General features: G+C 69.0%; 48 protein-coding genes, 2 tRNA genes, 2 pseudogenes and 2 riboswitches (1 of these 54 running past the window's edge). Of the genes and pseudogenes, 41 read left to right on the top strand and 11 right to left on the bottom strand.

The features are described from left to right. On the bottom strand, positions 1–341 hold the beginning of the coding sequence (valS, locus tag AHIS1636_RS16580; protein ID WP_264796946.1) for a valine--tRNA ligase. It extends 2281 nt beyond the left edge of the window; the window shows 341 of its 2622 coding nt (coding positions 1–341); its start codon is at positions 339–341; its stop codon lies beyond the left edge, outside the window. 95 nt (positions 342–436) lie between these two features. On the opposite strand from valS, the gene AHIS1636_RS16575 reads away from it, so the two are divergent. From AHIS1636_RS16575 to ndk, 16 genes are all read left to right on the top strand, one after another. Continuing rightward, positions 437–805 (top strand): DUF488 domain-containing protein, encoded by a 369-nt coding sequence (locus tag AHIS1636_RS16575; RefSeq protein WP_264796945.1) that lies wholly within the window; start codon positions 437–439, stop codon positions 803–805. A gap of 145 nt (positions 806–950) precedes the next feature. Next, on the top strand, positions 951–1700 hold the full coding sequence (locus AHIS1636_RS16570; RefSeq protein ID WP_264796944.1) for an SDR family oxidoreductase: 750 nt from the start codon (positions 951–953) through the stop codon (positions 1698–1700). 11 nt (positions 1701–1711) lie between these two features. Further along, positions 1712–2413, top strand: coding sequence for a sirohydrochlorin chelatase (locus AHIS1636_RS16565; protein ID WP_264796943.1), 702 nt, complete (start codon positions 1712–1714; stop codon positions 2411–2413). Positions 2414–2512: 99 nt separating this feature from the next. Beyond that, on the top strand, positions 2513–4240 hold the full coding sequence (locus AHIS1636_RS16560) for a nitrite/sulfite reductase (protein ID WP_264796942.1): 1728 nt from the start codon (positions 2513–2515) through the stop codon (positions 4238–4240). An 8-nt stretch (positions 4241–4248) separates the two neighbouring features. Further along, on the top strand, positions 4249–4965 hold the full coding sequence (locus AHIS1636_RS16555; RefSeq protein ID WP_373875869.1) for a phosphoadenylyl-sulfate reductase: 717 nt from the start codon (positions 4249–4251) through the stop codon (positions 4963–4965). A gap of 51 nt (positions 4966–5016) precedes the next feature. Next, positions 5017–5952, top strand: coding sequence for a sulfate adenylyltransferase subunit CysD (gene cysD, locus AHIS1636_RS16550; RefSeq protein WP_264796940.1), 936 nt, complete (start codon positions 5017–5019; stop codon positions 5950–5952). Further along, entirely contained in the window at positions 5952–7292 is a 1341-nt protein-coding gene (locus AHIS1636_RS16545; protein WP_264796939.1) for a sulfate adenylyltransferase subunit 1, read from the top strand. Before cysD ends, AHIS1636_RS16545 begins: the two co-directional genes overlap by 1 nt. Then, positions 7289–8467 carry an ABC transporter substrate-binding protein gene (locus AHIS1636_RS16540; protein WP_264796938.1) on the top strand — a complete coding sequence of 393 codons (1179 nt, stop codon included), beginning with the start codon at positions 7289–7291 and terminating at the stop codon, positions 8465–8467. Before AHIS1636_RS16545 ends, AHIS1636_RS16540 begins: the two co-directional genes overlap by 4 nt. Positions 8468–8480: 13 nt before the next feature. Further along, positions 8481–9206, top strand: coding sequence for an ABC transporter ATP-binding protein (locus tag AHIS1636_RS16535; protein ID WP_264796937.1), 726 nt, complete (start codon positions 8481–8483; stop codon positions 9204–9206). Continuing rightward, positions 9196–10170, top strand: coding sequence for an ABC transporter permease (locus AHIS1636_RS16530; protein WP_264796935.1), 975 nt, complete (start codon positions 9196–9198; stop codon positions 10168–10170). Before AHIS1636_RS16535 ends, AHIS1636_RS16530 begins: the two co-directional genes overlap by 11 nt. Continuing rightward, a complete protein-coding gene (cobA, locus tag AHIS1636_RS16525) occupies positions 10167–11432 on the top strand; it encodes a uroporphyrinogen-III C-methyltransferase (protein WP_264796934.1) in 1266 nt (421 codons plus the stop codon). The genes AHIS1636_RS16530 and cobA overlap by 4 nt, the downstream gene beginning before the upstream one ends. Positions 11433–11494: 62 nt before the next feature. Then, positions 11495–13000 (top strand): FAD-dependent oxidoreductase, encoded by a 1506-nt coding sequence (locus tag AHIS1636_RS16520; protein ID WP_264796933.1) that lies wholly within the window; start codon positions 11495–11497, stop codon positions 12998–13000. A gap of 321 nt (positions 13001–13321) precedes the next feature. Continuing rightward, on the top strand, positions 13322–16606 hold the full coding sequence (gene ileS, locus AHIS1636_RS16515; RefSeq protein ID WP_264796932.1) for an isoleucine--tRNA ligase: 3285 nt from the start codon (positions 13322–13324) through the stop codon (positions 16604–16606). Then, positions 16603–17955, top strand: a complete 1353-nt coding sequence (locus tag AHIS1636_RS16510; RefSeq protein WP_264796931.1) for a bifunctional folylpolyglutamate synthase/dihydrofolate synthase — start codon at positions 16603–16605, stop codon at positions 17953–17955. Before ileS ends, AHIS1636_RS16510 begins: the two co-directional genes overlap by 4 nt. 13 nt (positions 17956–17968) lie before the next feature. After that, the gene (locus AHIS1636_RS16505) at positions 17969–18418 is read left to right on the top strand and encodes a DUF4233 domain-containing protein (protein WP_264796930.1); all 450 of its coding nucleotides are present in this window, start codon (positions 17969–17971) and stop codon (positions 18416–18418) included. Positions 18419–18495: 77 nt separating this feature from the next. Beyond that, complete coding sequence (ndk, locus tag AHIS1636_RS16500) at positions 18496–18912, top strand: nucleoside-diphosphate kinase (RefSeq protein WP_264796929.1); 417 nt, start codon at positions 18496–18498, stop codon at positions 18910–18912. 78 nt (positions 18913–18990) lie between these two features. Here the strand turns inward: ndk and AHIS1636_RS16495 are convergent, their stop codons facing one another. Then, positions 18991–19605 carry a vitamin K epoxide reductase family protein gene (locus AHIS1636_RS16495; protein ID WP_264796955.1) on the bottom strand — a complete coding sequence of 205 codons (615 nt, stop codon included), beginning with the start codon at positions 19603–19605 and terminating at the stop codon, positions 18991–18993. A gap of 470 nt (positions 19606–20075) precedes the next feature. Here AHIS1636_RS16495 and AHIS1636_RS16490 point away from each other — a divergent pair, with 470 nt between their 5' ends. From AHIS1636_RS16490 to AHIS1636_RS16430, 13 genes are all read left to right on the top strand, one after another. After that, positions 20076–23594 carry an Rne/Rng family ribonuclease gene (locus tag AHIS1636_RS16490; RefSeq protein WP_264796928.1) on the top strand — a complete coding sequence of 1173 codons (3519 nt, stop codon included), beginning with the start codon at positions 20076–20078 and terminating at the stop codon, positions 23592–23594. A gap of 66 nt (positions 23595–23660) precedes the next feature. Continuing rightward, positions 23661–23757: riboswitch (TPP riboswitch) on the top strand. Positions 23758–23823: 66 nt separating this feature from the next. Continuing rightward, complete coding sequence (gene thiD, locus AHIS1636_RS16485; RefSeq protein WP_373875867.1) at positions 23824–25326, top strand: bifunctional hydroxymethylpyrimidine kinase/phosphomethylpyrimidine kinase; 1503 nt, start codon at positions 23824–23826, stop codon at positions 25324–25326. 205 nt (positions 25327–25531) lie between these two features. Continuing rightward, complete coding sequence (gene rplU, locus AHIS1636_RS16480; protein ID WP_264796954.1) at positions 25532–25840, top strand: 50S ribosomal protein L21; 309 nt, start codon at positions 25532–25534, stop codon at positions 25838–25840. Between the two features lie 54 nt (positions 25841–25894). Continuing rightward, complete coding sequence (gene rpmA / locus AHIS1636_RS16475) at positions 25895–26158, top strand: 50S ribosomal protein L27 (protein WP_074702156.1); 264 nt, start codon at positions 25895–25897, stop codon at positions 26156–26158. A 128-nt stretch (positions 26159–26286) separates the two neighbouring features. Further along, on the top strand, positions 26287–27852 hold the full coding sequence (gene obgE, locus AHIS1636_RS16470) for a GTPase ObgE (RefSeq protein WP_264796926.1): 1566 nt from the start codon (positions 26287–26289) through the stop codon (positions 27850–27852). Continuing rightward, positions 27842–28972 (top strand): glutamate 5-kinase, encoded by a 1131-nt coding sequence (gene proB / locus AHIS1636_RS16465; RefSeq protein WP_264796925.1) that lies wholly within the window; start codon positions 27842–27844, stop codon positions 28970–28972. The genes obgE and proB overlap by 11 nt, the downstream gene beginning before the upstream one ends. 52 nt (positions 28973–29024) lie before the next feature. Continuing rightward, a complete protein-coding gene (locus AHIS1636_RS16460) occupies positions 29025–30344 on the top strand; it encodes a glutamate-5-semialdehyde dehydrogenase (RefSeq protein ID WP_264796924.1) in 1320 nt (439 codons plus the stop codon). A 121-nt stretch (positions 30345–30465) separates the two neighbouring features. After that, entirely contained in the window at positions 30466–30693 is a 228-nt protein-coding gene (locus AHIS1636_RS16455) for a hypothetical protein (protein WP_264796923.1), read from the top strand. Between the two features lies 1 nt (position 30694). Beyond that, positions 30695–31357 (top strand): nicotinate-nucleotide adenylyltransferase, encoded by a 663-nt coding sequence (gene nadD / locus AHIS1636_RS16450; RefSeq protein WP_264796922.1) that lies wholly within the window; start codon positions 30695–30697, stop codon positions 31355–31357. A 34-nt stretch (positions 31358–31391) separates the two neighbouring features. After that, on the top strand, positions 31392–32813 hold the full coding sequence (locus AHIS1636_RS16445; RefSeq protein ID WP_264796921.1) for a hypothetical protein: 1422 nt from the start codon (positions 31392–31394) through the stop codon (positions 32811–32813). Between the two features lie 24 nt (positions 32814–32837). Beyond that, positions 32838–33224: a ribosome silencing factor gene (gene rsfS, locus AHIS1636_RS16440; protein WP_264796920.1), complete on the top strand. Its 387-nt coding sequence runs from the start codon at positions 32838–32840 to the stop codon at positions 33222–33224. 111 nt (positions 33225–33335) lie between these two features. Continuing rightward, positions 33336–33408, top strand: a tRNA-Ala gene (locus AHIS1636_RS16435). A gap of 81 nt (positions 33409–33489) precedes the next feature. Continuing rightward, positions 33490–33565, top strand: a tRNA-Ala gene (locus AHIS1636_RS16430). A gap of 91 nt (positions 33566–33656) precedes the next feature. On the opposite strand, the gene AHIS1636_RS16425 is transcribed toward AHIS1636_RS16430, so the two are convergent. After that, entirely contained in the window at positions 33657–35351 is a 1695-nt protein-coding gene (locus AHIS1636_RS16425) for a SulP family inorganic anion transporter (protein WP_264796919.1), read from the bottom strand. A 175-nt stretch (positions 35352–35526) separates the two neighbouring features. Continuing rightward, the gene (locus AHIS1636_RS16420) at positions 35527–36450 is read right to left on the bottom strand and encodes a LysR family transcriptional regulator (RefSeq protein WP_264796918.1); all 924 of its coding nucleotides are present in this window, start codon (positions 36448–36450) and stop codon (positions 35527–35529) included. Between the two features lie 545 nt (positions 36451–36995). Between AHIS1636_RS16420 and nrdH the strand changes: the two genes are divergently transcribed. From nrdH to nrdF, 4 genes are all read left to right on the top strand, one after another. Beyond that, complete coding sequence (gene nrdH / locus AHIS1636_RS16415; protein WP_262104865.1) at positions 36996–37241, top strand: glutaredoxin-like protein NrdH; 246 nt, start codon at positions 36996–36998, stop codon at positions 37239–37241. A gap of 28 nt (positions 37242–37269) precedes the next feature. After that, the gene (gene nrdI / locus AHIS1636_RS16410) at positions 37270–37755 is read left to right on the top strand and encodes a class Ib ribonucleoside-diphosphate reductase assembly flavoprotein NrdI (RefSeq protein WP_264796917.1); all 486 of its coding nucleotides are present in this window, start codon (positions 37270–37272) and stop codon (positions 37753–37755) included. An 11-nt stretch (positions 37756–37766) separates the two neighbouring features. Continuing rightward, complete coding sequence (gene nrdE / locus AHIS1636_RS16405) at positions 37767–39887, top strand: class 1b ribonucleoside-diphosphate reductase subunit alpha (RefSeq protein ID WP_264796953.1); 2121 nt, start codon at positions 37767–37769, stop codon at positions 39885–39887. Between the two features lie 157 nt (positions 39888–40044). Beyond that, the gene (gene nrdF / locus AHIS1636_RS16400; RefSeq protein WP_264796916.1) at positions 40045–41019 is read left to right on the top strand and encodes a class 1b ribonucleoside-diphosphate reductase subunit beta; all 975 of its coding nucleotides are present in this window, start codon (positions 40045–40047) and stop codon (positions 41017–41019) included. A gap of 86 nt (positions 41020–41105) precedes the next feature. Here the strand turns inward: nrdF and AHIS1636_RS16395 are convergent, their stop codons facing one another. From AHIS1636_RS16395 to AHIS1636_RS16385, 3 genes are all read right to left on the bottom strand, one after another. Further along, complete coding sequence (locus tag AHIS1636_RS16395; protein ID WP_264796915.1) at positions 41106–42410, bottom strand: cation:proton antiporter domain-containing protein; 1305 nt, start codon at positions 42408–42410, stop codon at positions 41106–41108. Between the two features lie 46 nt (positions 42411–42456). Next, complete coding sequence (locus tag AHIS1636_RS16390) at positions 42457–44178, bottom strand: SulP family inorganic anion transporter (protein WP_264796914.1); 1722 nt, start codon at positions 44176–44178, stop codon at positions 42457–42459. Between the two features lie 81 nt (positions 44179–44259). Beyond that, positions 44260–45804: an endonuclease/exonuclease/phosphatase family protein gene (locus AHIS1636_RS16385; protein WP_264796913.1), complete on the bottom strand. Its 1545-nt coding sequence runs from the start codon at positions 45802–45804 to the stop codon at positions 44260–44262. A 276-nt stretch (positions 45805–46080) separates the two neighbouring features. After that, positions 46081–46273: riboswitch (cyclic di-AMP (ydaO/yuaA leader) on the top strand. A gap of 2 nt (positions 46274–46275) precedes the next feature. Between AHIS1636_RS16385 and AHIS1636_RS16380 the strand changes: the two genes are divergently transcribed. From AHIS1636_RS16380 to AHIS1636_RS16365, 4 genes are all read left to right on the top strand, one after another. Continuing rightward, the gene (locus AHIS1636_RS16380) at positions 46276–47184 is read left to right on the top strand and encodes a hypothetical protein (RefSeq protein WP_264796912.1); all 909 of its coding nucleotides are present in this window, start codon (positions 46276–46278) and stop codon (positions 47182–47184) included. Positions 47185–47359: 175 nt separating this feature from the next. Continuing rightward, on the top strand, positions 47360–49006 hold the full coding sequence (locus AHIS1636_RS16375; protein WP_264796911.1) for a helix-turn-helix transcriptional regulator: 1647 nt from the start codon (positions 47360–47362) through the stop codon (positions 49004–49006). 115 nt (positions 49007–49121) lie between these two features. Further along, positions 49122–49502, top strand: coding sequence for a hypothetical protein (locus AHIS1636_RS16370; RefSeq protein WP_264796910.1), 381 nt, complete (start codon positions 49122–49124; stop codon positions 49500–49502). Positions 49503–49532: 30 nt separating this feature from the next. Beyond that, a complete protein-coding gene (locus tag AHIS1636_RS16365; protein ID WP_264796908.1) occupies positions 49533–50630 on the top strand; it encodes a class I SAM-dependent methyltransferase in 1098 nt (365 codons plus the stop codon). Here AHIS1636_RS16365 and AHIS1636_RS16360 read toward each other — a convergent pair whose 3' ends face one another. Continuing rightward, positions 50631–51533 (bottom strand): ribonuclease Z, encoded by a 903-nt coding sequence (locus AHIS1636_RS16360; RefSeq protein ID WP_264796907.1) that lies wholly within the window; start codon positions 51531–51533, stop codon positions 50631–50633. Between the two features lie 87 nt (positions 51534–51620). Between AHIS1636_RS16360 and AHIS1636_RS16355 the strand changes: the two genes are divergently transcribed. The 3 genes from AHIS1636_RS16355 to lysX all read left to right on the top strand — a co-directional run bounded on the left by AHIS1636_RS16355 (position 51621) and on the right by lysX (position 56090). After that, a complete protein-coding gene (locus AHIS1636_RS16355) occupies positions 51621–51905 on the top strand; it encodes a DUF427 domain-containing protein (protein WP_264796906.1) in 285 nt (94 codons plus the stop codon). Between the two features lie 82 nt (positions 51906–51987). Continuing rightward, complete coding sequence (locus AHIS1636_RS16350; protein WP_264796952.1) at positions 51988–52740, top strand: lipoate--protein ligase family protein; 753 nt, start codon at positions 51988–51990, stop codon at positions 52738–52740. 26 nt (positions 52741–52766) lie between these two features. After that, positions 52767–56090, top strand: coding sequence for a bifunctional lysylphosphatidylglycerol synthetase/lysine--tRNA ligase LysX (gene lysX, locus AHIS1636_RS16345; protein ID WP_264796905.1), 3324 nt, complete (start codon positions 52767–52769; stop codon positions 56088–56090). A gap of 31 nt (positions 56091–56121) precedes the next feature. Here the strand turns inward: lysX and AHIS1636_RS16340 are convergent. Then, positions 56122–56223, bottom strand: a pseudogene (locus tag AHIS1636_RS16340) (DUF1345 domain-containing protein); the annotation flags it as partial. A 115-nt stretch (positions 56224–56338) separates the two neighbouring features. Here AHIS1636_RS16340 and AHIS1636_RS16335 point away from each other — a divergent pair. Further along, positions 56339–56821 carry a DUF4262 domain-containing protein gene (locus AHIS1636_RS16335; RefSeq protein ID WP_264796904.1) on the top strand — a complete coding sequence of 161 codons (483 nt, stop codon included), beginning with the start codon at positions 56339–56341 and terminating at the stop codon, positions 56819–56821. A gap of 38 nt (positions 56822–56859) precedes the next feature. On the opposite strand, the gene AHIS1636_RS16330 is transcribed toward AHIS1636_RS16335, so the two are convergent. Both AHIS1636_RS16330 and AHIS1636_RS16325 read right to left on the bottom strand, forming a co-directional pair. After that, positions 56860–57489 (bottom strand): MBL fold metallo-hydrolase, encoded by a 630-nt coding sequence (locus AHIS1636_RS16330; protein WP_264796903.1) that lies wholly within the window; start codon positions 57487–57489, stop codon positions 56860–56862. After that, a pseudogene (locus tag AHIS1636_RS16325) lies at positions 57486–57671 on the bottom strand (S-(hydroxymethyl)mycothiol dehydrogenase); the annotation flags it as partial. The gene AHIS1636_RS16330 and the pseudogene AHIS1636_RS16325, both read right to left, overlap by 4 nt.

The following is a 57671-nucleotide window of genomic DNA, read 5'->3' as shown; positions in this document are numbered from 1 at the left end:
CAGCGCACGCCGTAGAAGTTCTGGACGCGGCGCTCGGTCGGCAGGCCGTTGTCGTCCCAGCCCATCGGGTAGAAGACGTTCTTGCCGCGCATGCGCTGGTACCGGGCAAGCACGTCGGTCTGCGTGTAGGAGAACATGTGCCCAACGTGCAGCGAGCCCGAAGCCGTCGGCGGGGGAGTGTCGATCGAGTAGACGTCGCTGCGGACCGTGTCCGGGTTGAACGCGTAGGTCCCTTCCTCGCGCCAGCGGCGGGACAGGACAGCCTCGAGGCCCTCGAGGGCCGGCTTGTCGGGGACGTTAACGGAAACGGGCGTGTCTGTGCCCGGGGTATGTTCTGCCATGCTGGCCATTGTTTCATGCCGGGCGGGGAATGTTGATTCGTACGACGGCGGTGCAGCACCTTCCTGCCCCGCGCGGCCTCGCGTAGCATGCGGCCATGGTGAACGTTCAGATCAAGCGGGTCTACGAACCGGCCGACGACCAGGACGGCTACCGGGTCCTGGTGGACCGGATCTGGCCGCGCGGAATCACGAAGGACGACGCCCGCCTGGACCTCTGGCTAAAGGAAGCCGGCACGTCCGCGGGACTGCGCAGGGAGTTCAGCCACAGACCCGAGAAGTTCCAGGCCTTCGCGGCGGCCTACCGCCGGGAACTGGAGGGGACGGAGGCGCTGGAAAAGCTGGTGGAGCTCGCCCGGGAACAGCCGAAGCTTTGCCTGCTCTACGGAGCCAAGGACGAGACGCACAACCAGGCCGTCGTGCTGCGGGAGCTGATCCTGGAAGGACTCGGCGGGAGCGAGCGCTGACCCTCGGCGCCGGCTGCCGCGATGGGAGCGGACGACGCCGGGTGGACGCCGGGCGCGACTGCCCGGAGTCGGCGCGATGAGCATGGCAGCGTCGCGCGGTGGCGGCACCGTCGGGGGCCTCCTGCCGGGCCGCTACGCTAGGGGCATGACCAAGCGCGCAGTAGTAACGGGAGCAAGTTCGGGAATCGGTGCGGCCTCGGTGCGCGCCCTGTGCAAGAGCGGCTGGGACGTTGTTGCCGTGGCGCGCCGCGAAGAGAAGCTGGCCGAACTGGCGGCCGAGACCGGCGCCGTCGCTATGGCCGCGGATATCACCGATGCCGCGGCAGTGGAACGTCTGGCCGGCGACGTGCTGGACGGCGGCGGGATCGATGCCCTGGTGAACGTGGCCGGCGGAGCCTTCGGCGTGGACACGATCGCCGACGCCAATTTCGCCGATTGGGAAAAGATGTACAGCGTCAACGTGCTCGGCACGCTGCGGATGATCCGGGCCTTCCTCCCGGCACTGCGGGAAAACGGCGAAGGGTCGGTCCTGCTGCTGACCTCGACTGCCGGACTCGTCGCGTACGAGGGCGGCGGCGGTTACGTGGCGGCCAAGTTCGCCGAGCACTCGATGGCCAACACGCTCCGGTTGGAGGAGGCCGAGCACAATGTGCGGGTGATCGAGATCGCCCCGGGGCTGGTCCATACCGAGGAATTCTCGCTCAACCGCCTCGGCGGTGATCGGGCGGCGGCGGACAACGTCTATGCCGGGGTGGAGAAGCCGCTGCTCGCCGAGGACATTGCCGACGTCGTGGCCTATTCGCTGAACCTGCCGCACCACGTGAACCTGGACCAGATTGTGATCCGCCCCGTGGCGCAGGCGGCCGCGCACAAGCTGATCCGTTCGGACCGGTAGGCGGACCCCGGGTGGCGCTGCACGTAGTGGCCTGTGCCCACGGGACGGACGATCCCGCGGGCCGGCTGCTGATCGACGGGCTCCGCGCCGGTTTGGCGGCCGAGGCGGGACGCCGCGGGCTGGACGTCCTTGTCCACGAGGCGTACGTCGACGTCCAGCAGCCGGCCCTAGACGGTGTCGTCGCCGCCCTCCCGCCGGGGGAACCCGCCGTCGTCGTCCCGCTGCTGCTGTCCACGGGGTTCCACACCCAGGTCGATATCCGTACGGCCGTGGACTCGCGTCCCGGGACAACGGCCGCTGCAGCCATTGGACCGGACCGCCGGCTGGCGGCAGTGCTGGCCGAGCGGCTAGCCGCCGCTGACCTCGCGGAGGGGGACTGCGTCGTGCTGGCCTCGGCAGGCACCCGGGTGGAGCGCGGCACGGCGGAGGTGGAGCAGATGGCCGGGTGGCTGTCCGAGGAGATCGGCAGGCCGGTGGCGCTTGGCTTCGGCGCGGCCGCCGAACCGCGGATCGGCGCTGCGGTCGAGGCCGCCCGCTCCGAGCCGGGCTGCCGGAGGGTGCTGATTGCCTCCTATCTCCTCGCGCCGGGGCATTTCCACTCGGTGCTGGGCCGCGCCGGAGCGGACGCTGTCACCGCCCCGCTGCTGCCGTCCCCCAGCGTTGCGGAATGTGTCGTCGACCGGCTGTTCGAGGCGCTTAACATGACGCGCTAAGTCGTCATTCATTGCCCCTCATTGCGACGTATTGAGCGCCACGACGCCGCATGAGGAAACAGTTGAAGGGCCCGGATCGCCGCCCCTACGGTGGCTGCCATGACTCAGGCAATCGAGACACAGGCGGACCCGCACACGGCGCCGCAAACCAGGCGACGCCCGTCCGCCAAGCCCCACGGCCAGTGGAACGTCGACGGAAAAGCCCCGCTGAACCACAACGAGGAATTCAAACAGCGGGACAACGGCCTGAATGTGCGCGAGCGCATCGAGACGATCTACGCCGTCAAGGGCTTTGACTCGATTCCGTCGGACGACCTCCACGGCAGGTTCCGCTGGTGGGGCCTGTACACGCAGCGGAAGCCGGGGATCGATGGCGGCAAGACGGCCACCCTCGAGCCGCATGAGCTTGAGGACCGCTACTTCATGCTGCGCGTGCGGATCGACGGCGGAGCGCTGACCACCGAGCAGCTGCGCGTCATCGGGGGCATCTCCGTAGAGTTCGCCCGCGGCACGGCCGATGTCACCGACCGGCAGAACATCCAGCTGCACTGGATCGACGTCACCGACGTGCCGGAGATCTGGCGGCGCCTTGAATCCGTCGGGCTCTCCACGACCGAAGCCTGCGGCGACGTCCCGCGCGTGATCCTCGGATCGCCGGTTGCCGGCATCGCGAAAGACGAGATCATCGATCCAACGCCGGTCATCCGCGAAATTTCGGCCAGGTTCATCGGCGACCCGGAGCTGGCGAACCTGCCGCGGAAGTTCAAGTCCGCCATCACGGGGCACCCGTCGCAGGACGTCGTGCACGAGATCAACGACATCTCCCTGGTGGGCGTGGTCCACCCCGAACTGGGCCCGGGCTATGACCTGTGGGTCGGCGGGGGACTCTCGACCAGCGCGCGCCTCGCCGAACGCCTGGGAGCCTTCGTCACTGAGGAGCGGGCGGCAGACGTCTGGCATGCCGTGGTGCGGATCTTCCGGGACTACGGCTACCGCCGGCTCCGGAACAAGGCCCGGCTGAAGTACCTGATGAATGACTGGGGGCCGGAGAAATTCCGTGCGGTCCTGCAGGACGAGTACCTGGGGTATGAGCTGCCCGACGGGCCGGCGCCTTCGCGGGCTGGCTCGCCCGGGGACCATGTCGGGGTCCATGAGCAGAACGACGGCAACTTCTATATCGGCGCCGCGCCGGTTGTGGGCCGCGTCAACGGAACCGTGCTGACGGGGCTGGCGGACCTTCTGGAGCGCAACGGGTCCCGCCGCCTGCGCACCACGCCGCACCAGAAGATCGTCGCACTGGATGTCGCGCCCGGGAAGGTGGACGCCGTCGTCGAGGGTCTCGAAGCGCTGGGATTGAGCAGCGCCCCGTCGCTGTTCCGCCGTTCGACCATCGCCTGCACCGGCCTGGAGTTCTGCAAGCTCGCCATTGTCGACACCAAGGACACAGCCGAGCGGACGGTCGCCGGCCTCGAGGAGAGCCTGGCTGACATCTCGGCGCGGTTGCCGGAACAGCTGAGCCTGCACATCAACGGCTGCCCGAATTCCTGCGCCCGGATCCAGACGGCGGACATCGGCCTGAAGGGGCAGCTGCTGCCGGACGCGGACGGAGGGCAGACGCCCGGTTTCCAGGTGCACCTCGGCGGGGGACTTGCTTCCAGTGACAGGGAAGAGGCGGGCCTGGGCCGCACCGTGCGCGGGCTGAAGGTGACGGCCGACGGCCTGGTGGGCTACGTGGACCGCGTCGTGCGCCGCTACGACGAACAGCACGCAGAGGGCGAGACCTTCGCCGAGTGGGCACACCGCGCGGACGAGGAGTTCCTGAAGTGAGCGGCGGCATCCGGACGGTCCGCACGCCTGCCGAAACCGAGGGACTGCGCCGATTGGCGGCCTCGGGCGCCGAGGAACTGGGCTTCGAAGCATCCGCAGAAGACGTCGTGGCCTGGGTACGGCGGAATTTCGCGCCCGCGGACGCCGCGGTCGCGTGTTCCATGGCGGACGCCGTGCTGCCCCATCTGGTGGCGGCCCAGCTTCCGGGCGTCGATGTCCTGTTCCTGGAAACGGGTTACCACTTCGCCGAAACCGTGGCCACCCGGGACGAGGTAGCCCGCAGGCTCGACGTCAACGTTGTGGACGTGCTTCCGGAGCAGACCGTCGCCGAGCAGGAGGCAACGCACGGGCCGGACCTGTTCGCGCGCGACGCGGCCCTATGCTGCCGGCTGCGGAAGATGGACCCCCTCGCCACTGCGCTCGCAGGCTACCGGGTCTGGTTCACCGGCGTCCGACGCGACGAGGCGCCGACCCGCACCAACACGCCGCTGGTGGGCTGGGATGAGGCCCACGGGCTGGTCAAGGTGAATCCGGTGGCGGCGTGGAGTTTCGAGGAACTGACCGGCTACGCGTCACGCCACGCCGTGCCGCTCAACCTGCTGCTGCAGCACGGCTACCCGTCCATCGGCTGCCGCCCGTGCACGCGGCCCGTCGCCCCCGGCGAAGATCCCCGGGCCGGGCGCTGGGCAGGCTTGGCCAAAACCGAGTGCGGCATCCATTCCTGACCTTCGCCCAACCATCTGTGCCTTCCCTTCCCCGACACGCAAGGACCCGCGATGACCCTGACCCATTCCTACGACGCGCCGGCCCCGGCCCCCGAGCGGCTCGGCGTCCTGGACACGCTCGAGGCCGAATCAATCCACATCATCCGCGAAGTGGTGGCGGAATTCGAGCGGCCCGCGATGTTGTTCTCCGGCGGCAAGGACTCCGTGGTCATGCTGCACCTGGCAGCTAAGGCGTTCTGGCCGGGGCGCGTGCCGTATCCGGTCCTGCACGTGGACACCGGGCACAATTTCCCCGAAGTCCTGGCCTTCCGTGACCGGACAGTGGAGCGCCTGGGCCTGCGGCTCGTCGTGGGCTCGGTGCAGGAATACATTGACCGCGGGGAGCTGAAGGAACGGGCCGACGGCACCCGGAACCCGCTGCAGACCGCGCCGCTGCTCGACACCATCGCCGGGCACCGCTTCGACGCCGTCTTCGGCGGCGGCCGGCGCGACGAGGACAAGGCCCGTGCCAAGGAGCGCATCCTGAGCTTGCGCGATGAGTTCGGCCAGTGGGATCCGCGCAACCAGCGCCCGGAACTCTGGAACCTGTACAACGGCCGCCACGCCGCGGGCCAGCACGTCCGGGCCTTTCCGATCAGCAACTGGACCGAACTGGACATCTGGCGCTACATCGCCCGCGAGCGCATCGAACTGCCGTCGATCTACTACGCCCATCCGCGCGAGGTCTTCCGCCGCGACGGGATGTGGAGGGCCGTCGGGGAATTCTCCCGGCCGGGCCCGGAGGACGAAGTGTCCGTCCGGACGGTCCGCTACCGCACCGTCGGAGACATGTCCTGCACCGGCGCCGTCCTCTCCGAGGCGGCAACCGTCGAGGACGTGGTGCTCGAAGTCGCCGCGTCCACCCTCACCGAGCGCGGCGCTACCCGCGCTGACGACCGGATTTCCGAGGCGGCCATGGAAGACCGCAAGAAGGATGGGTATTTCTAATGACCGAGGAACTTTTGGAACGGCCTGCCCTCGCCACCGGGACGCTCTTCCGCTTCGCCACCGCGGGCTCCGTGGATGACGGCAAGTCCACTTTGGTCGGCCGGCTGCTGCACGACTCGAAGGCGATCCTGGCCGACCAGCTGGAATCCGTCGCCCGCACCTCGGCCCAGCGGGGCTTCGGCGGCGAGGGCGGACTCGACCTTGCGCTGCTGACCGACGGCCTGAGGGCCGAACGCGAGCAGGGCATCACCATCGACGTCGCCTACCGCTACTTCGCCACCGGCCGGCGCACCTTTATCCTCGCCGACTGCCCCGGGCATGTGCAGTACACGCGCAACACCGTCACCGGCGCTTCGACGGCCGACGCCGTGGTGGTCCTCGTCGACGCCCGCAAGGGGGTCCTCGAGCAGACCCGCCGGCACCTGAGCGTGATCGCGCTGCTGCGCGTGCCGCACGTCGTTGTCGCCGTGAACAAGATCGATCTCGTGGGCTACGCCGAAGAGGCCTTCGCGCGCATCGAGGCCGACGTCCGCCGGGTGGCCGCGGACCTCGGCCTGACCGACGCGGTTAGCATCCCGGTGTCCGCCCTGGACGGCGACAACGTGGTGGAGCGTTCGGAGCGCACTCCCTGGTACGGCGGGCCGACGCTGCTTGAGCTGCTGGAGTCCCTTCCGGGCACCGATGACGAGGACGACGCCGTTGCCTCCTTCCGCTTCCCGGTCCAGCTGGTGCTGCGGCCGCAGGGGGCGCTGGCGCCCGGGCTCGACCCGGACGCGTTCCGGGATTACCGCGCCTATGCGGGCCAGGTCGTCGCCGGCACCGTGCGGGTGGGCGATGCCGTCTCGGTCCTGGCTCCGGGGCATCCGCCGAGGACCACGACGGTCGCGGGGATAGACGCCGCGGGCACCGAACTGCGGGAGGCCTCCTCCCCGCAGTCGGTGGCGCTGCGCCTGGCCGGGGAATTCGATGTCGCCCGCGGGGACCTGATCGCCGCCGCGGACGGCGCCCCGGCCGCTTCGGCGGACCTGCCGGCCTCGGTGTGCTGGCTGGCGCAGCAGCCGCTGCGGGCGGGCTCCAAGGTCCTGGTCAAGCACGGCACCGCCACCGTGCGTGCCCGGGTCGAGGCCATCGAGGGCCGGCTCGACCTCGAGGCACTGCAGGCCGGGCCCGCCGAGGAGCTGGGACTGAACGACATCGGACACGTGGCGCTGCGGCTGTCCGCCCCGCTCCCGCTCGAACCCTACGCCGTCCAGCGGCGGACGGGGGCCTTCCTGCTGATCGATCCGCAGGACGGAACCACCCTGGCAGCCGGGATGATCACCAGCGGCGGTGCCCGATGAGCCATGACCGGCATACCCCTAGGACCGTCCGGATCACGGCGGCCGGTTCGAAACCCCGGCGGCGGCGCGGCTGGGACATCGCGGTGGCACTGCTGTTCTGCGCGGCCATCGCCGGCTCCGGCGCGGCTGCCCTCTCTGCGGCGGGCAACGGCGCCGGCGAGCCCGCGGACAGCGCGGCCTCGTCCGCGGCCGAACTGCGGCTGGGCTATTTCGGCAACGTCACGCACGCCCCGGCACTGGTCGGCGTCCGGCAGGGCTTGCTCGCCGAAGCCCTGGAGCAGGGGACCGGCACTACCCTGAGCACGCAGGTGTTCAACGCGGGCCCCGCCGCAATCGAGGCCCTCAATGCCGGGGCCATCGACGCCGCGTACCTGGGGCCGAACCCGGCCATCAATTCCTTCGTCCAGAGCCGCGGCGAATCCGTGGCCGTCATCGCCGGGGCCACCTCGGGCGGTGCGCAGCTGGTGGTCCGGCCCGGGATCCGGGACGCGGCGCAGCTCAAGGGCAAGGTGCTGGCCACCCCGCAGCTCGGTGGTACCCAGGACGTGGCCCTGCGCTCCTACCTGGCATCCCACAGCCTGGCCGCCACCCCGGACGGCGGCGGGGACGTGACCATCAACCCGACCGAGAATGCCCAGACCCTGAAGCTGTTCCAGGACGGGAAGCTGGACGGCGCCTGGCTGCCCGAACCATGGGCCTCCCGCCTGGTGCTCCAGGCCGGTGCCGAGGTCCTCGTCGACGAGGCGGACCTGTGGGACGGAACGCTGGCGGGGAAGCCCGGCCAGTTCACCACCACCGTGCTGGTCGTCAGCCGGAAGTACGCCGCGGATCATCCCGGGACGGTCGAGGCGCTCCTGCGGGGCCACGTCGCAGCCATTGACTGGCTCAATGCGGCCGCCCCGGCGGAAAGAGCCGAGGCCGTCAACGCCAGCCTCAAGGAAGCCGCGGGCGCGGAACTGCCGCGCGACGTCATCGACCGCGCGCTGCGCAACATCGAATTCACGCCCGACCCGCTGGCCGGGACGTTCCCCCGGCTGCTCGAAGACGGCGTGGAGTCCGGTCTCACCAAACCGGCGGACCTGGCGGGCCTGTTCGACCTCCGCGCCCTGAACCAGGTGCTCGCGGAGGAACCCGGGCACTCGCGCATCGGCGCCGCGAAGCTGGGCACAGAGTGAGGCGGGCGGCGCAATGACGGTAGTGCTGGAAAACCTCGGCAAGCGCTTCGGCGGCGGGCCGGCCGTGCTCGACGGCGTGGATGCCCGGTTCGGGCAGGGGGAGTTCGTCGCCCTGCTCGGTGCCTCCGGCTGCGGAAAGTCGACACTGCTCAACATCATCGCGGGCCTGGAGCTGCCCAGCTCCGGTGCCCTGGAGGTTCCCGCGGAGGGCGCGGCCTTCATGTTCCAGGATCCCGCCCTGTTTCCGTGGCTCACGGCCCGGGGCAACGTGGAGCTGGCGCTGAAGCTGCGCGGCGTGGGCAAGGCGGCCCGGCGCCGGCGCGCCACGGAGCTGCTGGAACTGGTCCGCCTGGGCGAGGCCGTCGGGAAGCGGCCGCACGAGCTGTCCGGGGGGATGCGCCAGCGCGTCGCCCTCGCCCGGGCGCTGAGCCAGGACCGGCAGCTGCTGCTCATGGACGAGCCGTTTGCGGCGCTCGACGCCATTACCCGGGACCTGCTCCACGAGGAACTGGAACGGATCTGGCGTGAGACCGGCCGGACCATCGTCTTCGTCACGCACAACGTGCGGGAGGCCGTCCGGCTGGGCCAGCGCGTCCTGCTGCTCTCCTCCCGTCCCGGCCGGGTGGTCCGGGAATGGGCGGTGCCGGCGGAAGCGCGGACCGAAACCGCCTGCGCGGCGGCCCTGGCCGCCGAAGTCACCGCACGCTTGAGGGAAGAGATCCGACGCCATGCCACGTAATGCAACCAACCTCGAACCGCGCCCGCTGGCGCCCGAGGGTGTGCAGGCGGCTGCGCCCGCTCCCGCATCAGCCCCGGGCGTTCCGCCGACGGAACAGCCGCCGCCACCGGCAGGAGACGAGCTCCGCGCCGTCGAGACCGGGCTGGACACCCTGCAGTCCGGGGGAACGTCCCCGCAAAGGGACTGGAGCCGGATCCTGCTGCCGCTCGCCGCCGTCGTTGTTCTCCTCCTGGTCTGGCAGCTCCTGGTCTCGATGGACCTTAAGCGCCGCGACCTGGTGCCCGGCCCGCTGGACGTCTTCGCGTCCCTGGGCCGGCTGTGGACCGAGGGACTGGTGCAGGAGTCCGTGGGCACGTCGCTCCAGCGCGGACTGGCCGGCTTCGCTGTCTCCGTGGCCGTCGGCACCCCGCTGGGCCTCTTGCTCGGCCAGGTCGCCGTGGTGCGCCGCGCCTTCGGGCCGCTGGTCTCCGGCCTGCAGGTCCTTCCCTCGGTGGCGTGGGTGCCGGCGGCCATCATCTGGTTCGGCCTGACTGACGCCACCGCCTATTTTGTGGTGCTGATGGGCGCGATCCCGTCGATCGTGAACGGCCTGGTGGCGGGGATGGACCAGGTCCCGCCGCAGTACCGCAGCGTGGCGCGGGTGCTAGGAGCCTCGCGGCTTGAGACGGCGCTGCAGGTAGTCCTGCCGGCGGCCTTGCCGGGCTACGTCGCCGGCCTGAAGCAGGGCTGGGCCTTCTCCTGGCGCTCGCTGATGGCCGCGGAGATCATCGCCGTCGGCGGCACCATGGGCTACGGCCTGGGCTCCCTGCTGGACCAGGGCAGGACCCTCTCCGACATGGGAATCGTGATGAGCGCCGTCCTGGTCATCCTGGCCGTCGGCATCCTGGTCGAACTGCTGGTCTTCGGCCCCGTGGAGCGGCGGCTGCTCAAGCGCCGCGGCCTTTTGGAAGGAAGTACACGATGAACGGACTGGATCTCTACCCGGTATCGCTCCGGCTGCTCGGCAAGCCGGTGCTGCTGGTGGGCGGCGGCCGGGTCGCCGGCCGGCGCGCCCGGGCGATGCTGGACGCCGGCGCGGCGGTTACTGTCGTCGCCCCGGCGGCGGGGAACGACGTCGGACGCCTGGCCGAGGCGGGACTGCTCACCTGGGTGCGCCGCGGCTACGCGCCGGCAGACCTCGACGGCGTGTGGCTCGCCCAGACCGCGACCGGGATTCCGGGAGTGGACCGGCAGGTGGCGGCCGATGCCGAAGAACGCCGGATCTGGTGCGTCAACGCGTCCGACGCCGAGGCCTCCGCCGCCTGGACGCCGGCGGTCGGCCGCGCGGACGACATCACCGTCGCGGTCAATGCCGGGGGCGATCCGCGGCGGGCTAAGGCACTCAAGGACGCGATCATGCTCGCGCTCCGGACGGGGCGGCTGCCCCTGCGCCGCCGGCGCCCGGCGGACACCCGCCCGGGCCGCGTGGCGCTGGTCGGCGGCGGTCCCGGTGACGCGGGCCTAATCACGGTGCGCGGCCGGCAGCTGCTCGCCGAGGCGGACGTGGTCGTCGCGGACCGGCTGGGTCCCCGGGACCTGCTCGCGGAACTGGAAGAAAGCGTCCGTGTCATCGAAGTCGGCAAGGCGCCGGGCAACCATCTGGCGGGCCAGGACGAGATCAACACGATCCTGGTCCGCGAGGCCCGGGCCGGCCGGCTGGTCGTCCGGCTCAAGGGCGGCGATCCGTACGTCCTCGGCCGGGGCGGCGAGGAGGCCCGCTTCTGCCGCCGGCACGGCGTGGACGTCGAAGTCGTCCCCGGGGTCACCAGCGCCATCTCCGTCCCCGCGGCCGCCGGGATCCCGGTCACGCACCGGGGCGCGGCGGCCGGCTTCAGCGTCGCCACCGGCCACGAGGAACTGGCCGAGCTGCCGGCGCGGGCGGACCACACCCTCGTCCTGCTGATGGGAGTGCGCCGCCTGCCCCGGATCGCGGCCGCGCTGCGCTCGCGGGGGCTGGGCCCGGAAACGCCCGTCGCCATCGTCGAGCGCGGCTGGCTGCCGGACCAGCGCGTGACCATCGGCACCCTGGACAGCATCGCGGCGCAGGCGGCGCGCGTCGGGGTGGAGAATCCGGCAGTGATCGTGGTGGGGGATGTGGTGCGGCTGAGTCCGTACGCGCCCGCGGAACTGGCCGGCGAGCCGGCAGGACAGCCGGCAGAATCCCCTGTCGGCGCGGCTGCGCGCTGATACCGCCGGCGTCCCGCCGGACCCACACTTTTGACCAACAGGAAGGCACAAGGAGTACCCGCATGAGTGAAGACACCATCGATAACAACAACAACGTCCACGGACGCCTGCGCATCGCCGTGGTGGGGGCCGGCCCGGCCGGAGTCTACGCGGCCGACCTGCTGACCAAGAGCGAGGCGGCGGTCTCCGGCGGGCTCAGCCTGAGCATCGACCTGTTCGACCGCTACCCCGCACCCTATGGACTCATCCGCTACGGGGTGGCGCCGGACCACCCGCGGATCAAGGGCATCGTCACCGCGCTGCACAAGGTGCTGGACCGCGGGGACATCCGCTTCTTCGGGAACGTGGACTACGGTACCGACCTCGACCTGGAGGACCTGCGCCGCCACTACGACGCCGTCATCTTCGCGACCGGCGCCGTCAAGGACGCCGACCTGAACATCCCCGGGGTCGAGCTGGACGGATCGTTCGGCGCCGCTGACTTCGTCTCCTGGTACGACGGACATCCCGACGTGCCGCGCGAATGGCCGCTGTCCGCGAAAGAGGTCGCCGTGATCGGCAACGGCAACGTTGCGCTCGACGTCGCCCGCGTCCTCTCGAAGCATGCCCCGGAACTGCTTCCCACCGAGATCCCGGACAACGTCCACGCCGGGCTCAAGGCCTCGCCGGTCACCGACGTGCACGTGTTCGGCCGGCGCGGACCGGCCCAGGTCAAGTTCACGCCGCTGGAGCTGCGCGAGCTCTCGCACAGCCACGACGTGGACATCGTGCTGTACCCGGAGGACTTCGAGTTCGACGAGGCCTCGGACGAGGCCATCCGCGGCAACAACCAGACCAAGACCATGGTGGCCACGCTGACCAACTGGCTGGTGGAGCAGGAGGACCGGGAAGAACGGCAGGAACAGGAAGGGAGCCGCGGTGCCTCGCGCCGCCTCCACCTGCACTTCCTGCACACCCCGGTGGAGATCCTCGGGGACGAGGCCGACCCCGGCTCCGTGGCGGCGGTCAGGTTCGAACGCAACGAGCTGGACGGCACCGGAAACGTCCGCGGCACGGGCGAGATGGTCGAGTACCCGGTGCAGGCCGTGTACCGCGCCATCGGCTACTTCGGTTCGGCGCTGCCCGGTCTCGAATACGACGGCCGCCGCGGCGTCATCCCGAACGAGGAGGGCCGGGTGCTCGATGCCGGCGGCCGGCCCGTGCCCGGTCTCTACGCCACCGGCTGGATCAAGCGCGGTCCCGTGGGGCTGATCGGGCACACGAAGGGGGACGCCCTGGAGACGATCACCCATCTCCTCGCCGACCGGGACGCGCTTCAGATGGCACCGCGGCCGGAGGAGGAGGAAATAGTCCGGCTGCTTCAGGCCCGCGGCATCGAATACACCACTTGGGAGGGCTGGCTCGAGCTGGATGCCCGGGAGCGGGAACTCGGCGCCGCCGCCGGCCTGGTGGAGACCTCCCGCGGTCCCGTGCCCCGGGAGCGGATCAAGGTGGTCCCGCGGGAGCAGATGGTCGCCGCGTCGCGGCCTGCCCGGAGCACCGCGCTCGCCGCCGACGGCGCCCGGTAGCCCCGGGATGGCCGGGTGATTGCCGGGTTTTCGCCATTGCCCCGGGCTGGCCTAAACTGGGGAGTAGCAGCGTTGACCCGGCCATCACCGGTGAGCTTCCGGAAGAACGGCGCAAGCCCAGTAGAACCGGACGGGTAAGCCCGTCACAGCAGCGAATGAGTGGCAGCCACGGCGCACGGGATCTGTGCGGCGGCGGCGGCAAGTGAGGTGGTACCGCGGGCTTCTCGGCCGGGCGGCCAGGCCGGAGTCCCGGCCCGGCGGCCAGGGGAGGGCACGTCCTCGCATAAAGTGTCCACGCTCCCAGCCGCCCAGGATGATGAAATGCCACAGACCTATCCCAAGGCCGCTGCCGCCGGTGCAGCCGCAGCCCAGAGCTCCCCGAAGTTTCCCGAAGTCGAAGAGCTGGTACTGAAGTACTGGCAGCAGGACGGTACCTTCCAGGCCTCGATCGACGCGCGTGATGCCGGCAGCAACGGCTCCAACGAGTTTGTCTTCTACGACGGCCCGCCCTTCGCCAACGGGCTGCCGCACTACGGACACCTCCTGACCGGCTACGTCAAGGACATCGTCGGCCGCTACCAGACGCAGCGCGGCAAGCGCGTGGAGCGCCGCTTCGGCTGGGACACCCACGGGCTGCCCGCCGAGCTGGAGGCCATGAAGCAGCTGGGCATGACGGACAAGGCCCAGATCGAGGCCATGGGCATCGACAAGTTCAACGACGCCTGCCGGTCCTCGGTGCTCAAGTACACCCGGGAGTGGCAGGACTACGTCACCCGGCAGGCCCGCTGGGTGGACTTCGACAACGACTACAAGACGCTCAACGTCGAGTACATGGAGTCGGTCATCTGGGCGTTCAAGCAGCTGCACACCAAGGGGCTGACCTACAACGGCTACCGCGTCCTGCCATACTGCTGGAAGGACGAGACGCCGCTGTCCAACCACGAACTGCGGATGGACGACGACGTCTACAAGAACCGCCAGGACCAGACGGTGACGGTGACGTTCCCGCTGCTGGCCGGAGAATCGGAGCTCAGCCGCGAGCTCGCCGGCGTGAACGCCGTGGCCTGGACCACCACGCCCTGGACCCTGCCCACCAACGAAGCCCTCGCCGTCGGACCTGCCATCAGCTACGCGGTGCTGCCGGCGGGTCCCAACGGCACTACGGCTGCGGGGGAGCGGTTCCTGCTGGCGCAGGACCTGCTGCACACCTACGCCAAGGACCTGGGGTACGACGACGGCGCTGCCGCGGCGGAGGCGGTGACGGCCATCTTCGCGGGCGCCGAGCTGGAGGGCCTGCGCTACGAGCCGCTCTGGGACTACTACGCGGACGCGGAGAAGTGGGGCACCGGCAACGCCTGGAAGATCGTCGTCGCGGACTACGTCACCACCACCGACGGCACCGGCCTGGTCCACCAGGCGCCGGCCTACGGCGAGGATGACCAGAGGATCTGCGAGGCCAACGGCATCCCCGTGATCGTCTCGGTTGACGAGGGCGCCAAATTCCTCCCTTACTTCGGCCAAGGGCCGCTGGCCGAAATCGCCGGGCTGCAGGTCTTCGAGGCGAACAAGCCGATCACCAAGGTGCTCAAGGCGGACGGCCGGCTGCTCCGCCAGGCCAGCTACGAGCACTCCTACCCGCACTGCTGGCGCTGCCGCAACCCGCTGATCTACCGCGCCATCTCGTCCTGGTATGTGGAGGTCACGAAGATCAAGGACCGGATGGTCGAGCTGAACCAGCAGATCAACTGGATCCCGGAGAACGTCAAGGACGGCCAGTTCGGCAAGTGGCTGGAGAACGCCCGCGACTGGTCGATCAGCCGCAACCGCTACTGGGGCAGCCCGATCCCGGTCTGGGAATCCGACAACCCGGACTACCCGCGCCAGGACGTCTACGGCTCGCTGGCCGAGCTGGAGGCGGACTTCGGCCGGCTGCCGCTCAACGCGGAGGGCCAGCCGGACCTGCACCGGCCCTACATCGACGAGCTGACCCGGCCCAACCCGGACGACCCCACGGGCCAGTCCACCATGCGCCGCGTGCCGGACGTGCTGGATGTCTGGTTCGATTCCGGGTCGATGCCCTACGCCCAGGTGCACTACCCGCACGAGAACCAGGACTGGTTCGAGCACCACAATCCCGGCGACTTCATCGTGGAGTACATCGGGCAGACCCGCGGCTGGTTCTACACGCTGCACATCCTGGCCACGGCGCTGTTCGACCGCCCGGCGTTCCGGAACGTGATCAGCCACGGCATCGTGCTCGGCTCCGACGGGCAGAAGATGTCCAAGAGCCTGCGCAACTACCCGGACGTTTCCGAGGTGCTGGACCGCGACGGGTCGGACGCCATGCGCTGGTTCCTGATGTCTTCGCCGATCCTGCGCGGCGGCAACCTGATCGTCACCGAACAGGGCATCCGCGACGGCGTCAGGCAGGTCATCCTGCCGCTCTGGAACGTCTGGCACTTCTTCAAGCTGTATACGAACACGGCGAACAACGGCGCCGGCTATGAGGCGGTCACGGTGGCCGGGGACGCCGCCCGCATCGCCGGCCTGGATTCGCTGGACCAGTACATCCTGGCGCACACCGGGCAGCTGGTCCGGGATATCACCGCCAGCCTGGACGAGTACGACGTCAGCGGCGCCTGCGACGCGCTGCGCGAGTACCTGGACACCCTGACCAACTGGTACGTCCGCCGCAGCCGCCAGCGCTTCTTCGACGAGGACGCCGACGCGTTCGACGTGCTCTACACCTGCCTGGAGACCGTCTGCCGCAGCGCCGCCTCGCTGCTGCCGCTGGTGACCGAGGAGATCTGGCGCGGCCTGACCGGCGGCCGTTCGGTGCACCTGACCGACTGGCCGGACGCCGGACTGTTCCCGGAGCAGGCCGACCTGGTTGCCCGCATGGAGAGCACCCGGGGCATCTGCTCGGCCGGCTCGAGCCTGCGCAAGGCCGCGAACCTGCGCGTGCGCCTGCCGCTGTCCGAACTGACCGTGGTCGCTGCCGGTGCGGCGGAACTGGCCGGCGGCTACGAGGAGATCATCAAGGACGAACTGAACATCAAGACCGTCCGCCTGGTCGACGCCGGCAGTGCGTCGCCGGAGGAGTTCGGGATCGAGCAGAAGCTGGTGGTCAACGCCCGCGCCGCCGGTCCGCGCCTGGGCAAGAACGTCCAGACGGCGATCAAAGCCTCCAAGTCGGGGGACTGGTCGGTGGACGCCGACGGCAAGGTCACCGCCGGCGGGCTCGCGCTCGAGCCGCAGGAGTACACCCTGGAGACCGTCGTTGCCGAGCAGGCGGGCGGGGCATCGGCATCCGTGGCCATGCTGCCCGGCGGTGGCTTCGTGGTCCTGAACACCGAGGTCACCCCTGAGCTCGAAGCCGAGGGCCTGGCCCGCGACTTCGTGCGCACCATCCAGCAGGCCCGCAAGGACGCCGACCTCGTGGTCAGCGACCGGATCCGCACCACCGTGGCGGCCGGGCCGGACGTGCTCGCGGCGCTGGGCCGGCACCAGGACCTGGTCTCGGAGGAAACCCTGACCGTAGAGCTCGTCCTGCTGCCCGGCGACGGCCAGCAGGTCACCGTAGAGAAGGTGGAGGCACAGGCATGAGCGACGAGTTCGGCGTCGAAAGCGTCTATGCGGAACTGCTGAGCAGGGCCCCCGAAAACAAGATGGAGCCGCGGATGGAACCGCTGTTCCGCGCCATGGAGATCCTCGGCGAGCCGCAGAAGGCGTTCGCCAGCATCCACCTCACGGGCACGAACGGCAAGACCTCCACCGCGCGGATGATCGAGGCCGGCCTGCGTGCCCACGGCCTGCGTACCGGCCGCTACACCAGCCCGCACCTGAGCAAGGTGACGGAACGGATCAGTATCGACGGCGAGCCGGTTGCCGACGAGACCTTCGTGCGGATCTGGGACGAAATCCGGCCCTACCTGGAGATCGTGGATACCGAACTGGCCGGGGCCGGCGAGCCGCGGCTGACCTACTTCGAATGCGTCACCATCCTGGCCATCGCGATCTTCGCCGATGAGCCGGTGGAAGTCGCCGTGATCGAGGTCGGACTGGGCGGCATCACCGATGCGACGAACGTCGTGGACGGCCAGGTCTCCGTCGTCACCCCTATTTCCCTGGACCACACCGACCTGCTGGGCGACAGCGTCGAGGAAATTGCGGCGGAGAAGGCCGGAATCATCAAGCACGGCGGTTTCCTGGTCAGCGCTGCGCAGCCTGCAGAGGCGGCGCAGGTGCTGCTGGAGAAGGCCCAGGAGACCGGGGTGCCGTTCCGCTTCGAAGGCGTCGAGTTCGGGGTGGAGTCGCGCGTGCTGGCCGTCGGCGGGCAGCAGCTGGTCATCTCCGGCCTGGCCGGCCGCTACGAGGACATCCTGCTGCCGCTGCACGGCGCCCACCAGGCCCAGAACGCCGCCGTCGCCGTTGCCGCCTTGGAGGCGTTCCTCGGCGGCGGGACCAAGGAGCTCAATGCGAATGTGCTCCGCGAGGGCTTCCGCCAGGTGACGTCGCCAGGCCGGCTGGAGGTGGTCCGCACCGCGCCGACCATCATCGTGGACGCCGCGCACAATCCGGACGGCATGAAGGCCTCCGCCCTCGCGCTGAAGGAGGCCTTCAACTTCACCCGGCTCGTTCCCATCGTCGGGGTGCTGCACGAGAAGGACTCCGTGGGCGTGCTCGAGCAGCTGCGCGAACACCTCGGGGACTGGGTGGACCAGATCTGCGTCACCGCATCGGACTCGCCGCGCGCCATCTCCGCGGAGGACCTCGCCGAGGACGCGATGGCCGCCGGTTTCGCGGAGGAGTCCATCCACGTGGCGCCGAGGCTCGACGATGCCATCGAATGGGCGGTCGAACGCGCGGAAGAACTCAACGACCTCTCCGGTGGCGTCCTCATCACCGGCTCCATCACCCTCGTGGCGGATGCCCGAATCCTGCTCGGAAAGTGAAACGCATCAGAACATGGCACGACTGACCAAAGCACAGCGGGAATGGCGCCCGGACATGCCCAAGAAGCGGCGGTCCATCAAGGTGACCTTCTGCTCGATGGTGCTCACCCTCGAAGCCTTCGTGGTGTTCTTCGCCACCTTGGTGGCCTTCGGACTCCACAAGGACCGCTTCCCGCAGCCCGTGGTGCTGGGCGTGGGCCTCGCGCTCAGCCTGCTGCTGGTCCTCGACTGCGCCTTGCTGCGCCGGCCCGCCGGCTACGCCATCGGGTGGATCCTCCAGCTTGTCATCATCGCCACGGGCTTCGTGGAGCCGATGATGTTCATCGTCGGCCTGATGTTCGCCCTCTCGTGGTGGTACGGCGTCCGGACGGGCATCCGGCTGGACCGCGAGAACGCCGAACGCGACGCCGAGCAGGCCGAGTGGGAGCGGAACAACCCGCCGGCCCCGGAGCAAGGCGCCTGACCGGGGATCCGGGCCGTTCGCATAGGATGGACCGGGAAACTCTGCAGCCGCAGGCCAAGCGAATTGAGGAGAGCTACGTGAGCGTTGAGCGCACTTTGGTACTGGTAAAGCCCGACGGCGTTGCCCGGGGTCTGACCGGCACCATCCTGGCGAGGGTGGAGGCGAAGGGCTACAAGCTCGTCCAGCTGAAGCTGGTGGATGCTACCCGCGAACTGCTGGAGCGCCACTACGAAGAGCACGTGGGCAAGCCGTTCTACGAACCGCTGGTGGAATTCATGCTGAGCGGGCCGACCGCGGCGGCCGTGTTCGAGGGCAACCGCGTCATCGAAGGATTCCGGTCGCTGGCCGGAACCACCGAGCCGACCCTGGCCGCCCCCGGAACCATCCGCGGCGATTTCGGCCGCGACTGGGGCCTGAAGGTCCAGCAGAACCTGGTGCACGGCTCGGATTCCCCGGAGTCGGCCGAGCGTGAGATCGGCATCTGGTTCGGCTAGACCCGCCGGCCGCCGCAGCAAAAAGGCCGCCCGCATCCGAGTGATGCGGGCGGCCTTTCCGTTCAACAATAAGGGCAGTCAGCCGCCGAGGAAGGCGTTCATGAAGCGGATGAACACGCTCGCCGCCGTGGCAATCCAGAGCACAGCGGTAATCGTCCAGGCCCAGTCGCCGGCGAAGCGGACCACGGACTCCGGTGCTTTGATGACACCGTGCGCCAGGTTGCGCACCGTGACCATGACGAACATCGGAATCATCATGGCCCAGACGACCATGCAGTAGATGCACAGGATGAAAATGTCGAAGAGCGCCTGGCTCCAGAGCCAGACGACGAAGATGAAGCCCAGGGTGACGCCGGTCTGCAGGCCGATCCAGTACCATCGCCGGAACCTGGCGCCCGCGAGCATGGCCATCGCCGTCGTAATGGGCACCACGAAGGCCACGATGCCGATCAGCGGATTGGGAAATCCGAACAGCGCGGCCTGCCAGGTCTTGAAGACGGCGCCGCAGGAGACCCAGGGGCTGACGTCGCAGCTGGTGACGTAATCCGGACTGACGTACGTGGCTATGCGCTCGAGCACGAGGATCCCGGAGGCGATCCAGCCCACCGCACCGGTCACGAGGAGCAGCCAGGCGAACGGCTTATGCCGGGCAGGCGCCGCAACGCTCTCGTCCGCCGCGTGTGCGGACGGTATGACAGCGGTTCCAGTCCCGGACCGGTCAGGAATAGTGTTCACCGGAAGAAGTCCTTTTCCATCAGGGATGATGTTCGATTCTATCCACAGTAGAAGTGGCAAATAACAGCCAAACGGGCGCCTGTGTGAGAGAATGGCTCTTGGCTGGTAATGGAACCACATGCCACTACCGGTCCAGCGACAGGCTTCCAGGTTTGTCGGCGATGCTTCCGGTTAGCAAGGCCCATCATCCGGATGGGACCCGCGGAATCCGCCAGACAACCCTACCGATGAAGAGAATATACGCGGTAGTAGGAAAAGCGCCGCTGGTCCCCGGGTGTGCTGCGCTCCCTAGATGGCGCGAGCCCGGGCGATATAACAATGACTTCCGGTGACGGGCGGCCGCAAGGCCCGAAGAATAACCGGCAAACCGCCCTTGGGGGCGCCGGAATGTGGCTGGCGCCAGAGGGGGCTGGAGTGCAGAGCTACAGATGGAAATTGAACAGCAGAACCCGGAAGCACAAGGCGACGCGGCCGTAGGGACGGGGATGGAGCCGGCCGCACCGCCGGCAAAGCGGGCGGTGCGGACCCGCCGGAAAGCCGCGGTGGAACTGGACCTGGCGGCGTCGTCAGAGGAACTGCCCCTGGAAACGCCGGCGCCCGCCCGGCCCCGCGTTCGCCGCACCCGCAAGCCGGCTGCCGCATCCGCCGGTGCCGAGGGCGCTGTAAGCGTTCCGCCGATGCCGGCCGAGCCGCCGGCCGTTGGAGAGGCGGACGCGCAGGGCGACGCCGTTCCGGCGCAGGGGCCGGAAGGCCTGGCGACCGAAACCGAGGCTCCCGCCAAGCCCAAGACGACCCGCCGGCGGAAAGCCGCGCCCAAGGCCGCAGCCCAGGCGGCCGAGACCCGCTTGGCCGAGGCTCCGGGGGGCCAGCCCGCGGCCAACGCCGCCGCCATAGAAGAAGCCGGCCTTGAAGGGGCCACTGTGGAGGAGGTCCCCTCTGTCCAGGCACCGGCTGCGGAGGAATCCGCTGCCGTCGAGCCGACTGCCGGGGCGGCCGCTGCGGAGGAACCCGCTGCCGTTGAGCCCGCCACCACCGAGCCCGCCGCTGCACCGGCGCGGACGCGCCGGACCCGCACGTCGACCCGGAAGAAGCCGGCGGCGAAAGCTGAGGAAGGCGCGGAAGTTTCCGAGCCGCCCGCTGCCGCCGCGGAGGCCGAGTCCGCCGGGTCCGCTCCCGCCGCGGTTGGCGAACCGGCTGTCGAGGCCGCCCCCGCCCGGCCGGCCCGGGCAGAGGCCGGGGATGCACCCCGGAACCAGGCATCCCCCGCCGCCGGCGCAGATGCCCAAGAGGAGACGGCTGAGGACGAGGCTGGCCAGGATGCGGCAGCGCCGCTGAACCCGTTCGCCGTGCCCGAGTCGCCGGTGTCTCTGCTGTTCCATGCGCCTGACCTGACCACGGTCCGCCCCGCCCGGCCCGCTGAAGAGCCCGAGCCGGCCGAAGCAGGCGACGAAGAGGAGGGCGGCCGCCGCCGAAGCCGGCGCAACCGGCGCTCGAAGAGCAAGACCCGCACCGAGGCTGTTGAAGAGACCGCCACGGAAGAAACGCCTGCCGCCACTGCGGAGGAAGCCGCGCCGGAAGCGGCGGACGGAGTGACCGCACGCCGCCGGCGCCGCCGCCGCCGCGGCGACCAGGACCTGGAGCTGACGGGCGGCCACGACGATGATCCGCCCAACACGGTCACGCGGGTCCGCGCGCCCCGGCCGGTCAGCGAAACCGCCCCGAGCAACCGCGTTTCTTCCGTCAAGGGCTCGACCCGGCTCGAGGCCAAAAAGCAGCGGCGCCGGGAGTCCCGGGAGTCGGGCCGCCGCCGCCAGGTCATCACCGAGGCCGAGTTCCTCGCCCGCCGGGAGTCCGTGGACCGGCAGATGGTGGTCCGCCAGCGCGATGACCGCATCCAGATTGCCGTCCTCGAGGACGGCGTCCTGGCCGAGCACTTCGTCTCCAAGACCCAGCAGGACTCGCTGATCGGCAACGTCTACCTGGGCAAGGTGCAGAACGTGCTGCCGAGCATGGAAGCCGCGTTCGTGGACATCGGCCGCGGCCGCAACGCCGTGCTCTACGCCGGCGAGGTCAACTGGGACGCTGCGCATCTGGACGGCCAGCCCCGCCGCATCGAGAATGCCCTCAAATCCGGCGACTCCGTGCTGGTGCAGGTCACCAAGGACCCCGTCGGCCACAAGGGCGCCCGGCTGACCAGCCAGATCTCCCTGCCCGGCAGGTTCCTGGTCTACGTGCCGGGCGGGTCGATGACCGGCATCTCGCGCAAGCTTCCGGATGTCGAGCGCAACCGGCTCAAGAAGATCCTCAAGGAGCACGTTCCCGAGGGTGCCGGCGTGATCGTGCGCACGGCCGCCGAAGGGGCCAGCGAAGAAGAGTTGATGAACGACATCAACCGCCTGCGCGCCCAGTGGGAAGGCATCGACGGCAGGGCCAAGTCGAACAAGACGCTGCCCCCCGAAATGCTCTACGCCGAGCCCGACCTCACCATCAAGGTCGTGCGCGATGTGTTCAACGAAGACTTCTCCAAGCTCATCGTCTCCGGCGAGGAAGCCTGGGACACCATCGAGGCGTACGTGACCTACGTGGCGCCGGACCTGGTGGACCGCCTGGAGAAGTGGAGCGCGGACGAGGACATCTTCGCGGCCAACCGGATCGACGAACAGATCCACAAGGCGCTTGAGCGCAAGGTCTTCCTGCCCTCCGGCGGCTCCCTGGTGATCGACCGGACCGAGGCCATGACCGTGGTGGACGTCAACACCGGCAAGTTCACCGGCTCGGGCGGCAACCTCGAAGAAACCGTCACCAAGAACAACCTCGAGGCGGCGGAGGAAGTCGTCCGGCAGCTGCGCCTGCGTGACATCGGCGGCATCATCGTCATCGACTTCATCGACATGGTGCTCGAGGCCAACCGCGACCTGGTCCTGCGGCGGCTCGTCGAGTGCCTCGGCCGTGACCGGACCAAGCACCAGGTGGCCGAGGTGACCTCCCTGGGCCTCGTGCAGATGACGCGCAAGCGCATGGGCACCGGACTGCTGGAGGTGTTCGGCGAAAACTGCGAGCACTGCGGCGGCAGGGGCGTCGTGACCCACGACGAGCCGATCGAGCACCGCCGGGCGGCAGTCGCCGCGGAGCACCATCAGCACCATGTGCGCGCGGAGAAGGCGCCGCGCCCGGAGCGGCAGTCGCGCAGCGAGAAGCGCCGTAACCGCGGCCAAGGCAACCAGGAAGCGGGCCAGGCGGCGCAGGCCGCCCATGAGGCGCCGCAGCCGGACGACGCGGAGCGCCAGGCCAAGGCCCAGGCCACCAGGGCCGCGCTGGCGAATATTGCCGCCGCAGCCCAGGCCGCGCATGAGGCCGAGGACCATGCCCACGAGCTGGCCGAGGCGGGCGCGGCCCCGTCCGCACCGGTCCTGAAGATCAACGGCGAGGAAGTGGCGCTGCCGCGGGCCGAGCACAGCCCGGCCGCCGCCAGCGAAAAGCCGGCCCTGACGCTCGAGAACCTGACCGAGGCCTTCGACCGTGTCAGCCCCGAGGTCAAGGCGGAGAAGCCCGCTCCGGCCGAAGCCCGGCCGGGCACCGCGCCGGAGCCGTCCACAGCGGGTGCCGAACCCGCCGCCGAACCAGTGCAGCCGGCACCTGTGCAAGCGGCACCGGTCGCGGCGCCGACCCAGGCGGAACCGGCTCCGGCACCGACCCAGGCGGCACCGGCTCCCGCACCGGCGGGCCGGCGCCGGCGCCATCGAGCCGCCGTCCGGCCGCAGGGAGCAGCCAACGCCGAACCCGTCCAGCAGCTTCCGGAAGCCCCGGCGCCCGCGGCTGCCGACGGGGCCGCCGCGGCCTCGCGCAGGGTGTCGGTCTCCGCACAAGCGGCCAAGCCGGCCCGGCCGGAGAAGAAGGCCGCCGAGCCTATGATCCTTGGTGTGGGAGTCCCCGCGTCCGAACTCTGATCGCGGCAGCCATGACGCCGCCGGGTGCCTGTTGCTAGGCACCCGGCGGCGTTTTGCTATGCTGGCGTCAGTGACACGGGGTGCCGGCAACGCCGGCTGAGATGGATACCCGTTGAACCTGAACCAGTTAGGACTGGCGGAGGGATTGTCACACGGCTCCACCGGCGTTGCCTCTGTGTTTCGCGTGTTCCGCCGCGCTGCCGTGCAATATTCGCTCCGCCTCTGATCGATGGAGCCAGCAGTGGAAACCCGCAGCATCCCCAGGGTATTGAGCATCGCCGGAACCGACCCGACAGGTGGCGCCGGCGTCCAGGCGGACCTGAAGAGCATCGCGGCCAACGGCGGGTACGGCATGGCCGCCGTCACGGCGCTGGTCGCACAGAACACCCGGGGCGTGCGCAGCGTGCACACGCCGCCCGCGTCGTTCCTCTCGGAGCAGCTGGCGGCGGTCAGCGAGGACGTCGAAATCGACGCCGTGAAGATAGGCATGCTTGGCTCGGCGGACATTATCGGTGCGGTCAGGGAGTGGCTCGCGGAAACCGCGCCCGCCGTCGTCGTTATTGATCCTGTGATGGTGGCGACCAGCGGCGACCGGCTGCTGGAACCGGCCGCGGAGGAATCCCTGCGCCTGTTGCTGCGGCACGCCCATCTAGTGACTCCCAACCTTCCGGAACTCGGGGTGCTCCTCAACGAGCCGATGGCCGAAGACTGGGATGCTGCGCTGGCCCAGGGCCGCAGCCTCTCGCGCCGCTACGGGACCATCGTGCTGGTGAAGGGCGGGCATCTGCCCGGCGGCGACTGCCCCGACGCGCTGGTGGACGTGCACGGCCGCCTCGCGGAGGACGTCGTGGAATTCCGCTCATCGCGCGTGGCCACGGCCAACACGCACGGCACCGGCTGCTCCCTCTCTTCGGCGATGGCGACGGTGCAGGCACGGACCGCTGACTGGACCGAGTCGCTGAAACAGGTGAAGGAGTGGCTCTTCGGCGCGCTGGTCCGCGCCGATGAACTGGAAGTCGGGCTGGGCAACGGGCCAATCCACCACTTCCACCACCACACCCCGCGGCCGCCCGCCGCCTTCAGCGCCGAGTGCTGGGAAGACATCGCCGGTCTGCGCGAGGGCATTTTCGACCTTGGCTTCATCCGCGAGCTTGGCGACGGATCGCTGCCGGAGTCCGACTTCGGCTACTACCTCGCACAGGACGCGCTCTATCTGTCGGGGTACTCGCGTGCGCTGGCGCTGGCCAGCAGCCTGGCGCCGACGGCGGGGGAGCAGCTGTTCTGGGCGAAGGGCGCCCGCGAATGCATCGAGGTGGAGGCGCAGCTGCACCGGGAGTGGCTCAGCGACCGCGAGGTGTCCTGCGGACTCGGGCCGGTGACCAAGCAGTATGTCGACCATCTGTTGGCGACCGGCGCTTCCGGCGGCTACGCCGAGCTCGTTGCGGCCGTCATTCCGTGCTACTGGCTGTATGCGCATGTCGGTGGGGAGCTCCATGGCGCCTACCGTGCATCGGGTGCGGCCGGGCATCCGTACGGCGCCTGGCTGGAAACCTACGCGGACCAGGGGTTCGCGGAGGCGACGCGGCAGGCGGTCGGTATCATGGACGATGTGGCCGCCCGTTCAACCGAGGACGTGCGGCAGCGGATGCTTGAGGCGTTCCGCGAGTCCTCGCGCTATGAACTCCGGTTCTTCGACGCACCGCGGCTGTATGCCGGCGGGACGCCCGCCTGAGCAGGGGCGCAGGCGCCGGGATCCGCCACGCCGGACCGGCCGGTATTTGCGGGTTTGAGCGGATATAGCGTAATCTAGATCTTCGGTGCAAACGCCTTCGAAGGGATTATCCCGTTGGCGTGTCTGCACAGCGCTGGCGTGGAGCTAATCAAGCCCGCAGAAGAGCGCGTAAAGGTATCAAACGTCGAGAGAAGTGAGTTCCCAAGTGGTGTACGCGATTGTCCGCGCAGGCGGCCGCCAAGAAAAGGTTTCCGTAGGAGACCTCGTGACCCTTGACCGCGTCCCCGGTGGAGCCGGCAGCACCTTCGAGCTGCCTGCACTGCTCCTGGTCGATGGCGACAAGGTCACCTCCGCAGCTGACGAACTGGCCAAGGTCAAGGTCACTGCCGAGATCGTTGAGAATCTTCGCGGCCCGAAGATTGTCATCCAGAAGTTCAAGAACAAGACCGGCTACAAGAAGCGCCAGGGCTTCCGTTCCGAACTGACCAAGGTCAAGGTCACCTCCATCGCTTAATTGCGGTCGGCAGGCTTCCAGCAGTTTCCAGAGACACAAAGGTAGGCATAGCAAATGGCACATAAGAAAGGTGCGAGCTCCACTCGCAACGGTCGCGATTCCAACGCTCAGCGTCTGGGCGTGAAGCGCTTCGGTGGCCAGGTGGTCTCCGCTGGTGAGATCATCGTTCGCCAGCGCGGCACCCACTTCCACCCGGGCGCGAACGTAGGACGCGGTGGCGACGACACCCTGTTCGCCCTGGAGGCCGGAGCCGTTGAATTCGGCACCCGCCGCGGACGCCGTGTGGTCAACATCGTCGCTGCTGCAGCCGCCGAGTAGTTTTCGGCTGTAGACAGCTTTCCAGTGAGGCGGGCCGGCAGGTCCGCCTCACTGGTATTTAACCCGACTAGAATCACCCATGGACCGTCCATGCGCGACAGGTCCGCCGCACGCAAGAGGAGTTGAACGTGGCAACTTTCGTTGACCGGGTTGTACTGCACGTATCCGGTGGGGACGGCGGCCATGGCTGCGTTTCCGTAAGACGCGAAAAGTTCAAGCCACTGGGCGGTCCCGACGGCGGCAACGGCGGCAACGGCGGCGACGTCATCCTCCGGGTCGACTCCCAGACCACCACCCTGCTGTCCTACCACCATGCGCCGCACCGCCACGCCAGCAACGGCGACTTCGGCAAGGGCGACATGCGCCACGGCAGCAACGGGGAAACCCTCGTCCTGCCCGTTCCGGACGGTACCGTCGTCAAGACGAAGGACGGCAAAGTTTTGGCCGACCTGGTCGGCGAAGGAGCCGAGTACGTCGTGGCCGCGGGCGGCCAGGGCGGCCTGGGCAATGCGGCGCTGTCCTCGCAGAAGCGCAAGGCGCCGGGTTTCGCGCTCCTCGGAGTTCCCGGGGACGAGCGGGACGTGCTGCTGGAGCTGAAGACCATCGCCGACGTCGCACTGGTCGGCTATCCCTCAGCGGGCAAGTCGAGCCTGATCGCGGCCCTGAGCGCGGCCCGGCCCAAGATTGCCGACTACCCGTTCACCACCCTGGTGCCCAACCTCGGCGTCGTGCAGGCGGGCGATGTCCGCTTCACGATCGCGGACGTCCCCGGACTGATCCCCGGCGCCAGCGAAGGGCGGGGCCTGGGCCACGAGTTCCTCCGGCATGTGGAACGCTGCGCGGCCCTGGTGCATGTGCTGGACTGCGCCAGCCTGGAGTCGGACCGGGACCCGATCACCGACCTGGAGGTGATCGAGGCGGAGCTGGGCGCCTACGCCGTCGACATGAGCTACGCGGGCAGCGAGGGTGTGGTGCCGCTGAACGAACGGCCGCGGCTCGTCGCCCTCAACAAGGTGGACGTCCCGGACGGGCGGGACATGGCGGAATTCGTGCGGCCGGAACTGGAGCGCCGCGGCTACCGCGTGTTCGAGATCTCCGCGGTCAGCCACGAAGGCCTGCGCCAGCTGAGCTTCGCCATGGCCGAGATCGTTTCCGCCGCCCGCACCAACGCGGCCTCCGCCCCCGCTCCGGCGAGGGTCGTGCTGCGCCCGAAGGCGGTCAACGAGGCCGGCTTCACCATCCGCAAGGAAGAGAAGAACCTCGAGCCGCTCTACCGCGTCCTGGGGGAGAAGCCCGAGCGCTGGGTGAAGCAGACGGACTTCAACAACGACGAGGCCGTCGGTTACCTTTCCGACCGGCTGGCGAAGCTCGGGGTCGAAGACCAGCTGTTCAAGGCCGGCGCCGTGCCCGGCTCGACGGTCGTGATCGGCGAGGACGACGCCGTGGTCTTCGACTGGGAGCCGACCATGATGGGCGGCGCGGAGCTGCTCGCCGGCACCCCGCGCGGCACGGATCTGCGCCTCGCGGACTTCAGCAGCCGGCCCACCCGGAGCCAGAAGCGCCAGGAACAGCAGGACCGCAAGGATGCCAAGGCCGCCGCCCGCGCCGAGCTCGAAGCGGAGCGCAAGGCCGGCCTCTGGACCGAATCGGCCAACTACAAGGGGGCCGCTTCGGAAGACGGCGATGACCAGTAGGCATCCCGCGGCGGACCGGTCCATGCTGCGGACCGCGCGCCGCCTGGTCGTCAAGGTCGGGTCGTCCTCGCTGACTTCCGTGGCCGGCGGCATCGCGGAAGACGCGCTGCTGGACCTGGTGGAGGTGCTGGCCGCCCGGCGCAACAGGGGCACGGAGCTGATCCTGGTGTCCTCGGGGGCGATCGCGGCGGGGCTGGCCCCGCTGGGCCTCGCCCGCCGCCCGCGGGACCTGGCCACCCAGCAGGCCGCCGCCAGCGTCGGCCAGGGCCTGCTGATGGCCCGCTACACGCAGGCCTTCGGCGCCCACGGCGTCGCCGTGAGCCAGGTGCTGCTGACGGCCGAGGACCTGATGCGCCGCCAGCAGTACGCTAATGCATACCGTGCGCTGAACCGCCTGCTGCACCTCGGCGTCGTGCCCATTGTCAACGAAAACGACACGGTGGCAACGCACGAAATCCGCTTCGGGGACAACGACCGGCTGGCCGCCCTCGTCGCGCATCTGGTCAAGGCTGAGGCGCTCGTGCTGCTCTCCGATGTCGACGCGCTCTACGATGGCCCGCCCAAGGCCGGTGCCAAGCGGATCCCGCAGGTCAGCGGCGCGGAGGACCTCGAGGGCGTTAGCATCGGGAGCACGGGCAAGGCAGGGGTCGGAACCGGTGGCATGGTCACCAAGGTCGAGGCCGCCACCATCGCCGCCGAATCCGGAATTCCTGCGCTGGTCACCTCGACCCCGAACGCCGCGGAGGCGCTGGAAGGGAACGACGTCGGCACCTGGTTCAGCGTCAACGGTTCCCGCCGGCCGGTCCGGCTTTTGTGGCTGGCGCACCTGGCCACCGTGCAGGGGCGCCTGACCCTTGATGACGGCGCCGTGCAGGCAGTGCGCGAACGCCACCGATCGCTGCTGCCCGCCGGGATCACCACGGTCAAGGGCACCTTCGAACCCGGCGACCCGGTGGAACTGGCGGATCTCGAGGGCCGCATCGTCGCGCGCGGCCTCGTCAACTTCTCCTCCTACGAACTGCCGCGCATGCTAGGGCGTTCCACGAAGGAACTCGGCGCGAGCCTGGGCCGGCAGTACGAGCGCGAGGTCGTGCATGTTGACGACCTGGTGGTCCTGTGACGCGTCCGTAACGCTGGACGGCGCGCCGCTCCGCACCGGCTAAAATCGCAGTATGACCCAGACAGCTCCCTCCCAGGCAACTTCCGGTGACGAGCAGGCCGCTGCCGAGCGGCCGGATGCCGTGACGGCCGTCCGGGCCATCGCGGACCGGGCGCGGACCGCTTCGCGCCGCATGGCCAGGGCCAACCGGTCCTGGAAGGACAAGGCCCTGCTGGAGATCGCCGACTCGCTGCTGGCGAAGCGGGACCTGATCCTGCGGGCCAACCGCCTGGATGTCGAAGCCGGGCGCGAAAACGGCACCAGCGCCGCGTTGCTGGACCGGCTCAGTCTCTCGGCCGACCGCATCGGTTCGCTCGCCGACGCGCTGAAGAACCTCGCGGGACAGCCGGACCCGGTGGGCACGGTCATGCGCGGCCAGACCCTGCCGAACGGCCTGCGCCTGCGCCAGGTCCACGTGCCGATGGGCGTGGTGGCCGCCATCTACGAGGCCCGGCCGAACGTCACCGTGGACATCGCCGGCCTGGCGCTCAAGAGCGGCAATGCCGTGGTCCTGCGCGGCGGCAGCGCGGCGGCACAGACCAACGTTGCGCTGATCGGAGTCATCCGGGATGCCCTGGACCGTGTCGGCCTCCCGGCCGACGCCGTGCAGAGCGTCGACGAGTACGGCCGGGAGGGCGCCAACGCACTGATGCAGGCCCGCGGCCGGATCGACGTCCTGATTCCCCGCGGCGGCCGCGACCTGATCCAGACCGTGGTCAACAACGCCAAGGTCCCCGTCATCGAGACGGGCGAGGGCAACGTCCACATCTTCCTCGACGAGTCGGCCAACACCGAGATGGCCATCGACATCCTGCTCAACGCCAAGACCCAGCGGCCCTCTGTGTGCAACACCGTGGAGACCCTGCTGCTGCATTCCAATGCCCACGCGGCCGCCGAGGTCCTGCGCGCGCTGTCGGAGGCCGGAGTCCGGCTGCACACGGACCAGCGCGCCGCCGAGCTGCTGCCCGAGGGCGCGGTCGCCACGCCCGCCACCGACGAGGACTGGGCGCAGGAGTACATGGACCTCGACCTGGCGGTCGGCGTTGTCGATTCGATGGACGAGGCCCTGGAGCACATCCGGCACTGGACCACCGGCCACACCGAGGCGATCATCACCAACGACCTGGCCAACGCCGAGCGGTTCATCGCCGAGATCGATTCCGCCGCCGTGATCGTCAACGCCTCGACGCGCTTCACCGACGGAGGCGAGCTGGGGCTGGGGGCCGAAGTGGGCATCTCCACGCAGAAGATGCACGCCCGCGGCCCGATGGGGCTGCGCGAACTGACCACCACCAAGTGGATCGTCCAGGGCGAAGGCCAGGTCCGCGGCTGACCGGATGGCCGCAGCCCGGCGGCCCGCCGATGCGGGCTTGCCGCCGCTCACCGCGTAGGATTAGACAGAAGCAGACCCGCGCCGCGTAATGGCGCTCGACGCACTCTGAAGAGGGAGAACAATGCTGACTCAGGTATACAGCGCCGCACTGGCGGCAGCCGAACCGCATGTTGAACTGCCGGTTCCGGCCGAGGCAATCGGGGGAGGCATCTTCGTGGTCTTCCTCGTCCTGATGTTCGCCACGATGGCGTTCACCAGCGTCGGCCACCGGCACCCCGCGGTCGAGGAACACGTCGACCCGCACCGCCAGCATCCGAACAAGCACGACCACGGCCAGGCCCGCCACTAGCATGCCCTTCGCGTCACCCGCGGATGCGGCCTCCCGCTCCGCGGGGGACACCGGCCGGCGCGTCCGGCTCGGAGTGATGGGCGGGACCTTCGATCCGATCCACCACGGCCACCTCGTGGCCGCGAGCGAGGTCGCCGCCGTCTTCGACCTGGACGAAGTGGTTTTCGTGCCGACCGGCCAGCCGTGGCAGAAGTCGTCCCGGGACGTCTCGCCGGCCGAGCACCGCTACCTCATGACGGTGATCGCCACCGCATCGAACCCGCGGTTCACGGTCAGCCGCGTGGACATCGACCGTCCCGGCCTGACCTACACCATCGACACCCTGCGCGACCTGCGGGCCGCCCGGCCGGACGCCGAGTTGTTCTTCATTACCGGCGCGGATGCCATGGCGCAGATCCTGTCCTGGAAGGACATCGATGAGCTGTGGTCGCTGGCGCACTTTGTCGGCGTGACCCGGCCGGGCCATGTCCTCCACGACCTCGGTCGCAAGGATGTGAGCCTGCTGGAGGTGCCGGCAATGGCCATCTCCTCCACGGATTGCCGTGACCGCGTCGCCGAAGACCAGCCCGTCTGGTACCTGGTGCCGGACGGCGTAGTACAGTACATAGCCAAGTACGGCCTGTACCGCTCCGCACTCCCGGGAGCAACAGAATCACAGAACTAGCCGCAGACGAGACCACATGGGTGATTAGCAGAGCATGAGCAAGGAATCGCAGCAGCCTCGCAGCCGGAGGGAACTTCGGCTGCAGCGCAGCGAAGCCGCCGACCATCCCGAGGACCGGGAACTCACCGCGACGGAGGCCGCAGCACCGGAGGTTCCTGCCGGTGCACCGGACGCGCCCACCCGGGATCCCGAGGCGGGAAAGCAGCGCCCCGCCGAACGCTCCTCGCAGGCACGGGCCCGCGACCGCGAAGCACACCAAGCCTTGAAGGCACTGACCGAAGCGCTGCCGAAGATTCCCGCTCCCCAGGAACAGCAGAACCCGCCGACCCGCCGGCAGCTGAGGCTGCAGCAACTGGAGCGGGAACGCGGTGCCCAGGGCGCCGGCAAGCCGCCGGCCAAGCCGGCTGGCGGTCCTCCCGTTCCAGATGCTAACGACGGCGCCGCGTCCGGTAACAAGGGTGGCGGTACCTCGGGCGAGGCAGACGGCGGGATGACGGTTGACGCCGGCTACCGTCCCCAGCATCCGCCCGTGGAGGGCGGGCGGCGCGACCGCCGCCAGCGCGAGCAGCCCATGCAGCCGGACGGCACCGCGGCGACGGCCGCCGTTCCGGAGCTTCCCCCTGCCGCAGCCCAGGCAGTCGAGGCGGGGGAGATGTCCGTCGAACAGGCGCTGGCCGCCCGGGAACTCTTGATTGGCCAGGCCAGGAACATGGCGAATGTGCTGGCCACGCAGCAGCAGGACCCCCGCAAGGTGGACCTGGAGGTGCTGGCGCAGCAGAAGGCCCTCGCCGAACGCGCCGCCGTACTCAACCGGCGCGCCGCCGACAAGCAGCGATTGAGCGCCGAGGCCCGCCAGCAACGCACCACCGCCACGGGGCAGCCCCCGGTCAAGGACCTGGCTTCGGCTCCGATGGAATTCGTGCGCATGCCCGGGGGCGAGAAGCACGTCCTGCGTCCCTCGACCACCTCGCACGTGCCGATTGTGGCGGACCGGCTGCAGAAGGCCCGCCCCGCCGGCCGCCCGGAGAAGGTCACGGGGCCGGCTACGCCGCTGCCTGCTGCCCGGACCAAGGCGGCGGCGGGAGCGGCGCCGGCGCCCGCCCGTCCTGCTGATCCGGGCAAGACGGCAACGCCCGCACCGCCCCGGAAGGACACCCTGTCCGCGGCGCAGCAGAACAAGCCGGCGGCCAAGCCCGCGCCCCGCAAGCCCGTGGCGCCGGAACCGGCCGGGCCAGCACCGCGGTCGCGGCTGCTGGCCCACGCCGAAAACGTTGCAGACAACAAGATCCAGCCGCTGCGCGCAACCAACGCGCACGGGCTGGACCCGCTCGACGCACGAACGGCAGGACTGGGGCAGGCCAACCGCATGCGGATTGCCGTCATAGCCGCCCTTGCCCTGGGTGCCTTGGCCTTCATCGCCGGCATCACCATGATGATCATCAGCTTCAGCGGCTAGACCGCACTAACCAAGGGGACCTCAGTGACCGCTTCCGAAAATTCCATCTCCATCGCCCGCGCAGCAGCCCGTGCGGCCTCGGACAAGATCGCCAAGGATATCGTGGCGATCGACGTCAGCGAACGGCTGGCCATCACCGACGTTTTCCTGATCGCGTCGGCGCCCAGCGAGCGGCAGGTCAACGCCATCGTCGACGGTGTCGAGGAGGCCCTGCACAAGATGGACCTGCGCCCCGTCCGCCGCGAGGGCCGTTCCGAGGGCCGCTGGGTCCTGCTCGACTACGCCGAGGTCGTGATCCACGTCCAGCACGAGGAGGACCGCGTGTTCTACGCCCTCGAGCGCCTGTGGAAGGACTGCCCGAGCATCGACCTGCAGCTGGAAGCGCAGCCTGCGCCGGCGGACTCGGAGTAGCCTGGAGCCGGGGACGGATGCTCCGCGCGGCCGATTTGGCATCCCCGGCAGCTTCTGCATAGAATATTCAAGTTGCCCCGGACGGGGCGGCAAGGAAATACCACCGAATACGGGGCTGTGGCGCAGCTGGTAGCGCACCTGCATGGCATGCAGGGGGTCAGGGGTTCGAGTCCCCTCAGCTCCACTCGTGGAAGCATCTGCAACAGATGGAACCACGCCGTGGAACACAACAGTCCGGCATCATCCGCCGGCAGTATTTCCTAACGGGGCTGTGGCGCAGCTGGTAGCGCACCTGCATGGCATGCAGGGGGTCAGGGGTTCGAGTCCCCTCAGCTCCACCAACGAGGCCTATCGTCCGCCGGAGAATAACCGGCAGGCGGTGGGCCTCATTTCGTTTTCAGGGCAACCCCGCGCCGGATTGCGTGCGGCGGCTCAATCGTCCACGGTTCCCCGGTACGCCTTCACCGCATTGTTGGTGGTCGGGAAGAAGTGGTCCGGACCGAACCGGCTGCCGACGCCGAACCTGACGAGCCGGTCCTTGATCGGACCCTTCATCTCGGCAAACACCAGATCGATTCCTTCGCGCTCCAGATGCTTGTCGAGTTCCACCAGAGTGTCCGTGGCCGAGGTGTCCAGGCCGGTGATCGGCTCGGCCGCAACAATGACCATCCGCACCGGCGGGGGAGCTTCCTCGACCAGCGTCCTGATGTGGTCGCTGAACAGTGCGCTGTTGGCGAAGAACAGCGGGGCATCGAAACGGGCGATGACAAGCCCGGGAATCCGTTCGCCCTCCGGATGCCTGTCGACGTCATGGAAGCCCGGCACGTCCTGCACCTTGACGAGTTCGGTGCGGTACGGGCTCCAGGCCTGCCGGACGAAGGCCAGCAAAGCCAGGCCGACGGCTATGGCGATGCCTTGGAGGACGCCCACGAAGACGACGCCCAGGAAGGCAGCGATGAGGAGGACGGTTTCGGTTCGGCTCATGCGTGCCAGCCGCACGAGGGTCCTGATGTCCACCAGGGAGGCCACGGCCGCGATGACGACGGCGGCGAGGGTGCTTTGCGGCAGGTACGCCATGAGGCCCGGTGCCAGCAGCATGAAACCCGCGACGAGCAGCGCCGCGACGAAGCCGGCCAGCTGGGTGCGGGCCCCGGCGTCGATGGACACCGGGGTGCGCGAGGTGCTGCCGGAGATCGGGAACCCGCCGAGTAGGCCGGCCGACACGTTGGCCATGCCCAGGGCGCCCATCTCCTGGCTGCCGTCCACACGATAGCCGTAGCGGTCCGCCAGCGTGCGGGACAGGACGCCGGTATCGGCGAAGGTTATCAGGGCGATCCCGGCGGCCGGGGCGACCAGGGCCAGGACGTCAGCGGGCCTCAGCCCGGCGAGGGCCGGCGCCGGCAGGCCCTGAGGCAGCGCCCCGACCACCGGGACCACGGACGCAAGCCCCAGCGCCGCCGTCGCAATCATGGACCCTGCAACCGCGACGAGGATGCCCGGAATTTTCCACCCCAGCAGCTTCGGAACCGCGATCCCCGCCAGCGATGCCAGGCCGATCGCCAGCGCCGTGCCGTTGACGCCGCCACCGATGAGCGCGCCCGCGGCCCGTTCGAAGTTCTCCCAGGTCGAAGCCCCGGAGCCCTGGACGCCCATCAGTTTGGGAAGCTGGCTGGCGAAGACCACAAGCGCAATGCCGTTGAGGTAGCCGGAACGGATGGGTTTGGAGAGCAGCCCGGTGACGAAGCCGAGTTTCAGCGCCCGGCCGGCGACCAGGATGAGCCCGGTCAGCACCGCGAGCAGGCCGGCGAGGGCAACGGCACGGTCCTGGTCCTCCAGGGCCAGGGGGAGCACGGCGGCGGCGATCATCGGTGCCAGCGACGAGTCCGGCCCGATCACCAGCAGCCGTGAGGGGCCGAAGACCGCGTAGGCCAGCAGCGGGACGATGGTGGCGTAGAGCCCGGTGACCGGCGGCAGCCCCGCGGCGGAGGCGTAGGCCATACCTGCCGGAATCAGCAGGGTGAACAGCGCTGCCGCGGCCACCAGGTCGGAGCGCAGCCAGGAGCGGTCATAGCGCAGGACGACGCCGATTCCGGGGAAGAACCTGTCGATCCACTTGGGCTGTCCCACTCGAGCCCTGCCTCACGGTCGGTCGGTACGGACGCTCCGGCTGCGCGCCCGGGGCTGAGCTTATTATCCACCGCACCCTGCGGGGCCAGCCACGGTTGCCTCGCACGGTTGCTGCCGCGCGGGGCAGGCAGCAGGCGCATCCCGCGGGCCCCCGGGCGCCTGCGGCTCCCGCGGTTCAGCGGCGCCTGGGGGCGATGCTGGACTCGTGCAGGATGCCGGAGAGCCGGTCCATGAAGACATCCAGCCGCGGGTTCTGCCGGTCGTTCAGGAGCAGGGCGAAGATGTTCCGTGCCAGCCTCACCTCGGGGACGTCGATGACGACGATGCCGTCCGGTCCGTTCTGCAGGGCCAGTTCCGGAACCAGTGCCGCGCCCAGGCCGGAGGCGGCCATGGCCAGGCTGGCGTTGAAGTCGTCGCAGTAGGCGGCCACGCGCGGATGCAGGTCGCAGCTGGCGAAGAGCCGCTCGATCACCGTCGCGTCGCTCGTCCCGGGGTGGTGCATGATCCACGGCATTTCGGCGAGCTGGGAGGCCGTTACCGTGGCGCCGTGGCGGATGCCCCAGGACTGCGGCAGCACCACCCGGTAGTTGTCGTCCCCGAGCCACTGCCGGCTGATGTTGTGCGGCCAGGCCAAGCCGCCCTGTCCGACCTGGAAGACCAGGGCGACGTCGAGTCCGCCGCCGCTCCGCAGCCCTTGGATCGTCTGGCCGGGTTCGGCCACGTAGACCTTGAGTTTGATGCCGAGGCCGGACCAGTCGGAGGCGCTCAGCAGGCGGGGCAGCACATACGTGGCCAGGCTGGGGAAGATGCCCAGCTTGATTTCCTGTGCGCTGGCATCGTGGCTGCCGGCCGTTGCGGCGAGCAGCGCCTCGATGTCGGTCAGCACCTTGGCGGCGTGCCGCGACATGATCTGCGCCGCTTCGGTGGGCTGGACACTCCGGGCCGATCGCTCGAAGAGCTTGACGCCCGTCTCGCGTTCCAGCGCCGACATCTGCTGGGACACGGCCGATGCCGTGTAGCCCAGCTGGCCGGCGGCGGCCGCGAAGGAGCCGCGCCTGGTCACTTCCAGGAGGGTGCGCAGATGCACCGTATTGACCATTAGCTCTCCTGACGAATGGAAGGATGCCCCATCACAGCATCTTAGGCACGAAAGCGCCTCTTCCGGTGCCGGGAGGGGATGAAGCGACGGTCCGGCCAAGGCCGCGCCGCCTGCGGCGGGCAGCCGCGGCACAGGAATGGATTGCCGGCCGCGGGTGTTCTACTTAAGGCTGGCTGCGGGAGCGGCGGGGGTCGCTCGGGCGGCACGGCATGGGCGGAACGACACGCCGAAGAACATGCGACACGAAGAATTTCCGAACCTGTTGGCAAGTCCGTCCACAGCCTGTGGATGGCGTTCCGGCGGAGGCGTCGGAACCGCGGAAAATCAACGGTTTCATCACTCATCGAATCCCGGGTTCCTGTGGACGACGCGGGGGATGAATGACATACTTGTAATACATCATCTAGGGGTCGCGGCGAGATGCGTGCACTAGATGTAGTAGATTGAAAGCCGCTGGCGGGTGAATGGCAGGACCAGCCGGTGTGACGGCGGGACGGCACCGGGCGACAGCGAAGAATAGCCACAGACTTTACGGGAGAGGGACCATGACTGTAACGGTTTACACCAAGCCGGCATGCGTGCAGTGCAACGCGACTTACCGGGCGCTGGACAAGAAGGGCATCGCCTACGAGACCGTTGACCTCTCGCAGGACCCCGCAGCCCTGGACCGCGTCCGGGCCCTGGGCTACATGCAGGCTCCGGTCGTCGTTACCGAGCAGGACCACTGGTCCGGCTTCCGCCCGGACAAGATCGAGGGCCTCGCCCAGTCCGCGGCCGCTACCGTGGCCTAGCCGGAACGGAATCGGAAAGGCGGTCTCCATGACGGCTCTCCTGGCGGCCTGTGGGGCCATCGGGCAAGGGGCCGGTGGCGGCCCCGGTTCCACCACGGCTGCATCCCTGATCTACTTCTCGTCGGCCTCCGGGAACACGCACCGCTTCATCGCCAAGCTCGGTGTGGAGGCGGCGAGGATACCGGTTTTTTCCCGGGACGAAACCATCTACGCCCGCCGGCCGTACGTCCTGGTCATCCCGACGTACGGCGGCGAGGACGGCCGGAATTCGATTCCGCCGCAGGTCCTCAAATTCCTCAAGCACGAGGGCAACCGGAACCTGCTCCGCGGAGTCATCGGTTCCGGCAACACGAACTTCGGCACCACATACTGCCTGGCGGCAAAGAAGATCGCCGCGAAGTGCCAGGTGCCGCATCTATACAGCTTTGAACTAATGGGGACGTCCGACGACGTGGACCGGGTCAAACAAGGATTGGAAGACTTTTGGAAACGACAGTCGCAGACGCGGCCGTAGCCGCTAAGGAACTGCCCGCAGCGTACAAGGGGCTCGGTTACCACGAGCTCAATGCGATGCTGAACCTCTACGGACCGGACGGCAAGATCCAGTTCGAAGCCGACCGGTGGGCGGCGCGCCAGTACTTCCTGGAGCACGTCAACACCAACACGGTCTTCTTCCACGACGTGGACGAGAAGCTCGATTACCTGGTCAAGCACGACTACTACGAGCGCGAAACGCTTGACCAGTACACGATGAACTTCATCCGCGACCTGTTCAGCCACGCCTACAAGAAGAAGTTCCGGTTCGAGACGTTCCTGGGCGCCTTCAAGTTCTACACCTCCTACACACTCAAGACCTTTGACGGCAAGCGCTACCTGGAGCGCTACGAGGACCGCGTCTGCATGGTGGCCCTGCACCTGGCCCGCGGCGATGAGGACCTGGCGACCCGGCTGGTCGACGAGATCATCGAGGGACGGTTCCAGCCGGCCACGCCGACCTTCCTGAACGCTGGCAAGAAGCAGCGCGGCGAGCTGGTTTCCTGCTTCCTGCTGCGGATCGAGGACAACATGGAGTCCATCGCCCGCGGCATCAACTCGGCCCTCCAGCTGTCCAAGCGCGGCGGCGGCGTCGCGCTGTCCCTGACCAACATCCGCGAGCACGGCGCCCCGATCAAGCAGATCGAGAACCAGTCCTCCGGCGTCATCCCGGTCATGAAGCTCCTGGAAGACTCCTTCTCCTACGCCAACCAGCTCGGTGCGCGCCAGGGCGCCGGCGCGGTGTACCTGCACGCCCACCACCCGGACATCTACCGGTTCCTCGACACCAAGCGCGAGAACGCGGACGAGAAGATCCGGATCAAGACCCTCTCCCTCGGCGTGGTGATCCCGGACATCACTTTCGAGCTCGCCAAGCGCAACGAGGACATGTACCTGTTCTCCCCGTACGACGTCGAGCGCGTCTACGGCATGCCCTTCTCCGACGTCTCGGTCACCGAGAAGTACTACGAGATGGTGGACGACGCCCGGATCAAGAAGACCAAGATCAACGCCCGCGAGTTCTTCCAGACCCTCGCCGAAATCCAGTTCGAATCGGGCTACCCGTACATCATGTTCGAGGACACGGTGAACCGGGCCAACCCGATCGCCGGCAAGATCACCATGAGCAACCTGTGCTCGGAGATCCTGCAGGTCTCCACCTCCTCCGAGTACAACGAGGACCTGACGTACGCCGAGGTCGGCAAGGACATTTCCTGCAACCTCGGGTCGATGAACATCGCCAAGACCATGGATTCCCCGGACTTCGGCGCTTCCATCGAGACGTCCATCCGCGCCCTGACCGCGGTCTCGGACATGTCGTACATCAACTCCGTGCCCTCCATCGCGGCAGGCAACGCGCAGTCGCACGCCATCGGCCTCGGCCAGATGAACCTGCACGGCTACCTGGCCCGCGAGCGGGTCCACTACGGCTCCGAAGAGGGCCTGGACTTCACCAATATCTACTTCGCGACCGTGCTCTTCCACTGCCTCCGCGCGTCCAACGCCATCGCCAAGGAAACCGGGGAGACCTTCGGCGGCTTCGAGAACTCGAAGTACGCCACCGGAGAGTTCTTCGATAAGTACACCGGGCAGGACTGGCTGCCGCAGACCGAGAAGGTCAAGGAGCTGTTCCAGAACATCCACATCCCGACCCGGCAGGACTGGGAAGCGCTGAAGGCCTCCGTCATGGAGTTCGGCATCTACAACCAGAACCTGCAGGCCGTGCCGCCGACGGGTTCGATCTCCTACATCAACAACTCGACCTCTTCCATCCACCCGGTGGCTTCGAAGATCGAGATCCGCAAGGAAGGCAAGATCGGCCGCGTCTACTACCCGGCGCCGTACCTGACCAACGACAACCTGGAGTACTACCAGGATGCATACGAAATCGGCTACGAGAAGATCATCGACACCTATGCCGCCGCCACGCAGCACGTGGACCAGGGCCTGTCGCTGACGCTGTTCTTCAAGGACACCGCCACCACCCGCGACATCAACAAGGCCCAGATCTACGCCTGGCGCAAGGGCATCAAGACGATTTACTACATCCGCCTGCGCCAGCTCGCCCTGGAAGGGACCGAGGTGGAGGGCTGCGTCAGCTGCATGCTGTAGTAGCTTCGGGCAACTAAAACGTACGACGGCGGGTGACCGCCCGCCGTCGTACGCTTTCCCTCCGGTACTCCGGCGGGGGAGGCCGCATGCGGAGGGGCCGGAGTGTCACCGCCGCGAACTAGACTTGAAGAAACACCAAAGGAATCCGAGGGTAAAAATGACGGAGAAGGTCAAGCTCCTCCACCACGTTGAGGCCATCAACTGGAACCGCATCCAGGATGAGAAGGACGTGGAGGTCTGGAACCGGCTGGTCAACAACTTCTGGCTGCCGGAGAAGGTGCCGCTGTCCAATGACGTGCAGTCCTGGCACACGCTGACGCCGGCCGAGCAGACCCTCACCATGCGGGTGTTCACCGGCCTGACCCTGCTGGACACCATCCAGGGCACCGTCGGCGCCGTCAGCCTGATCCCGGACGCGCTGACCCCGCACGAGGAGGCCGTGTACACCAACATCGCCTTCATGGAGTCGGTGCACGCCAAGAGCTACTCCTCGATCTTCTCCACCCTGTGCTCCACCAAGGAGATCGACGAGGCCTTCCGCTGGTCGGTCGAGAACCAGAACCTGCAGAAGAAGGCGCAGATCATCACCGATTACTACTACGGTGACGACTCGCTCAAGCGCAAGGTCGCCTCGACCCTGCTCGAGTCCTTCCTGTTCTACTCCGGGTTCTACCTGCCGATGTACTGGTCCTCGCGCGCCAAGCTGACCAACACGGCCGACCTGATCCGCCTGATCATCCGCGACGAGGCCGTGCACGGCTACTACATCGGCTACAAGTTCCAGAAGGGCCTGGAGCAGGTGGACGAGGCCAAGCGCCAGGAGCTGAAGGACTACACCTTCGAGCTGCTCTACGAGCTGTACGACAATGAGGTCCAGTACACCCACGACCTGTACGACGGCGTAGGGCTGGCCGAGGACGTCAAGAAGTTCCTGCACTACAACGCCAACAAGGCCCTGATGAACCTGGGCTACGAGGCCATGTTCCCGTCCACCGTGACGGACGTGAACCCGGCCATCCTGTCGGCGCTGAGCCCGAACGCGGACGAGAACCACGACTTCTTCTCCGGCTCCGGCTCCTCCTACGTGATCGGCAAGGCCGTCAACACCGAAGACGAGGACTGGGACTTCTAGCCTCCTTCTTCCCGTCTCCCTGTCAGTGCCCCGGCTGGACATGTCCAGCCGGGGCACTGGCGTATCCAAGGGACACTCCGGCCGGTTCAGCCGGGCTTTCGACCGCGGTGGAAGCCGGCGGAACTGAGGGAGGGGAACTGGCGTCGGCGGCGGGGCATTGTCGCCGGGGTCGACTCCTCTGCCGACGGATGCGCGGCGGCGTGGACCTCGTACCACCGATGGTAGAGGGCGACCAGCGGGACCGAGCTGAGGCCGTGGAGAATGACGCTGAGCGCTACCGTGATGACCGCCGTCGTGAACACGACCTGGCCGTCGGGAACCCCGCGCTCGAAGGCGAGCAGCGCGAACACGAGCGAAGCGAGGCCGCGCGGACCGAACCAGCCGATGAACGCCGTCGTCGGGGCTTTCACGCTCTGCCCGGCGAAGGCGATCGCGACGGGGACCATGCGCACGAGTGTCAGGCTGAGCACAGCGTAGAGGACCACCTGCCAGGTGATGTGCGGGACGGCCCAGGTCAGCGCCAGGGCTCCGAATCCGATCCAGGTCACGGCGGCCAGGAAATCGCCGGACTCCTCGGCGAACAGGGTGACCAGCGAACCGCGTGCGCCGGACGCCCTCCCGAACGCGATGCCCCCGACGAACGCAGCGATAAAGCCGCTGCCGCCAAGCGCCAGCGCGAGGGTGTAAGCCAGCAGCGCCACGGCCATCGTCACGACCTGGCGCCACTCCGGGCTGATCCATTCCCGCCGGTCTGCGGTGCGGAACAGCAATCCGCCCAGGATTCCCGCCGCGAGTCCGCCGGCGAGTCCCCAGCCGATCTGGGCGGCCATGTTGCTGACGACCGCCCCGGTGACCCCGGTCGTGAGTTCGGCGTTGGCGATCTCGAGTGCGACGAGGAAGAACGGGACCGCCAGGCCGTCGTTAAGGCCGCTCTCGACGTCCAAAGCCTGCCGCACCCGGGCCGGTACGGCAGTGTCGGCCACGACCTTGCGGCCCAGGGCGGCGTCGGTCGAGGCCAGCATGGTGGCCAGCAGGGCTGCAGACGCGAGCGCCATGCCGGGGAAAACGAGGGCTCCGACCCATGCCCCGGCGAGCATAGTGAGCGGCAGGCCGATCAGCAGCAGGCGGCTTGGCCATCCCAGTTCGCGGCGCAGCGAGCGCAGGTCGAGCCGGGCGGCATCGCTGAACAGCAGCAGCACGAGCGCGAGTTCCGCCACGCGCTCGACTACCTCGGCCTCGAGCGCGACGTCAAGCATGCCGAGTGTCGAGGCGCCGACGGCGAATCCGGCGGCCGTCAGGAACAGGGCCGACGTGACGCCATAGCGGTCAAACGGCCTGGAGATCGCGCTCCAGAGGATGATGATTCCCAGTATCGTCGCCGCCGTCACCATGCGGATCCTGCTCTCGATCGCTGCGTCGCAGTCCGGGCCGGCTGGTTCAGCCGGACTCGCCGTCGGGTGCCGGTCGGGTCGCCGCCTGTTCCGCCTGCACCGCCCGGTGGACGTTCCCGTGGATCATCTGCGCGCCGAGGCGCTCCACCACGCCGTCCCTCTCCAGGGTCGCGCGGACGGCGGGCTTCAGCCGGGCCAGGCGCAAGTTGATGCCGGCCTCGCGGGTCAGGTGCACAACGTCCGCCAGCTTGGCTGCACCCTGGGAATCGATGAAGTTGATCCCCTCGCAGTCGAGCACGATACCGGTGAGCTGGGGAGTCGATTGGATGGCCTCGCGCAGGCGGTCCTCGAGAGCGTCGGCGGTGGCGAAGAAGAGTCCGCCGTCGAACCTGACCACGGCGATGTCGGGAAGCACTTCGTCGCCGGGGTGGCCTTCGGTTTCGCGGAAGACCTGCGTGCCCGGCTGGCGTCCCAGGACCGGCATCTCGGGGTGGGTGGCCACCGAGATGAGCCAGAGGAGCGACAGCCCGATGCCGATGATGACGCCCGCGAGCACGCCGAAGACGACCGTGCAGGCGATGGCGGTGACCGCGATCCAGAAGTCGAACCGCTGCACCCGGGCCAGCCGCCGCATTTCGCGCAGGTTCATCATGCCCATCACGACGGCTTCGATGATCAGGGCCGCCAGCACCGGCTGCGGCAGGTTCGAGAAGAGCGGGGCCAGGAAGAGCAGCGTGAGCAGGACGGTGGCGCCCGAGGTCAGGGACGCCAGGCCCGTCCTGGCCCCGGAATGGTCATTCAGCGAGCTCGCCGACAGGCTCGTCGAAACCGGCATCCCCTGGAACAGGCCGGCCGCCGTGTTGGCCAGCGACTGGGCCGTCGACTCCTGGTTGATATCGATCCGGTAGTGGTGCTTCGCGGAGAAGGCCCGCGCGTCTCCGGCGGTCTGGGAGAAGCCGATCAGGGCAAGCGCCACAGCCGCGACGGCGACGATGCCCACCTTGTCCCACATCAGCTGGAGGTCCGGGACCTGCACCGAGGGCAGCCCGCTGGGCACGTGTCCCACGAGGGCCACGCCCTTGTTACCAAGGCCGAACACGGCTGATGCGAGAAGACCGCCGACGACCAGGACCAGCGCACCCGGGATGCCGGGGGCGACCGCCCTCAGGCCGAAAACCACGGCCAGCGCAATCGTGCCGACGAAGAGCGTCGCGGGATGCGTTGCGCCTAGGGTTCCGAGCCAAGAGATAAATTCCTGGATCGGATTGGAGCCGGTCGCGTCGGTGCCGGTGAGCTTCGGCAGTTCGCCGACGACGACGTCGATCGCGGCGCCGAACAGGAAGCCGGTCACCACGGCCCGGGAGAGGAACTGGGCGATCCAGCCCATCTTGAGGACCGCGACGAGCAGGAAGAGGATCCCCGAAGCCAGGGTGATTCCGGCGACAAACGAGGCAATATCCTGCGGACCGGTGAGGCCGGCGGCGAGCACGGCGCTGGCGGCCACCGCCGCGAGGCCCGAGCTGGGCCCCATCGAGATCTGCCGGCAGGTGCCGAAGATGCCGTACGCGATTGCACCGGCGGCGGCCGCGTACAGTCCGTTCTGCAGCGGGATCCCCGCGATGCCGGCATACCCCAGGTTCTTCGGAACGATCAGGGCCGCGACGGTGATCCCGGCTGTCAGGTCGCCGCGCAGCCACGTGTGGTCGTAGGAACGGAGCTGTCCGATCAGTGGCACCAGGGGCCGGCCCCTGTGCTGGGACCTTTTCATGGTCCAGTCATACTCCCGGGCGCAGTGGTCCACCAGAGCCATCCTCTCCGGAACCTTCCGGCAGAGGACAGCAGCACGGGCCTACTTCAGCTTGAGCTTGGCCAGGACCATGTTGTGGTCCGATCCTGGAGTCGAGAGCAGCCGGCCCGCGGCGTCGATGTCGAGGACGTTTTCGTAGGAGACGGTGCCAGGGATGCTCTTTGTGAAGACGTAGTCGATGCGCCCGAACGTCGATGCCTGCTGCTTCCGGAAGCCGTTGGTGGTGGGGTAGAGGAAGTCGGTCTTCACAGCTGAGGAGGCGGTGTCGGTCCAGCCGGCCTTGATGAAGGCCTCGTGCGGGGCGTTGGAGGGCAGCTGGTAGAAGCTGGAGTTCATGTCCCCGCCGACAACGACGGGCCGGTTGCGGGTGTTGATCGTCTTCAGCTGCCGGTCTATGGTCTGCATGACGGCGGTTTTGGAGACGGAGCCGGTCAGCGGCAGCTTAGGGTCGACGTGGTAGGAGACGGCGTAAAAGATCTTGCCTGTCTTCTTCGATTTCAGCGCCACCCAGGCGGCGCCGCGGCGGTCCTGGCCCGCGGGGGTGGGCAGGGCGAACGTGCCGCGCTTGACCACTGAGTACTTGGAGCTTTTGTAGGCGACGCGGTTCCAGTAGTGCTTGGTGCCGGCCTTCTCCGGTGTCCGGTCCAGGGCGTAGCCGATGGTCTTCAGCCGGGCCTGGAAATCAGTCATGGCCTTGGTGCTGGCGGTGCCCGGGATGTTCACGTTCATGGCCTCCTGGAGCAGGAGGACGTCCGGGTTCTTCGCCTTAATGGTTTTCAGGTGGGTGAGCTTGCGGGTGTTCCAGTGCGGGGCGCCGGTGACCGTGCAGCTCGCGCACAGCAGGTTCTGGCTGGCTACGGCCAACGGTTCGGTTCCCGCGACGGCCGGGGCAGCCGGGTAGGCGGTGAGCCGGGCCGAGGTGCGGGTCTTGTAGGTCTTGTTGTGGGCGTAGACGCGGATGAAGCTCGGCATGGAGGAGCGGGAGCCGTGGGTAAGCCCGGTGATCTTCAGGCTCGTGCCGGCGACGTTGGAGAAGGTGCGCGGCCGCAGCGTCATGGCCATGTTGTCGGCAATGGTGACTGTGTAGTGGGTGGTGTCCGCGGTGCGGTTCCAGCTGACCGTAATGCTGTCCTGCCCGCCGGTCGTCTTGAGCGTGGTGAACGCACCGGGGTAGTTGGCCTGGGTGGTTGCCTTCAGCGTGGGGGACCATGCGGAGCGGACGTATTCGCCGTAGTCGCTGCCGGGCTCTCGGTACAGCGCCCGGTACTGGATGTAGTAGGTCGTCGCATCCTCCAGGTCGCCCAGGTACCGGCTGTGGACCTTCTCGACGACGGGGGCGCCCAGCAAGTCGGACCGGGTGGAATAGCGGACCTCGTAGCGGTTGGCCCCGGTCACCGCCTCCCAGTCGAGGGTAAAGCCGGTGTAGCCGGCGGAGACCAGCTTCGGGGCGGCGAGGATGGCCGAAATCTCCGCCGTGACCGTAAGGAGGGGCGAAGCCGCGGCCGGGCCGGGCACGGAAACAGTGGCGCCAAGCAGTGAGGCGGCGAGCAGGGTGGCCGCGGCGCGGCGCAGGGGAGTGAAGTCCATGATGCTCCTGAGCGAGTGGGTGGTCCCTGGCAGGAGACGTGCATCGAACCCCCGAAGCCTCCCCCGGCAAAAGTATGACGGGCGGAAACCCGTTTGCGAAACGATTCACCGAAGGAACTTCGGGCTGAGCCTGCATTTCGGCGCGGCGCCCGCCACAATCGGGTGTTTTGCCTGCTCAGCGCCTGCGTGAGCACCAACACATGTCACGGGTTTGTAACGATTCAGCAGGGGCGATACGTTAGATGGCGCCATGCTCCGGACGGTGCCATGGCCTGGTGCGCACGCCGAACTCTGCCAGCGTACCTGTCCGTTCAATTGCACTGGCAGAGGTGGAGGAACCATCATCGGCGCCACCGGCGCCTTGGGGTGAAGTGCGGCCAGCCTCAGCAGCTCCTGCTGTGCGGCGGCCGCGCCGGGATGCTCTCTCTCGAATCCGACAGCTAACTTCTCAGGCGTGTAGAGAGGATTCCCGTGAAGATTCACTCATCGCGCGGACGCCGGCGTGCCGGCTCCGCCGTTCCACCCGGCCGCCGCTCCCGTGGCCGCCGAAGCGCCGCCGCAGCCTCCTCTGCGACCGCACTCTCCCCCGTTCGGAAGCCGGTGGCGTTCACCGGCATCGCCGCCGTCGCCACCGGGTTGGCAGCAGCCGTGGTCCTGCCGCTGATTCAGCCATCGGAACCGGAAGCTGCGGGGAGCCCTTCGGACACCAAGACGTTCACGACGACGGGATCGGTAGCGGCGTCGACCAGCAGCACGACGCCCGCCTACGACCGGCCCACGGTCGACAGCAAGGCGGCCTCCACCGAGGCTGATCCGATGCCGGCAAGCGACGTGCAGCCGACCGCCGGCGCCGTTTCTCCGCAGGTTCCCGCAGCAGGAACGAACGGCGTTTCCAACGAACCGGCTGCCGTTCCGACCAGCGATGCCCCGCGGGCCACGGGTACACCGGGGACCGCGAGCGCCCCGGCCACCGGCTCGACCCGGGACCAGGCGGCGGCCGGCGCGGCCCAAGCACCCACCGCAACTCCCACGGCGGCACCGGAACCGACAGGCACGGCCAGTACGGCGTCGTCCGCGTCGGAGAGCCCGCGACCCACCGCATCCGCCACCCCCACTGAGCGGGCCGTGCCGTCTCCGACCGCTCCGGCCCAGCGCAGCGCGCGCGCCACCGCGCCGGTGTCTCCGAAGCCTGCTCCGTCCACCGAAACGTCCGCTCCCGGCGGTCCTCCCGTGCCCGGGGTTTCGCTGGAAATCGGCACAGACAAGGGCGAAGCGGCGCTGCGGAAGCTTCGGGCAGTGCGCGGCGGGACCGTCGACGACCCGAACTGGCGCTGGATCCGCTCGCATCTGGACGGGCGCGAGGAAGAGGACAGCCGCTAGCCGGCCTTGGTACTGGTCCGCGGGGCAGAAGTCCCGCGCCTCTGCCTCGGAACCGCGGCGGAAAGTACGACGGCGGAACTCACGTTCCGCCGTCGTACTTGCTTAAGGGAGGGACCGCGGAAGGCCGCTCGACCGATGCCCGGCTGCGGGATTACCGTTGAGATGGAGTCCGATGATGGACGATTTCAACGCACTGGTGGATACAGCGCGGGCGGCATACGCCCGCGGGGACTGGTACGCCGCCTACCGGGACTTTGCGAGCGCCAAGGAACTCTCCGGATTGCCTGCAGCGGATCTTGGCCTGCTGGGCAGCGCCGCCTGGTGGGTAGGGGAGGTCCAGGAATCGCTGTCGCTGTCCGAGGAGGTGTACCACCGCTTTTTGGACGGCGGCGAGCCGGCCGAGGCGGCGATGAAGGCCTTGAACCTCGGCCTGTTGTGGTTCATCCGGGGCGACCTTGTGATTGCCTCCGGCTGGGCCAGCCGGGCCCGGCGGATCCTTGCCGACATGCCGGAGGGGCCGGCGCAGGGCTACCTGCTGTACCTGGACGCCTCGATCGCCTTCGACTTCACCCCCGGGGGTCCGGCAGCCCGGGCCGCGGCACGGCTGCAGGAGCTGGCCCGCCGGCACCGTGCACCGGAGCTGACGTCGTTCGGGCTGGTGCTGTCCGGGCTGGTCGACCTGCGCGCCGGCAGGACAACGTCCGGCTTCGCCCAGCTGGATGAGGCGATGCTGCCGGTGCTCGCCGGGGCGATCCCGCCGGAATGGGCCGGGGACATCTACTGCACGGTCATCCACGCCTGCCATGAACTGGGGGACCTGCCGCGCATGAGCGCCTGGACCCGCGCCACGGAACAGTGGTGCCGGCAGTTCCAGGGGGAAGTGGTCTACGCGGGCATCTGCCGCATCCACCGGCTGCAGCTGCTCAGTGTGGAAGGCCGCTGGGGCGAGGCCGAGGCCGCCATCGAGCGCAGCGGCGCCGAACTGGTCGGCCGGAACAACTGGGTGGCGGGCGAGGCCTTCTACCAGCTGGGCGAGTTGAGGCGGCTGCGCGGCGATGCCGGCGGAGCGCAGGCAGCCTACGCGCGCGCCCGCGAGCTGGGCACGGACCCGCAGCCGGGGGAGTCCCTGCTGCAGCAGGCGGCGGGCCACAGCGACGCGGCTTGGGCCGGGCTGTGCTCGGCGCTGAGCGGGCGGGACCGGCTGGCTTGCGCGCGCCTGCTTGAGCCGGCGGTCTGCATCGCGCTTGCCCGTGGGCTGCGGGACGAAGCGGAGCGGTTCTGCACCCAGTTGGAGGAAACGGCGGACGAGTTCGGTACGGCCTGCTTCCGCGCGTGGGCCGGACACGCCAGGGCGGAAGTTTTGATCGACGCGGCGGACTTTGCGGGCGCTCTGCCCCGTCTGCAGTCGGCGGCCGCCGGATACCGGGCGCTGCAGGCGCGGTACGAGACGGCCAGGCTGTACGAGCTGTCCGCCCGGGCGCACCGCGGGATGTCCCAGCCGGCCGTGGCCGACGCCGACGAGGCCACGGCGCTCGCAATCTACCGCGAGCTCGGCGCGCTGCCGGACATCCGGCGCTTCGAGCGGACCCCGTTGCCCGGCGGCCTGACCGAGCGGGAAGCCGGCGTGCTGGCCCTGATCGCTTCGGGGGCCAGCAATAAGGACACGGCAGAGGCGCTGTTCATCAGCCAGAAGACGGTAGGCCGGCACGTGGCCAACATCTTCGCCAAGCTCGGAGTGTCGTCCCGCACTGCGGCTGCCGCCTGGGCCCATGAGCACGGCCTGCAGCCGGCGGAAGCCCGCCGGATACCGGGCTCTGCATGAAATGAGCCATACGGCCGCCGGAGGAAATGGGTAATCATCCCGACGCCCCGGTTTCCGCCGCTTCGTAGCGTTGATGGTGCACAGCCAGTGCACACAGCGTGAAGGAGCAGCAGCGATGGATATCGATCTGGCGATCCTGGCCGGCGGTGTCTCCACCGTCATCTTCGCCGGCAGCGTCATGCCCATGATCGTCAAGGCGGTGCGGACCCGCGACCTGGCGTCCTACAGCTTGGGGAACCTGCTGCTGAGCAACACGGGGAACCTCGTCTATGCCGTGTACGTCTACAGCCTGCCGGCCGGTCCGATCTGGGCGCTGCACGGTTTCTACATCCTTTCGACCGCCTTCATGCTGGCCATGTACCTGCGCCACGGGGCGTTCGCGGACCGGCGGCACGTCCGTCCGCGCACCGGATCGGATGAGCGGCAGCCGCGGCAGGGCACCGAGGCCCTGTCCGAACCCCGGCAGCCCGCCGCCTCAGGAACGCTGGTCCCGTAACGAAGGTCCTCTGCAGGAAAGGAAAGAACCATGACCATCGACCAGGAAACAACTCGTGAGGAATTCGGGAGCGGCCACGATGCCGCGGCGGCTGCCGCCGCGGGAGCCTACCTGGAGATCCTCAACAAGGCTGCGATCGCCCTGCTCACGAGCGTCGGGCACCAGACCGGCCTGTTCGAGACGCTGGCGCAGCTGCCGGCGGCGACGAGCAGGCAAATCGCCGACGCGGGCGGCCTGGACGAACGCTACGTGCGGGAGTGGCTGGGCGGGATGACCGCGGCGGGGATAGTCCGCTACGATGCCGCCGGCCGTACCTACCTGCTGCCCCGCGACCAGGCGGCCGTCCTGACCAGGGCCGCGGGCCCGAACAACATGGCTCTGCTGATGCAGCATATTTCGATGATGGGCGAGGTGGAGCAGAAGATCATCGACCGCTTCCACCGCGGCGGCGGGCTGGCGTACGCCGAGTATCCCCACTTCCACCGCAACATGGCCGAGACCAGCGCGGCAGTACACGACGCGGCCCTGCTGGACGTGATCCTGCCGCTCGCGCCGGGCCTGCCGAATCGCCTGGCCCGGGGCATCGATCTGTGCGATATCGGGTGCGGCAGCGGCCACGCCGTCAACCTGATGGCCAGGGCCTTCCCCGCCAGCAGGTTCACCGGCTACGACTTCTCGGCGGATGCCATCGCGGCGGCCCGAGCCGAGGCCGGACGGATGGGTCTGGAGAACGCGTCCTTCGAGGAACTGGACGTGGCGGCCCTCGACCGTGTGCAGGCCTTCGACGCGGTGACCGCCTTCGACGCGATCCACGACCAGGCGCACCCGGCGCAGGTGCTCGCGAACATCCGCAAGGCGCTGAGGCCCGGCGGCGTGTTCCTGCTCGTGGACATCAAGGCCTCCAGCCACGTCGAGGACAACGCCGCCCTCCCGTGGGGCAGCTACCTGTATGCCATTTCGATGTTCCACTGCATGAGCGTCTCGCTCGGGCTCGACGGCGCCGGGCTGGGCACGGTCTGGGGCCGGCAGCTGGCGCTGTCCATGCTCGCGGACGCGGGCTTCGGCCGGGTCGAGGCCAAGGAGATCGAGTCGGACCCGTTCAACCTGTACTTCGTGGCAGGGCTGTAGTCAGCCGCGCGGGAGGATGTGGCGCCGTTTCGGGAACCGGATCCTGTCCAGGTCCTCGGCCGCGAGGACCTTGGTGCCGCCCGCCCGCGCGCCGGCCTGCTCCGCCAGCACGGACATGTCATCCCCGTAGCGGGAGGAGAAGTGCGTCAGCACCAGCGTGCCCGCCCCGCCGGAGGCCGCCAGCGCACCTGCCTGCCCCGCGGTGAGGTGGCGATACTGCGATGCCAGCCCCTCGTCGTCGTCGTTGAAGGTGGACTCGGTAACCAGCAGGTCGGCGCCGTCGGCCAGGTCCTCGGCACCGGGACACACGGCGGTGTCCATGATGAAGGCGAAGCGCTGACCGGGGCGGTACACGCTCACGTCCTCCAGGCGCACGCCGTTGAAGCTGCCCTCACGCTGGAGCCGTCCGACGTCGGGCCCGTCGATGCCGGCCGCCGCGAGGCGCTTGGGCAGCAGGGTGTGCCCGTCCGGTTCGGTCAGGCGGTAGCCGTAGGTCTCGATCCGGTGCCGCAGCTCGCGGACCTCGAGCCCGGCGGCGACGGGACCGGCGGAACCGTGCGGGCAGAGCCGAAGGTCGATGCCGGGGGACGCGACCGAGACCAGCGCGCGGACCACGTCCTCGCCGGAGGCCGGATAGTGCAGATAGACCGGATGGGGCACACCGTCCAGGGCCATGCGGGAGAGCACGCCGGGCAGGCCGTAGCAGTGGTCCCCATGCACGTGCGTGAGGCAGATCCGTGTGATCCGGGTGGCGGAGACGCCGGCATGGATCATCTGCCGCTGCGTCCCCTCACCCGGGTCGAAGAGCAGGCCCTCGCCGTCCCAGAGCAGCAGGTAGCCGTTGTGGTTCCGGGTCCTCGTGGGGACCTGCGACGCTGTGCCGAGAACGATCAGTTCGCGCATGCCACCGAGTGTGCCATGTGATTGGCGGCTGCGGGACGTTACCGGTTTACTGGTAGGAACGGCCCAAGCGGCACGAGGGAGAAGAACATGGTCAGGGCAGTATGGCGCGGCGCGGTGATCGCCGAATCCGAGGACACCCTGGTGGTAGAAGGCAACCACTACTTCCCGCGCGACAGCGTCAAGGACGAATTCCTGGTTCCCAGCAGCCACCACTCCGAGTGCGGCTGGAAGGGCACGGCGCACTACTACTCGCTCGACGTCGACGGCGAGCGCAACCAGGACGCTGCCTGGTATTACCCGCTGACCACCCCCGAGGCCGAAAAGATCCGGGGCCGGGTGGCCTTCTGGCGCGGAGTGACCGTTGGCGACTGAACTGGCGGCCGGCGAAGCGGCGAAGCAGCCGGACGCCTCCGCGCCATCGTCCGCCGCTCCGGCGAAGGCCTGGCCGGGTGACCTGGACCGGTCGCTGTCATGGGTCCGGCAGGACGTCTCCTTCGGCGCCGCGGAAGACCTGGACTACGGGCTGCGGATGCTGCAGGCGGCCAAGGCCGGCAGGCTGGGCGCGACGGTGCGGATCTACCGGCCGGAGCCGAGCGTGGCCTTCGGCCAGCGCGACACGCATCTCGCCGGCTTCGCCGAGGCCGCGGAGCGCTGCCGGGCACTCGGATTCGAGCCGCTGGTGCGCAAGGCCGGGGGACGCGCGGCGGCCTACCACCGCGGGTGCCTGGTCGTCGACCACGTGCAGCCGGAAGCGGACGCGATCGCAGCCTCCCGGCACCGCTTTGCCTACTTCGGCGAACTGCTGGCGGCAGCGTTGCGGGATGCCGGCGTGAGCGCCCGCATGGGCGAGATTCCGGGCGAGTACTGTCCGGGGGAGTACGGCGTGCACGGGGTTCCCGGGTACGACGGCGGGACGCGGGTCAAACTGGTGGGCACCGCGCAGCGGGTGGTCGCCGGGGCCTGGCTGTTCTCCTCCGTGATCGTGGTGGAGGACTCCGGGCCGCTGCGGGAGGTGCTGGTCCAGGCCTACGACGCGCTGGGGCTGGAATGGGACCCGGCGACCGCGGGCGCCGCCGATGACCTGGTTCCTGGTATCGGGGTGGACGCGGTCGAGCGCGCCGTGCTGGCCAGGTACCGCAATGACTGGGAACCCGAGGAGTCCGGTTTCCGGGCGCTGCTGGAGCGGACCGGGCGGCCGGAAGAGTAGGACCGTGAGCGGCGGGACGGTGGAAGATGGGTCGGTCGATCTCCCCGAACAGGTCCGGCGGGCACAGGCACCGCCGTACGGCGCCCACGCCGGCGCAGGAGCGCTGGGCCCGGATCCTGACCTGGCTCTACGCGGTGGCGACGCTGACCGCCGTCGTCCTCTGGCTGGCCCGGCTCGCCGGGCTCCCGTCGCGGCTGCCGGTGGTGGTGTTCGGGGCGCTCAACATCCCGCTGACGCCCTCCCTCGTGTCCATCGTGGTCCTGGCGCTCGTCACCGGCGCGCTGTTGCGGCGCCGCCGGGTGGCGCTGATGCTGTTGGCGGTCTTCGCCGTGCTGGGGCTGATCGTCTCGGCAGCCATCCTCGCCGGGCTGTGGGAACGCCGCCCCGGTAGCCGGCCGGCGGCAGCGCTCGCCGCGGGCACCGCCGTCGAACTCATCGGGATCGTTGCCTCCCTGCTGACCCTGTGGCTCGTATGGTGGGTGCGGCCGGCGTTCCCGGCGCGGACCCGGGCCGGCGCGGCGCGGGCGGCCATCCTGACCCTGGTCGGCGGAACGGTGCTGTCCGTGGGGCTGCCGCACGTCCTGCTGCGCGCCGGGACCGGGCCTGCCGTGGACGGACTGGACGTGCTCGGCATGGCGGTGCTGCGCGCCCTCGGCCTGCGGGTGGCGCCGGCCTTCTACCGGCAGATCCCCGCGGGCATCCCGCTGCTGACGTCGATCCTGCTGTCCGTGACGATCGTAGCCACCGTCTTCGTCTTCCTGCATTCGGGCCGCAGGCCGGGCGCCTGGACGAGCGGCCAGGAGATCGCCCTGCGCGGCCTGCTTGCCGAATACGGCGGCCACGATGCGCTCGGCTACTTTGCGACCCGGCGGGACAAGGAGCTGATCTTTGCCCCGGACGGGCGCGCCGCCGTGGCTTACCGGGTGGTTGGCTCAGTGTGCCTGGCGGCGGGGGATCCGGTGGGGGATCCGGCGGCCTGGCAGCCCGCTGTTGAGGCGTGGAAGCGCCACGCCCGCGGATTCGGCTGGACTCTGGGCGTGGTGGGCGCATCGGAAGAGGCGGCCCGGGTGTTTGCCGCGGCCGGGCTCGGCGTCCTGGTGCTCGGTGACGAGGCGGTCCTGTATCCGGACCAGTTCTCGCTGACCGACCGGAACCTGGCCGATGTGCGGCGCGCCGTGCGCCACGCCCGCAGGAAGGGTCTCGAGGTCCGCATCCGGCGGCAGTCGGACGTGCCGCCGGCAGAACTGGCAGCCCTGGGGGAGTTGGCGGACAAGTGGCGGGGGAGCGCAAGCGACCGCGGCTTTTCCATGGCACTCAACCGGTGGGGCGATCCCGCCGACGGGCGCTGCCTCATCGTCACCGCACACGGCGACGATGGTGCCGTCACGGGGCTCCTGTCGATGGTGCCGTGGGGGAGGAACGGGCTCTCGCTGGATCTCATGCGGCGCTCGCCGGAGGCCGCCAACGGGACGACCGAACTCCTGGTCGCCCGCCTGATGGAGCAGGCCAAGGACCTCGGGATTACCCGGATTTCCTTGAACTTCGCGATGTTCCGGGGGCTGTTCGCCGACGCCGACCGGCTCGGCGCCGGAGCGGTGACCCGGCTTAATACGTCCTTGCTGGGTTTCTTCGAACGGTTCTTCCAGTTGGAGCGGCTCTACCGGTCGAATGCCAAGTACCGGCCGGAGTGGTTCCCCCGCTATCTGTGTTTCGACGGTCTCCTGGTGCTGCCCAGGGTGGCCCTGGCGGCGGCGCAGGTCGAGGGTTTTGTGCCCGGGCTGTGGCACCGGGAAGCCCCGCAGTACCGGCTGACGGAAGCGGAGCTTGAGTTGGTGGGCGCCCTCGAGACGGCTCCGCGCCGCCCCCGCGGACCCGCCCGCAGGCTCTCTGCACAGACCCGGCACCGGCTGCGTCACGCGCAGATGCTCCGGGAGGCGGGGATGGAGCCCTACCCCGTCGGGATGGCGCCCGCAGTCCCGGTTGCGTCTGCCGACGGTGGACCGGGACAGCCTTGCCTGGTCTTCGGACGCATCCGCGGGCTGCGGCACCACGGAGGCGTGCTGTTCGCCGACCTCACGGACGGCGGGTGCACGGTGCAGGCGGTTCTGGAGCGCGGCGTCCTCGGCACGGAGCGGCTGCGCCTGCTGAGCCGGGCGCTGGACGTCGGCGACCTCGTGGTGGTCACGGCCACTGAGGCGCAGTCCCGCAGCGGCACGCCGTCGTTACAGGTCTCGCAGCTGCAGGTGGCCGCGAAGGCGCTGCATCCCGTGCCGTACGTCCGCGGGCCGGCCGGGCCGGGCAGCCGTCCGCGGCACCGTGAGATGGACCTGCTGGTTCGCCCGGCGGGAATGGATGTGCTGGTGCGCCGGGCTCGGGTCCTTGGGGAAATCCGGCGCCTCCTCGGGGAGGAAGGTTACCGCGAGGTCGAGACACCCATCCTCGCCGCGGCGGGCGGCGGTGCCGCGGCGCGCCCCTTCCGCACCTACAGCAACGCCTACGGAACCGATCTGACCCTGCGCATCGCACCCGAGCTCTATCTCAAGCGGCTGCTGGTCGCCGGATCCGGCCGCATCTTCGAGATCGGCCGCAACTTCCGCAACGAAGGGGCCGATGCCACCCACAGCCCGGAGTTCACTTCCCTGGAGGCGTACAGCCCGTTCGCGGACTATACGGACATGAAAGAGCTGGCCGAGCGGCTGGTCAAGGCCGCGGCCACGAAGGTGCACGGCGCGGCAGTGATGCCGCTGCGCCGGGCACAAGCCCCGGGGGAGCCTCCGGAACTGACGGATGTATCCGGACCATGGGCGTGGGTGAAGGTCCTGGACGCCGTCTCCCAGGTACTCGGCCAGCGCGTATCCGCTGACTCGGACCCCGATCTCCTGGTGCGGCTCGCCCGCCGGAACGGGGTCGCCGTCGGTCCCGGACCGGGTGCCGGAACCGTGCTGGAGGAACTTTACGCCCGGCTCGTCGAACCGGCCACGGTCCTGCCCACGTTCTACTACGATTTCCCGGCCGAGAGCACGCCATTGGCGGCCCCGCACCGCAGCAGCACCGGTTTGGTGGAACGCTGGGACCTCGTGGCCAACGGGATGGAGATCGGCACCGGCTATTCGGAGCTCACCGACCCGCTGGAACAGCGTCGCCGGTTAACCGAGCAGGCCCTGCACGCGGGCGCCGGGGCGGGCGGCGGGTACGGGGTCGATGAGGACTTCCTGGCCGCGCTGGAAACCGGGATGCCGCCGGCGGGCGGGCTCGGGCTCGGGATCGACCGGCTCATGATGCTGCTCGAGGGAACCGGCATCCGGGAAGTGCTGAGCTTTCCGTTCACCAAACCGGGAGCCGGGCCGTGACCGCTGCTGCCCGCGGTGGCCGTCCGGCAGTTCAGCGCACGAGGCCGGCCACCAGGTTGATGGTCGTGGCGAGAACGACCGTGCCGAACACGTAGGAGAGCATGGCGTGGCGCAGCACCGTGGCACGGACTGCGTGCCCGCCGCCAGCGGCCCCGCCCGCCGTAATCCACAAACGGCAGGCAGCCAGTGTCCCCGGCCGACGGCGGAGGCCACACTGATCCCACAGCAGGTCACTTCAAGGAGGCAGCATGTGCGATATCTGCAACGGCATGTCGGTGCGGCAGCTCAAGGAAAAGATCCGGATGAACATCGCGCGGCACGGCTGGCACGCCGCGCTGGTGGAGGGCGGCCCCGAGTATCCCGCCTTCGGCTACACCGTGGGTCTGACGGAGCTGCGGCACGCGGAGATCCTCATTACCGGCAGGGAACCGCGGGAGATCTACCTGATGCTGGCCGAGATGGCGCACATGGTGCTCGGCCACGGCACCCGGCTGCTGGCCACCCTCAACGTGCCGCTCAGTACCCGGCGGGTCTATCTGGCGCCGGTGGAGGAGCAGGACCAGGCAGACGTGCTGCTGTATGCCCACAAGCTGTACGGGCGGCGGCTGCGGGCGGTGCAGGCCGTGTGGGCGGATGACAGCGGCCGCCTCCCGTGGCAGCAGGACGTCGTCGACGTGCTGACCCAGCCCCTCTACGGCACGCCGCCCGGCCTCACTCCCATCAGGGAATGATGCCGGGCGGCGGTATCACGGAACGGCGCTCCTGCGGTCTAGTGGCCGCGGGCGATCCATTCGTCGAGGTGTGGTGCTTCGGCGCCGATGCTGGTGGCGTCGCCGTGGCCGGTGTTGACGGTGGTTTCGGCGGGCAGGGTGAGCAGGCGGCTCTTGATCGAGTCGATGATGGTCTCGAAGCTGGAGTAGCTGCGGCCGGTGGCGCCGGGGCCGCCGTTGAAGAGGGTGTCGCCGCTGAATAGGACGGCCTCGGAGGGCAGGTGGAAGCACACGGAGCCGGGGGAGTGGCCGGGGGTGTGCAGGGCGGTCAGGGTGGTTCCGGCGATGTCGAAGGTGTCGCCGTCGTTGATGGCGTGGTCCGGGGCGGAGTCGGGGTAGACGGCGTCCCAGAGCATGCGGTCGGCGTCGTGGAGGTAGACCTCGGCGCCGAGGAGTCGGCGGGTTTCGCCGGCGGCGCGGATGTGGTCGTCGTGGCCGTGCGTGAGCAGGATGGCCTTTACGGTGCGGTCTCCCACTGCTTCGGCGACGGCGGCCGGGTTGTGTGCGGGGTCGATCACGATGGCTTCGGAGTCGTCGCCGATGATCCAGACGTTGTTGTCGACGTCCCAGGTCCCGCCGTCGAGGGAGAAGGTGCCGGAGGTGACGAGGTTCTCGATGCGAACGCTCATGCGGCGGCTCCTGCGGGTTCGATTTCCACTACGGAGCGGAGGACTTTGCCTTCGTGCATTTTGTTGAAGGCTTCTTCGATTTGGTCGAGGGTGATGCGTTCGGTGACGAAGGCGTCGAGGTCGAGGTTGCCCTGCTTGTAGTGGTTGACGAGCATGGGGAAGTCCCGGGAGGGGAGGCAGTC

It is taken from the genome of Arthrobacter mangrovi, assembly GCF_026011795.1.
Taxonomy (GTDB): domain Bacteria; phylum Actinomycetota; class Actinomycetes; order Actinomycetales; family Micrococcaceae; genus Crystallibacter; species Crystallibacter mangrovi.
This window is presented reverse-complemented; position numbering and strand designations above follow the sequence as displayed.

Coding starts and splice junctions, on each gene's coding strand:
- nrdH (WP_262104865.1), top strand. CDS start 36,996: ATGACTGTAACGGTTTACACCAAGCCGGCATGCGTGCAGTGCAACGCG.
- AHIS1636_RS16390 (WP_264796914.1), bottom strand. CDS start 44,178: ATGAAAAGGTCCCAGCACAGGGGCCGGCCCCTGGTGCCACTGATCGGA.
- cobA (WP_264796934.1), top strand. CDS start 10,167: ATGAACGGACTGGATCTCTACCCGGTATCGCTCCGGCTGCTCGGCAAG.
- AHIS1636_RS16330 (WP_264796903.1), bottom strand. CDS start 57,489: ATGAGCGTTCGCATCGAGAACCTCGTCACCTCCGGCACCTTCTCCCTC.
- AHIS1636_RS16540 (WP_264796938.1), top strand. CDS start 7,289: ATGAGCCATGACCGGCATACCCCTAGGACCGTCCGGATCACGGCGGCC.
- AHIS1636_RS16575 (WP_264796945.1), top strand. CDS start 437: ATGGTGAACGTTCAGATCAAGCGGGTCTACGAACCGGCCGACGACCAG.
- AHIS1636_RS16455 (WP_264796923.1), top strand. CDS start 30,466: ATGCTGACTCAGGTATACAGCGCCGCACTGGCGGCAGCCGAACCGCAT.
- AHIS1636_RS16545 (WP_264796939.1), top strand. CDS start 5,952: ATGACCGAGGAACTTTTGGAACGGCCTGCCCTCGCCACCGGGACGCTC.
- AHIS1636_RS16385 (WP_264796913.1), bottom strand. CDS start 45,804: ATGGACTTCACTCCCCTGCGCCGCGCCGCGGCCACCCTGCTCGCCGCC.
- AHIS1636_RS16355 (WP_264796906.1), top strand. CDS start 51,621: ATGGTCAGGGCAGTATGGCGCGGCGCGGTGATCGCCGAATCCGAGGAC.
- nrdI (WP_264796917.1), top strand. CDS start 37,270: ATGACGGCTCTCCTGGCGGCCTGTGGGGCCATCGGGCAAGGGGCCGGT.
- AHIS1636_RS16365 (WP_264796908.1), top strand. CDS start 49,533: ATGACCATCGACCAGGAAACAACTCGTGAGGAATTCGGGAGCGGCCAC.
- AHIS1636_RS16395 (WP_264796915.1), bottom strand. CDS start 42,410: ATGGTGACGGCGGCGACGATACTGGGAATCATCATCCTCTGGAGCGCG.
- AHIS1636_RS16530 (WP_264796935.1), top strand. CDS start 9,196: ATGCCACGTAATGCAACCAACCTCGAACCGCGCCCGCTGGCGCCCGAG.
- nrdF (WP_264796916.1), top strand. CDS start 40,045: ATGACGGAGAAGGTCAAGCTCCTCCACCACGTTGAGGCCATCAACTGG.
- AHIS1636_RS16375 (WP_264796911.1), top strand. CDS start 47,360: ATGGACGATTTCAACGCACTGGTGGATACAGCGCGGGCGGCATACGCC.
- proB (WP_264796925.1), top strand. CDS start 27,842: ATGACCAGTAGGCATCCCGCGGCGGACCGGTCCATGCTGCGGACCGCG.
- cysD (WP_264796940.1), top strand. CDS start 5,017: ATGACCCTGACCCATTCCTACGACGCGCCGGCCCCGGCCCCCGAGCGG.
- AHIS1636_RS16445 (WP_264796921.1), top strand. CDS start 31,392: ATGAGCAAGGAATCGCAGCAGCCTCGCAGCCGGAGGGAACTTCGGCTG.
- nadD (WP_264796922.1), top strand. CDS start 30,695: ATGCCCTTCGCGTCACCCGCGGATGCGGCCTCCCGCTCCGCGGGGGAC.
- AHIS1636_RS16460 (WP_264796924.1), top strand. CDS start 29,025: ATGACCCAGACAGCTCCCTCCCAGGCAACTTCCGGTGACGAGCAGGCC.
- lysX (WP_264796905.1), top strand. CDS start 52,767: ATGGGTCGGTCGATCTCCCCGAACAGGTCCGGCGGGCACAGGCACCGC.
- ileS (WP_264796932.1), top strand. CDS start 13,322: ATGCCACAGACCTATCCCAAGGCCGCTGCCGCCGGTGCAGCCGCAGCC.
- rpmA (WP_074702156.1), top strand. CDS start 25,895: ATGGCACATAAGAAAGGTGCGAGCTCCACTCGCAACGGTCGCGATTCC.
- AHIS1636_RS16370 (WP_264796910.1), top strand. CDS start 49,122: ATGGATATCGATCTGGCGATCCTGGCCGGCGGTGTCTCCACCGTCATC.
- AHIS1636_RS16490 (WP_264796928.1), top strand. CDS start 20,076: ATGGAAATTGAACAGCAGAACCCGGAAGCACAAGGCGACGCGGCCGTA.
- AHIS1636_RS16505 (WP_264796930.1), top strand. CDS start 17,969: ATGGCACGACTGACCAAAGCACAGCGGGAATGGCGCCCGGACATGCCC.
- AHIS1636_RS16560 (WP_264796942.1), top strand. CDS start 2,513: ATGACTCAGGCAATCGAGACACAGGCGGACCCGCACACGGCGCCGCAA.
- AHIS1636_RS16420 (WP_264796918.1), bottom strand. CDS start 36,450: ATGGTCAATACGGTGCATCTGCGCACCCTCCTGGAAGTGACCAGGCGC.
- AHIS1636_RS16335 (WP_264796904.1), top strand. CDS start 56,339: ATGTGCGATATCTGCAACGGCATGTCGGTGCGGCAGCTCAAGGAAAAG.
- AHIS1636_RS16510 (WP_264796931.1), top strand. CDS start 16,603: ATGAGCGACGAGTTCGGCGTCGAAAGCGTCTATGCGGAACTGCTGAGC.
- AHIS1636_RS16570 (WP_264796944.1), top strand. CDS start 951: ATGACCAAGCGCGCAGTAGTAACGGGAGCAAGTTCGGGAATCGGTGCG.
- AHIS1636_RS16520 (WP_264796933.1), top strand. CDS start 11,495: ATGAGTGAAGACACCATCGATAACAACAACAACGTCCACGGACGCCTG.
- AHIS1636_RS16360 (WP_264796907.1), bottom strand. CDS start 51,533: ATGCGCGAACTGATCGTTCTCGGCACAGCGTCGCAGGTCCCCACGAGG.
- thiD (WP_373875867.1), top strand. CDS start 23,824: ATGGAGCCAGCAGTGGAAACCCGCAGCATCCCCAGGGTATTGAGCATC.
- AHIS1636_RS16535 (WP_264796937.1), top strand. CDS start 8,481: ATGACGGTAGTGCTGGAAAACCTCGGCAAGCGCTTCGGCGGCGGGCCG.